This is a genomic window from Acinetobacter sp. SFB, from assembly GCF_001647545.1.
In the GTDB taxonomy this organism is placed as follows: domain Bacteria; phylum Pseudomonadota; class Gammaproteobacteria; order Pseudomonadales; family Moraxellaceae; genus Acinetobacter.
The window spans coordinates 1-57,671 of sequence record NZ_LSZH01000017.1 but is presented as its reverse complement, the minus strand read 5'-3'; the positions used below and the strand labels follow the sequence as shown (position 1 = coordinate 57,671).

At 40.9% G+C, this 57,671-nt stretch carries 53 protein-coding genes and 1 pseudogene (1 of these 54 running past the window's edge); 12 read left to right on the top strand and 42 right to left on the bottom strand.

All coding sequences use genetic code 11. The features are described from left to right. Nucleotides 1-6: the 3' end of a 23S rRNA pseudouridine(2605) synthase RluB gene (gene rluB / locus AY606_RS14460; RefSeq protein ID WP_081408421.1), read on the top strand. Its footprint begins 1,143 nt before the window's first position; 6 of the gene's 1,149 nt are visible here — the last part of the coding sequence; the start codon falls outside the window, past its left edge; it ends in the stop codon at nt 4-6. 72 nt (nt 7-78) lie between these two features. On the opposite strand, the gene bioD is transcribed toward rluB, so the two are convergent. From bioD to AY606_RS14435, 5 genes are all read right to left on the bottom strand, one after another. Then, the gene (gene bioD / locus AY606_RS14455) at nt 79-720 is read right to left on the bottom strand and encodes a dethiobiotin synthase (protein ID WP_067870181.1); all 642 of its coding nucleotides are present in this window, start codon (nt 718-720) and stop codon (nt 79-81) included. Beyond that, nucleotides 717-1,487: a malonyl-ACP O-methyltransferase BioC gene (gene bioC, locus AY606_RS14450; protein WP_067870179.1), complete on the bottom strand. Its 771-nt coding sequence runs from the start codon at nt 1,485-1,487 to the stop codon at nt 717-719. The genes bioD and bioC overlap by 4 nt, the downstream gene beginning before the upstream one ends. A 9-nt stretch (nt 1,488-1,496) precedes the next feature. Next, a complete protein-coding gene (locus AY606_RS14445; protein WP_067870177.1) occupies nt 1,497-2,654 on the bottom strand; it encodes an 8-amino-7-oxononanoate synthase in 1,158 nt (385 codons plus the stop codon). Then, nucleotides 2,651-3,976 carry an adenosylmethionine--8-amino-7-oxononanoate transaminase gene (bioA, locus tag AY606_RS14440; RefSeq protein WP_067870175.1) on the bottom strand — a complete coding sequence of 442 codons (1,326 nt, stop codon included), beginning with the start codon at nt 3,974-3,976 and terminating at the stop codon, nt 2,651-2,653. Before bioA ends, AY606_RS14445 begins: the two co-directional genes overlap by 4 nt. Before the next feature lie 86 nt (nt 3,977-4,062). Next, a complete protein-coding gene (locus AY606_RS14435) occupies nt 4,063-4,791 on the bottom strand; it encodes a YqiA/YcfP family alpha/beta fold hydrolase (protein WP_067870173.1) in 729 nt (242 codons plus the stop codon). Between the two features lie 193 nt (nt 4,792-4,984). Here AY606_RS14435 and AY606_RS14430 point away from each other — a divergent pair, with 193 nt between their 5' ends. Continuing rightward, nucleotides 4,985-5,515: a peroxiredoxin gene (locus AY606_RS14430; protein WP_155858232.1), complete on the top strand. Its 531-nt coding sequence runs from the start codon at nt 4,985-4,987 to the stop codon at nt 5,513-5,515. A 146-nt stretch (nt 5,516-5,661) separates the two neighbouring features. Here AY606_RS14430 and ftn read toward each other — a convergent pair whose 3' ends face one another. Beyond that, nucleotides 5,662-6,126: a heteropolymeric bacterioferritin subunit Ftn gene (gene ftn / locus AY606_RS14425; RefSeq protein WP_067870366.1), complete on the bottom strand. Its 465-nt coding sequence runs from the start codon at nt 6,124-6,126 to the stop codon at nt 5,662-5,664. Between the two features lie 476 nt (nt 6,127-6,602). On the opposite strand from ftn, the gene AY606_RS14420 reads away from it, so the two are divergent. Then, nucleotides 6,603-7,667, top strand: a complete 1,065-nt coding sequence (locus AY606_RS14420) for an SDR family oxidoreductase (protein WP_067870169.1) — start codon at nt 6,603-6,605, stop codon at nt 7,665-7,667. 55 nt (nt 7,668-7,722) lie between these two features. Here the strand turns inward: AY606_RS14420 and ligA are convergent, their stop codons facing one another. From ligA to AY606_RS14395, 5 genes are all read right to left on the bottom strand, one after another. Further along, nucleotides 7,723-9,756 carry an NAD-dependent DNA ligase LigA gene (ligA, locus tag AY606_RS14415; RefSeq protein WP_067870168.1) on the bottom strand — a complete coding sequence of 678 codons (2,034 nt, stop codon included), beginning with the start codon at nt 9,754-9,756 and terminating at the stop codon, nt 7,723-7,725. Nucleotides 9,757-9,846: 90 nt separating this feature from the next. Beyond that, complete coding sequence (locus AY606_RS14410) at nt 9,847-10,821, bottom strand: cell division protein ZipA C-terminal FtsZ-binding domain-containing protein (protein WP_067870166.1); 975 nt, start codon at nt 10,819-10,821, stop codon at nt 9,847-9,849. 1 nt (nt 10,822) lies between these two features. Beyond that, entirely contained in the window at nt 10,823-14,275 is a 3,453-nt protein-coding gene (gene smc, locus AY606_RS14405) for a chromosome segregation protein SMC (RefSeq protein WP_067870164.1), read from the bottom strand. Nucleotides 14,276-14,285: 10 nt separating this feature from the next. After that, the gene (locus AY606_RS14400; RefSeq protein WP_067870162.1) at nt 14,286-14,981 is read right to left on the bottom strand and encodes a GntR family transcriptional regulator; all 696 of its coding nucleotides are present in this window, start codon (nt 14,979-14,981) and stop codon (nt 14,286-14,288) included. Between the two features lie 201 nt (nt 14,982-15,182). Continuing rightward, entirely contained in the window at nt 15,183-15,992 is an 810-nt protein-coding gene (locus tag AY606_RS14395) for a sulfite exporter TauE/SafE family protein (protein WP_067870160.1), read from the bottom strand. A gap of 30 nt (nt 15,993-16,022) precedes the next feature. Here AY606_RS14395 and AY606_RS14390 point away from each other — a divergent pair, with 30 nt between their 5' ends. Together AY606_RS14390 and AY606_RS14385 are read left to right on the top strand one after the other, a co-directional pair. Next, entirely contained in the window at nt 16,023-16,781 is a 759-nt protein-coding gene (locus tag AY606_RS14390) for a biotin--[acetyl-CoA-carboxylase] ligase (RefSeq protein WP_067870158.1), read from the top strand. Nucleotides 16,782-16,790: 9 nt separating this feature from the next. Beyond that, nucleotides 16,791-17,528, top strand: a complete 738-nt coding sequence (locus AY606_RS14385; protein WP_067870156.1) for a type III pantothenate kinase — start codon at nt 16,791-16,793, stop codon at nt 17,526-17,528. On the opposite strand, the gene AY606_RS14380 is transcribed toward AY606_RS14385, so the two are convergent. From AY606_RS14380 to ffh, 3 genes are all read right to left on the bottom strand, one after another. Beyond that, nucleotides 17,507-18,094, bottom strand: coding sequence for an RBBP9/YdeN family alpha/beta hydrolase (locus AY606_RS14380; protein ID WP_067870155.1), 588 nt, complete (start codon nt 18,092-18,094; stop codon nt 17,507-17,509). The genes AY606_RS14385 and AY606_RS14380 overlap by 22 nt on opposite strands. Nucleotides 18,095-18,259: 165 nt before the next feature. Then, complete coding sequence (locus AY606_RS16220) at nt 18,260-18,406, bottom strand: hypothetical protein (protein WP_155858228.1); 147 nt, start codon at nt 18,404-18,406, stop codon at nt 18,260-18,262. Between the two features lie 531 nt (nt 18,407-18,937). Beyond that, nucleotides 18,938-20,347, bottom strand: a complete 1,410-nt coding sequence (gene ffh, locus AY606_RS14375; RefSeq protein ID WP_067870153.1) for a signal recognition particle protein — start codon at nt 20,345-20,347, stop codon at nt 18,938-18,940. A 138-nt stretch (nt 20,348-20,485) separates the two neighbouring features. Between ffh and AY606_RS14370 the strand changes: the two genes are divergently transcribed. Both AY606_RS14370 and AY606_RS14365 read left to right on the top strand, forming a co-directional pair. After that, complete coding sequence (locus AY606_RS14370) at nt 20,486-21,292, top strand: cytochrome C assembly family protein (protein WP_067870151.1); 807 nt, start codon at nt 20,486-20,488, stop codon at nt 21,290-21,292. Between the two features lie 390 nt (nt 21,293-21,682). Then, on the top strand, nt 21,683-21,922 hold the full coding sequence (locus tag AY606_RS14365) for a DUF2171 domain-containing protein (protein WP_067870149.1): 240 nt from the start codon (nt 21,683-21,685) through the stop codon (nt 21,920-21,922). 885 nt (nt 21,923-22,807) lie between these two features. Here AY606_RS14365 and AY606_RS14360 read toward each other — a convergent pair. Beyond that, entirely contained in the window at nt 22,808-24,178 is a 1,371-nt protein-coding gene (locus tag AY606_RS14360; protein ID WP_067870147.1) for a PQQ-dependent sugar dehydrogenase, read from the bottom strand. 476 nt (nt 24,179-24,654) lie between these two features. Here AY606_RS14360 and AY606_RS14355 point away from each other — a divergent pair, with 476 nt between their 5' ends. After that, the gene (locus AY606_RS14355) at nt 24,655-25,590 is read left to right on the top strand and encodes a tRNA dihydrouridine synthase (RefSeq protein WP_212838748.1); all 936 of its coding nucleotides are present in this window, start codon (nt 24,655-24,657) and stop codon (nt 25,588-25,590) included. Between the two features lie 37 nt (nt 25,591-25,627). Here AY606_RS14355 and AY606_RS14350 read toward each other — a convergent pair whose 3' ends face one another. The 7 genes from AY606_RS14350 to rpe form a co-directional block, all read right to left on the bottom strand. Next, complete coding sequence (locus AY606_RS14350) at nt 25,628-26,281, bottom strand: nuclease-related domain-containing protein (protein WP_067870143.1); 654 nt, start codon at nt 26,279-26,281, stop codon at nt 25,628-25,630. Between the two features lie 35 nt (nt 26,282-26,316). Then, nucleotides 26,317-26,799: a methylated-DNA--[protein]-cysteine S-methyltransferase gene (locus tag AY606_RS14345; RefSeq protein ID WP_067870141.1), complete on the bottom strand. Its 483-nt coding sequence runs from the start codon at nt 26,797-26,799 to the stop codon at nt 26,317-26,319. A gap of 35 nt (nt 26,800-26,834) precedes the next feature. After that, on the bottom strand, nt 26,835-27,152 hold the full coding sequence (gene sugE / locus AY606_RS14340) for a quaternary ammonium compound efflux SMR transporter SugE (protein ID WP_067870139.1): 318 nt from the start codon (nt 27,150-27,152) through the stop codon (nt 26,835-26,837). A gap of 237 nt (nt 27,153-27,389) precedes the next feature. Then, entirely contained in the window at nt 27,390-28,301 is a 912-nt protein-coding gene (locus tag AY606_RS14335; protein ID WP_067870137.1) for a copper resistance protein B, read from the bottom strand. After that, complete coding sequence (locus AY606_RS14330) at nt 28,288-30,126, bottom strand: copper resistance system multicopper oxidase (protein ID WP_067870135.1); 1,839 nt, start codon at nt 30,124-30,126, stop codon at nt 28,288-28,290. The genes AY606_RS14335 and AY606_RS14330 overlap by 14 nt, the downstream gene beginning before the upstream one ends. A gap of 46 nt (nt 30,127-30,172) precedes the next feature. Then, nucleotides 30,173-30,628, bottom strand: coding sequence for a hypothetical protein (locus AY606_RS14325; RefSeq protein ID WP_067870133.1), 456 nt, complete (start codon nt 30,626-30,628; stop codon nt 30,173-30,175). A 393-nt stretch (nt 30,629-31,021) separates the two neighbouring features. Further along, a complete protein-coding gene (gene rpe / locus AY606_RS14320) occupies nt 31,022-31,708 on the bottom strand; it encodes a ribulose-phosphate 3-epimerase (RefSeq protein WP_067870131.1) in 687 nt (228 codons plus the stop codon). 189 nt (nt 31,709-31,897) lie between these two features. Between rpe and AY606_RS14315 the strand changes: the two genes are divergently transcribed. After that, on the top strand, nt 31,898-32,173 hold the full coding sequence (locus tag AY606_RS14315; RefSeq protein WP_067870129.1) for a DUF2218 domain-containing protein: 276 nt from the start codon (nt 31,898-31,900) through the stop codon (nt 32,171-32,173). A gap of 40 nt (nt 32,174-32,213) precedes the next feature. Here AY606_RS14315 and fghA read toward each other — a convergent pair whose 3' ends face one another. From fghA to AY606_RS14280, 7 genes are all read right to left on the bottom strand, one after another. Beyond that, nucleotides 32,214-33,050 (bottom strand): S-formylglutathione hydrolase, encoded by an 837-nt coding sequence (gene fghA / locus AY606_RS14310; protein ID WP_067870126.1) that lies wholly within the window; start codon nt 33,048-33,050, stop codon nt 32,214-32,216. Nucleotides 33,051-33,061: 11 nt separating this feature from the next. Then, on the bottom strand, nt 33,062-34,474 hold the full coding sequence (locus AY606_RS14305; protein ID WP_067870125.1) for a C13 family peptidase: 1,413 nt from the start codon (nt 34,472-34,474) through the stop codon (nt 33,062-33,064). Between the two features lie 123 nt (nt 34,475-34,597). Further along, a complete protein-coding gene (locus AY606_RS14300) occupies nt 34,598-35,416 on the bottom strand; it encodes a class I SAM-dependent methyltransferase (protein WP_067870122.1) in 819 nt (272 codons plus the stop codon). Next, nucleotides 35,410-36,234, bottom strand: coding sequence for an undecaprenyl-diphosphate phosphatase (locus tag AY606_RS14295; protein WP_067870120.1), 825 nt, complete (start codon nt 36,232-36,234; stop codon nt 35,410-35,412). Before AY606_RS14295 ends, AY606_RS14300 begins: the two co-directional genes overlap by 7 nt. A gap of 12 nt (nt 36,235-36,246) precedes the next feature. After that, complete coding sequence (tsaB, locus tag AY606_RS14290) at nt 36,247-36,912, bottom strand: tRNA (adenosine(37)-N6)-threonylcarbamoyltransferase complex dimerization subunit type 1 TsaB (RefSeq protein ID WP_067870118.1); 666 nt, start codon at nt 36,910-36,912, stop codon at nt 36,247-36,249. Between the two features lie 130 nt (nt 36,913-37,042). Further along, a complete protein-coding gene (locus tag AY606_RS14285) occupies nt 37,043-37,573 on the bottom strand; it encodes a gamma carbonic anhydrase family protein (RefSeq protein ID WP_067870116.1) in 531 nt (176 codons plus the stop codon). Between the two features lie 14 nt (nt 37,574-37,587). Beyond that, nucleotides 37,588-38,205: an NUDIX hydrolase gene (locus AY606_RS14280; RefSeq protein WP_067870114.1), complete on the bottom strand. Its 618-nt coding sequence runs from the start codon at nt 38,203-38,205 to the stop codon at nt 37,588-37,590. Between the two features lie 126 nt (nt 38,206-38,331). Here AY606_RS14280 and AY606_RS14275 point away from each other — a divergent pair, with 126 nt between their 5' ends. Beyond that, entirely contained in the window at nt 38,332-38,880 is a 549-nt protein-coding gene (locus tag AY606_RS14275; RefSeq protein ID WP_171255427.1) for an NUDIX hydrolase, read from the top strand. Nucleotides 38,881-38,943: 63 nt separating this feature from the next. On the opposite strand, the gene filF is transcribed toward AY606_RS14275, so the two are convergent. From filF to filA, 6 genes are all read right to left on the bottom strand, one after another. Further along, the gene (filF, locus tag AY606_RS14270) at nt 38,944-40,962 is read right to left on the bottom strand and encodes a putative pilus system protein FilF (protein ID WP_067870109.1); all 2,019 of its coding nucleotides are present in this window, start codon (nt 40,960-40,962) and stop codon (nt 38,944-38,946) included. 24 nt (nt 40,963-40,986) lie between these two features. Continuing rightward, a complete protein-coding gene (gene filE / locus AY606_RS14265) occupies nt 40,987-42,204 on the bottom strand; it encodes a putative pilus assembly protein FilE (RefSeq protein ID WP_249409263.1) in 1,218 nt (405 codons plus the stop codon). 31 nt (nt 42,205-42,235) lie between these two features. Next, complete coding sequence (gene filD / locus AY606_RS14260) at nt 42,236-43,900, bottom strand: putative pilus system OmpP1/FadL family transporter FilD (RefSeq protein WP_067870105.1); 1,665 nt, start codon at nt 43,898-43,900, stop codon at nt 42,236-42,238. A gap of 12 nt (nt 43,901-43,912) precedes the next feature. Beyond that, a complete protein-coding gene (gene filC, locus AY606_RS14255) occupies nt 43,913-45,145 on the bottom strand; it encodes a putative pilus system protein FilC (RefSeq protein ID WP_067870103.1) in 1,233 nt (410 codons plus the stop codon). A 50-nt stretch (nt 45,146-45,195) separates the two neighbouring features. Then, a complete protein-coding gene (gene filB, locus AY606_RS14250; protein ID WP_067870101.1) occupies nt 45,196-46,035 on the bottom strand; it encodes a putative pilus system C39 family peptidase FilB in 840 nt (279 codons plus the stop codon). 192 nt (nt 46,036-46,227) lie between these two features. Further along, nucleotides 46,228-47,202: a putative pilus system protein FilA gene (filA, locus tag AY606_RS14245; protein ID WP_067870099.1), complete on the bottom strand. Its 975-nt coding sequence runs from the start codon at nt 47,200-47,202 to the stop codon at nt 46,228-46,230. A 258-nt stretch (nt 47,203-47,460) separates the two neighbouring features. On the opposite strand from filA, the gene pabB reads away from it, so the two are divergent. Then, nucleotides 47,461-48,798 (top strand): aminodeoxychorismate synthase component I, encoded by a 1,338-nt coding sequence (pabB, locus tag AY606_RS14240; RefSeq protein WP_067870097.1) that lies wholly within the window; start codon nt 47,461-47,463, stop codon nt 48,796-48,798. A gap of 21 nt (nt 48,799-48,819) precedes the next feature. Here pabB and hisC read toward each other — a convergent pair whose 3' ends face one another. The 7 genes from hisC to AY606_RS14205 all read right to left on the bottom strand — a co-directional run bounded on the left by hisC (nt 48,820) and on the right by AY606_RS14205 (nt 55,928). Further along, nucleotides 48,820-49,911 (bottom strand): histidinol-phosphate transaminase, encoded by a 1,092-nt coding sequence (gene hisC / locus AY606_RS14235; protein ID WP_067870096.1) that lies wholly within the window; start codon nt 49,909-49,911, stop codon nt 48,820-48,822. Nucleotides 49,912-50,121: 210 nt separating this feature from the next. Next, entirely contained in the window at nt 50,122-51,423 is a 1,302-nt protein-coding gene (gene hisD / locus AY606_RS14230) for a histidinol dehydrogenase (protein WP_171255426.1), read from the bottom strand. A gap of 195 nt (nt 51,424-51,618) precedes the next feature. After that, entirely contained in the window at nt 51,619-52,314 is a 696-nt protein-coding gene (hisG, locus tag AY606_RS14225; protein WP_067870094.1) for an ATP phosphoribosyltransferase, read from the bottom strand. Beyond that, on the bottom strand, nt 52,314-53,570 hold the full coding sequence (gene murA / locus AY606_RS14220) for a UDP-N-acetylglucosamine 1-carboxyvinyltransferase (RefSeq protein WP_067870092.1): 1,257 nt from the start codon (nt 53,568-53,570) through the stop codon (nt 52,314-52,316). The genes hisG and murA overlap by 1 nt, the downstream gene beginning before the upstream one ends. Before the next feature lie 6 nt (nt 53,571-53,576). Then, the gene (ibaG, locus tag AY606_RS14215; RefSeq protein WP_004650949.1) at nt 53,577-53,828 is read right to left on the bottom strand and encodes a BolA family iron metabolism protein IbaG; all 252 of its coding nucleotides are present in this window, start codon (nt 53,826-53,828) and stop codon (nt 53,577-53,579) included. 139 nt (nt 53,829-53,967) lie between these two features. Further along, entirely contained in the window at nt 53,968-54,300 is a 333-nt protein-coding gene (gene hpf, locus AY606_RS14210) for a ribosome hibernation-promoting factor, HPF/YfiA family (RefSeq protein ID WP_067870089.1), read from the bottom strand. A gap of 173 nt (nt 54,301-54,473) precedes the next feature. Further along, nucleotides 54,474-55,928 carry an RNA polymerase factor sigma-54 gene (locus AY606_RS14205; protein ID WP_067870087.1) on the bottom strand — a complete coding sequence of 485 codons (1,455 nt, stop codon included), beginning with the start codon at nt 55,926-55,928 and terminating at the stop codon, nt 54,474-54,476. Between the two features lie 378 nt (nt 55,929-56,306). Between AY606_RS14205 and AY606_RS14200 the strand changes: the two are divergent. Beyond that, a pseudogene (locus AY606_RS14200) lies at nt 56,307-57,081 on the top strand (IS5 family transposase); the annotation flags it as partial. Between the last annotated feature and the right edge of the window lie 590 nt (nt 57,082-57,671).

Genomic DNA, 57,671 nt, shown 5'->3' with positions numbered 1-57,671 from the left:
TTTTAATTCTTAAATGCTTTTAAAACGAAAGCCACTCATTTGAGTGGCTTTTTTATCACTTTTTAGAAAGTGAACCTTTTAAAGCACCGGAATATCCATCCACTGCGCTTGAGGAAAATGTTTCGCCAAATACGCTTGTAAATACTCAGAAGTATCTTTAGAAATAAGCGGGTCTTGCGATTCATCATTCAGGTTATACGCCAAAGCATACAGTTCCAGACCACGACTTTTTAAAGCCTCCAGACTCAGCAAAGTATGATTAATACTGCCTAAACGCCCTGAACTGACCAAAATCACCGGGAATTTCTTTTCAGCCAAGTAATCAATGGTTAGCATTTCTGTGGTTAAAGGCACCATCAAGCCACCTGCACCTTCGAGCAAAACCACATCGTACTTTTCAGCCAGTTGCTTGGTTGCATCTGCAATTTTCTGAAAATCAATTTCACGACCATCAATTTTGGTCGCCAGATGCGGAGATGCAGGATAGCTAAATATTTCTGGCATGGTCAGCTTACTTTCATCTTCTGGAAACCAGCCCATCTGCATCATTTTACGGTGCTGTTCAATATCTTCAGAAATATCAGTATTACCGGTTTGGATCAGCTTTTGAGTAATGGTTTTTTTGCCCTGCTCATTCCATAACTTTGCCAGATAACCCGTGGTATAAGTCTTGCCAATACCGGTATCAATACCACTGATAAAATAAACAGGTGCTGTCATGACTTGCTCCGTGCAATGCAATAAATAGGATGATAGCTCAGCTGATAATGGCGCTGACCATTCTGCTCAAGTTCTGAAAATTGTAGATAATCTTGATAGAACTGCTGTAACGACTGTTTGCTCCAGCGATGCTGCGACGCTGTTGCAGTCACGCCTGTGGCTTTTAAATGTTGCAGTACTTCTTTAGGATGGTGAAAAGTTAATGTTTCAATATTTTCTGAAAGATGCAAAATCTCAAAATCCTGCTGCGTCAACTTTTCCTGAACACATTCAATACTTAGATAATTCAAGCCCTGTCCCGTCAATGCCTTAATTTCTTTTAAATTCTGCTGACCAAAGGTCGAAAAACAAAAATAGCCATCATTCATTAATGCATCCGAACATTTTTTAAATATTGCATCTAAATCACAGATCCATTGCAAGGCTGAACTGGATGCAATCAGATCAAGTGCTGGGGGAAAATCAAGTTGTTCTATATCACCAATCCGCCATTGCAAATTTTCTTTAACTTGAAAATGCTGTTGAACTTGCGGATACAGGTCATTTAAAAACAGTTGTTTGATTGCAAAATGCTGCAGCAGCAAATGAGTTAAATTGCCTGAGCCACAGCCAATTTCAAAAATACGATCCAGCCTGTTTTTGGATAAGTGTTCTTGCATCAACCCAATTAGATTCTGGCAAATCTTTTTTTGCACCACCGCATGTTCAACATAACTTTGCGCTGCTTTTTCAAAGCGCTGCGCGACCTGTGATTTATCAATATTCACCCAGCAAACTCACAACAATGCCACAAGCTGATCAAGATCAGTCTGGCTCACTTGTGTAGTCAGTGAAATACGTAATCTTGAACTATGCTTGGGTACAGTCGGTGGTCGAACCGGCATGATATAAAAACCGGCCTGCTGTAACTGCCTTGCTTTATCTACGGTCTTTTGTGATTCTCCGATAATGACCGGCACAATATGCGAGGTTGACGGACAATCAAAACCTTTACTTAAAACCGCTTGCTGTAGGGACTGACTCATATTCTTTAAATGCTGGCGCTCATTTTTTAAAGTTAAAACTTTTTGCAAAATAAAATCAGTCCAAGCCATACAGATCGGTGGCTGTGCGGTACTGAAAATTAGCGGGCGCATTGAGTTAATCAAATATTCACGAATGATCGGATGGCAAATCAGATAGCCTCCGACCGATGCCAGCGCTTTGCCAAAGGTGCCCACCAGCAAATCAATATCCTCAATGACAGCATATTGTTCAGCACACCCCAGGCCTTGCTCTCCTCGTACCCCAATGGCATGCGCTTCATCCACATAAAGCATGACTTTAGCAAATTGCTTTTTAATCCGCACCAGTTCAGCCAAATCTGTTTCATCGCCATCCATACTAAATATGGATTCAGTCACCACAATAATGCGGTCAAAAGCTTCATCTGCATGGTAAGTTTGCAAAAGCTGGGTTAAATGATTTAGGTCATTATGACGATAACGCACATATTTGGCCGTAGATAAACGGATGCCATCAATCATGCTGGCATGCACCAGTTTATCGGCCAAGATGAGTGTTTTACTGTCACTTAAGGCCGGTAAAATCCCGATATTCATGTGATAACCACTGTTAAACAGCAGTGCAGCACGGCCATGAAAAGCCTGACTTAAACTATTTTCCAGTTGTTGATATTCAGGGAAGTTTCCTGTCAATAATCGTGAGGATGATGAACTCATGATTCGCAGTTCATTTGGCGTTTCATCAAAAAACTGCTCACGTAAACTCAAGTCAGAGGCCAAACCCAAATAATCATTGGATGAAAGGTTGAGCATCTTCTGACTGTTAATTTCGATATAACGACCTTGCTGAACATTAGATCTGAACTGACGCAGATTACCCTGCTGCTTTAATTCATCCAGCTTTGCTGCATAGTTATCTAGCAGATTCATACTGAAACCTCTTGCATCTGCTCAACCACCTCGACCAATTGCTCCAGCAAAGTATTGAGTTGTTGCTCACTAATCACATACGGAGGCATTACATAAACCAGTTTGCCAAATGGACGTATCCAGATGCCGCGCTTAACAAACTGTTGTTGCAGAGTTTTCATATCGACATTAAAGCTCAGTTCAACCACGCCAATCGCCCCCAATACCCGCACATCCTGTACATAATCAAGTTGCGACAAGGGTTGTAAATGCTGTTCTAGCTGTTTTTCGATTCGTTGAATATTGGCTTGCCAATCCTGCGCCAATAAAACTTGTGTACTTTTCAATGCAACAGCGCAGGCCAGTGGATTGGCCATAAAGGTTGGACCATGCATAAAAACCCCTGCCTCACTTTGGCTAATAGTTTCCGCAACATGCTTTGTAGTTAAGGTCGCCGAGAGCGTCATATAGCCGCCTGTTAAACCTTTGCCAATGCACATAATATCTGGTTCAACTTGTGCATGTTCCCAAGCAAACAACTTGCCGGTACGCCCAAAACCCGTGGCAATTTCATCAAAAATTAATAACACTTGGTATTTTTCACAGAGCAATTTGGCCTGACGTAAATATTCAGGATGATAAAAGCGCATCCCGCCTGCACCCTGGACTATAGGTTCGAGAATTAAAGCAGCAATGGTTTGATGATGTTCAGCTAAAGTTTTTTCCAGTTCTGCAATATCGTCCTGATTCCATTGATCATAAAAACCGACTTGTGGAGCAGGAACAAAGAAGCGATTGGGTAGACTTGAACCAAAAATTTGATGCATTCCTGTCACTGGATCACAAACCGACATCGCATTCCAGGTATCGCCATGATAGCCAGAACGTGGCGTAACGAAATTGGTTTTTTGCGTTTGACCTTGCGCAGAGCCATTTTTTGATGACCCATCTTTTGCAGACCAATACTGCACAGCCATTTTCAGTGCCACTTCGACAGCGACCGATCCTGAATCGGCATAAAAAATTTTATCCAGACTTGGCGGGGTGATTTTTAACAGGAGTTTGCCGAGTTCAATTGCGGGATCATGGGTCAAGCCACCAAACATGATGTGCGACATCTTTTGCAGTTGATCCGTTACCGCTTGATTCAGCTCAGGATGGTTATACCCATGAATGGCACACCACCAAGACGACATTCCATCAATCAGTTGTCGTCCATCTTCCAGTTCAATAATGGCACCATAAGCCTGTTTCACTTTAAACGTCGGCAATGGTTGCGTCATGGAGGTATAAGGATGCCAGATATGTTCAAGATCAAACTCTAGATCAGTTAACTCGGTCATCCTTACCTCTAACAATGCATAAAAATTCTAATTTTTAGATCTTAAACTGCCACCGAATAAAAAGGAATTGCGATATAAGCCATTTCTCAAGATGTTTGTTTTATTTTCTTTAAATACTGGCAGATTTTGTCATTTGTTTCTTCGGAATTAAATATAGGGAACCCATGTAAACCAGCGATCAGATCAACCTCTAAAAATTTTGCATGGAAATTTCGAAGATTATCTAAAACTTTGCAACTAACTAAGGCATCTTGCTGTGCAAGTAAATGATATTGCTTGCCCTGATAGTTTTTTAATATATCTGCAACATTTAATTGTTCCAGCAAATTTAAGCCTTGCTTTAATAGCTGAATTGGCTGTGGCTGAATTAAACTTTGCAATAGGAGGAAATCTGACTTGGTACTTTTCATGCCCTGACAGACCATATAGCCAAATTTCTTTAATGTCGCAATTGCATCCTGCTCAAAGGACTGTTTAAACTGCTGAAAGGTGAGTCGATCCATTGCAGTTTGCCATGAATCATTGACAACAAAACAAGGATTAGAAGCGAGGGTGATCAGAACTTTTCGTTGAGCATATTGTTGTTCAAGCTGATTTACCAGCAAGGCGGCCAGTTGCCCACCTAAAGACCACCCCACAATGACATCAAACTGTTTAGCCAGTTCAACCTGTTGTTGTAATATCTGCTCATCCAAGGCATTAAAGATATTAATCAACTCAACTTGATGACCTTGTCCTTGTAATAGCTGTTTCAAAGGATCAAGCAGTTTGGTGCCACCGCCCCAGCCTGTGATGAGTAAAATACGTTGCAGCAATGTGAATCCTTAAATCCGTGTTCTGACTGATGACAGTATATAAAATTTGATGACTTTTAAACTGCACAAAATCCATCAAAAATGATCTAGGTCTGATGAAGCTTATTTTGTTAGTATTTAGAAAGATCCCGACAAAAAGAATATGCAGAATATGATCAACACTTCTAAACTATGCAAAATCACCTTGCTCTGTATGTGCGGAACTTTAACTTTTATTCAGCTCGCATCTGCTGAAAATCCCATTTTTTCAAAATCTGAAACATCTCAAAAACAATGGGTCGGAAAATCTGCACCTGCATTTAAACTACAGGACCAAAACAGCAAATGGCATTCACTCAGCCAATATAAAGGCAAATGGATCGTTTTATATTTTTATCCCAAAGATAATTCACCAGGTTGCACGCAAGAAGCCAATCAATTCAAGGCACTGTATCCACAGTTTTTAAAAAGTAATGCGGTAGTTTTGGGCGTGAGTTTGGATGATGTAAAGTCTCATCAAAAATTTTCAGAAAAATTAGCGCTACCTTTTCCCATTCTGGCAGATAGTAATCAGCAACTCGCGAATCAACTTGGGATTGTCCGTAACCTCGGTATTACTAAAATCGCCAAGCGAGAAAGCTTTTTGATTGATCCTAAAGGAACCATTGTTTATCACTACAACAGCGTAGATACACAATCGCATGCCGCACAGGTGTTGGCCGATATTCAAAAGTTTTCTCAATAGAGCTTTGCTTATTCAAATATTCAAATATTCAAATATTCAAATATTCAAATATTCAAAAGTTATACAGGACGGTTCGGTTCAAATGATAAAAATGAAGCGATAAAAAAGCCCGACTCAGGTCAGGCTTTTTATTTTTCGATTTAAGCTTACATTTGCGCTTGAATATAGTTTTGCAAACCCATCAGCTCGATCAAACGAAGTTGTTTTTCCAGCCAGTAAGTATGATCTTCTTCCGTATCAGACATTTGCTGACGAAGCATATCACGGGTCACGTAATCGCCTTTTTCTTCACACAGTTTCACGCCTTGTGCCAATTTTTCACGGACATGATATTCAAGTTTTAAATCTGCTTTTAAACACGTTACAACATCTTCACCGGTCTCGATGTCATCACGGTTCATATTCGGTGTACCTTCTAGGAACAATACACGGCGAATAATCGTATCGGCATGTGCTGCTTCTTCTTGCATTTCGTGATCGATACGTTCAAAAATTTTAGTTAAACCCCAATCTTCATACATGCGAGAATGGATCAAATATTGATCACGAGCAGCCAGTTCGCCACCGATCAACATATTTAGATAGTCTACGACTTCTGGATTGCCACGCATTTCAATTACTCCATACCATTTTCCCTCATTATGGACAAAACCGCCTGGAGATGCAAAACAAAAAATATGTAAGTTTATGATTTTTATAAAATTAAAATGAGAAACATACGCATTTACAGTAGCTTTAGCAGAACTTTCCATATATAAAATAAGCCTTTGCGGAATCGAGCTGATTTTTTCAAGGATTATTTAAACAGTAAAAGTATATTTTTAAGATTTGTAACGATTACAAACGCTTCTTACTTCATTCGCGGATAAATGCTATTAATTGCGTAATCTGGCTCTTAACCGGTAGCCGTTCAGTAGCATATACGTTTTATTTTAAATAAGATTAAATCTATGCCGCGCATTTACCAATAAAAATAGAGCATTTTTATGCTACATCCTTGCTAAAAGATGCATCAATTAGTCAAAGACAAGGCTGTGTTTTCACTCTAAGATAGACACAAATTTAAAAAACAACAATGGTTTAATTTATGACGACTCCACAATATAGCTCGCCCATTCTGGTAACCGGTGCAACAGGTTACATCGCCAGTTGGGTGATTAAAAAATTACTGGAACAAGGTCATACCGTACATGCCACTGTCCGTGACCTGAATAAAAAACCCAGCTTTGCTCATTTAGAGAAAATTGCCGCTGATACCACCGGCACACTTAAACTTTTTAAAGCCAATTTGCTTGAACCTGATTCATTTGATAAAGCCATGCAGGGCTGTGAAATCTTGTTACACATGGCATCGCCTTTTGTGGTGAACAACTATAAAGATGCGCTAAAAGACATTATTGAACCTGCTATTTTAGGCACTGAAAATGTGCTGAATAGTGCTAATAAAACCGAATCAGTGAAACGTGTGGTTGTGACCTCAAGTATCGCCGCGACTTATGGCGATGCCATTGATATTCAACATACCGCAAATAATGAGTTTGACGAGTCGCATTGGAATACCACCAGTTCTGAAACACATCAACCGTATCCTTACTCCAAAGTCATGGCAGAACGTAAGGCATGGGAGATGCAAAAAGCACAACAGCGTTGGAACTTGGTTTGTATTAATCCGGCGCTGGTTCTCGGTCCCTCATTAACAGCAACTACCCAATCAGGCAGTGTGGAAGTTCTACAGCAGTTTGCCAACGGCATGACTTTACTTGGTGTACCACCTATGTGGAATGGTATTGTCGATGTACGTGATGTTGCAGAGGCACACGTTCAAGCTGCATTTAATCCTGATGCTGAAGGTCGTTATATTATTAGTGGCGGCACGTTAAGCTTACTGGAAATGGGAAAAATTCTACGTCAGAACTTTGGTCCCAAGTTCCCATTCCCACGAAATAACCTTCCAAAAGCGGCTTTTAAACTGTTTGGTCCTTTGGCTGGTTTCTCCAAATCTTTTGTTGAGCTCAATATGGGCTATCCGATCTACTTTAATGCCCATAAAAGTCAGCAAGCGCTTGGCATGCAATACCGCAACATTGAAACCAGTTTGGTGGAACATTTCCAGCAGTTACTCGATGATGGTGTAGTAAAGAAATATCTTTAAATATTGATTATCACCCATAAAAAAGCCACCTTCACGGTGGCTTTTTAGCTGAACTCTACATTTGTCCGTATTCAGCCATCAGCTTTAAAAATTCGGCTTCGTTCATGACTCTTACGCCCAGTTTTTCAGCTTTTTCAAGTTTAGAACCGGCTTTTTCACCTGCAACCACGCATTTGGTTTTACTCGATACACTACCGCTGACTCGCGCCCCTAAGGCTTGCAGTAACTGTGTCGCATCATCACGCCCCATACTACTGAGGGTTCCAGTGACCACCCAGCTTTCGCCATTAAGTGGCTGGCGTGTGGGTGCAATGGGGGCATCCCAGTGAATTCCTACCTCAAGCAAACGCTTGACCACTTCCAGATTATGTTCCGCCTGGAAAAAGTCGATAATCCATTCAGCTGTAATTTCACCGACATCTGGCGTTTTCTTGAGTGCCTCAATATCTGCATTTTGCAGGGCTTCAAAAGTCTGGAAAGTATTGGCCAGCATACGTGCTGTGGTTTCACCAACACCGCGAATACCCAAAGCATAGATAAATGAAGCCAGTGTGGTTTTTTTACTATGTTCAATTGCATCCAACAGGTTCTGAACAGACTTCTCACCCATTTTTTCAATGGTGAGTAACTGTTCCCGATGTTCATGCAGGCAATAAATATCGGCCACATTTTTCAGTAAATCGAGGTGTAATAATGATTCCACCCAACGCTCACCCAGACCTTCGATATCCATGGCTTTACGCGAAACAAAATGGCGAATCGCTTCAATACGCTGCGCAGCACAGTATAAACCGCCTGAGCAACGTGCCAAGGCTTCACCTTCCGGCATCACTACAGGTGATTCACACATTGGACATTGTTCTGGAAGATGAACTTCAACTGCATCATCTGGACGGAATTCCGGCCAGACTTTTTCCACTTTGGGAATTACGTCACCACTACGATAAACACTAACGGTATCGCCAATACGTACATCTAAACGATGGATTTCCCCAATATTATGTAGCGTGACATTGGATACCGTGACCCCGCCCACTGCAACCGGATTTAATCGTGCGACAGGGGTTAAAGTACCGGTGCGCCCCACTTGCCAGTCAATATTTTCAACCGTGGTTAAAGCGGCAACCGCAGGGAATTTGTAAGCTGTTGCCCAACGTGGTTCACGACTTAAGAAACCCAATTGTTTTTGCTGTTTTAAGCTATCGACTTTAATAACCATACCGTCAATTTCGACACTTAAATTCTGACGTTTCGCATTGATTTCTTCATAGCGTTGCTGCACTTCTTGAATGCTGTCACAAATAAAATGACATTCCCCTACCGCAAAACCAAACTGAGTGAGCCATTCCAGACTGGCGGACATGGTGGTTTGACCATGATGGGGTTCACACTGGGCAATACCATAGGCATAAAAGGCCAAAGGACGTGACGCTGCAATCGCCGGATCAAGCTGACGTAAACTGCCTGCCGCAGCATTACGCGGGTTGGCAAAGGTCTTTTCACCTTTGGCTGCATTTTCCGCATTGAGTTTCTCAAAGCCGGCTTTTGGCATCAGGACTTCACCACGAACCTCGAGTAGCGCGGGAACTGAACCTTGAACAGATGAAAGTACTTTAGGCAAGTTACGAATGGTTCTGACATTATGGGTAATATCCTCACCTGTTTCACCATCACCACGTGTTACGCCACGAACCAAAATACCCTGTTCATACCATAGGGAAATGGCCAAGCCATCGAACTTCAATTCAACATCATATTGAATTTTTTGATTTGGTAAACGCTCCTCTACACGGCGCGCAAAAGCAAACAAGTCTTCTTGATTAAACACATTCCCCAATGAAAGCATGGGTACCGCATGGGTCACGCTTGCAAATTTAGGGAGTGCCTTTCCTCCCACTTTATTGGTCGGGGTATCGGCTTGTATATATTCAGGATATTGCTCTTCTAAGGCTTTAAGCTGATGAAAGAGTTGATCATATTCACTATCTTCAATGCTTGGTTGATCCATCACATAATAGGCATGATTATGTTTGGCTAAAATTTGAATCAATTGACGCATTTGCGCTTTGATAGTTGAATCTTGAGTCATACATCCACCATAAAAAAGGGCGGTTTGATTTCCGCCCTTAAAAAATTTTATCTACTCGCCATTATAAAAATCGAGTCGTCTAGTTTCAAACTAAACTTCTGCGGCATGTCCTGAACGATAGTCAATTGCCTGATGGCGCCACTGCTCACGTAACTGCGGGGTAAATTCCTGATTGTTCTGATCATAGACAGTGCCATCAATTTCACGCGCAATCAGGCGTGAAAGACTATCCATGGTATCAAAGGCATTTTGCACATCACTATGTGGCAAGGCCAGAAAGAATGCCAAACCTTTGACTTGTTCAGTGGATAAGGTTTCCAGATCAAAACCCGCTGCGCCTTCATCGGTAATTTGCAATACGGAAAACAGTAATTTGCTGTCATCTTGGCTGTAGCGATGGAAACACGCCATTTCACCAAAACGCAAACCATACTTCAGCAATACTTTTAAGGTTTTTTCACCTGAAAGTACGCGGCGTTCCGGGTAAACATTTAACGCAATAAAATCAACTGCAGTAGATAAGGCACTTTCTTCATCAACACGTTGCTGTTCATGTAAATGTTCATCCAGAATACTGCTTTCATCTTCGAACTCTGAAATTTCAGCTTTTTCAATTGTTCCGTTCAGGCTGAGTTCTGTTGCATCTTTGGCTGCAGTTTTTTCATCTTGACTGGTCTTGTCTTCTGCAAGATCTAATGCTACTTCATCTGCTGTTAATTCGACCTGCTCCGTTGTTTGTGGCGCAGCAACGACTGCTGTCTGAACTTCAGCCTTCTCAGTTTTTCTTTCGGTCTGATGTGCTTCTGTTTTATGGGAACATTGAGCAAACTCAACAGCCGGTTCTGCCAAAGTCGGTTCAACCCGCTCTAGACTTGAGGCTTCATTGGCATTTTGTAATTGATCACGGACATGGCGAGGAATCACGGGTTTCTGGCTATCTGTATCGACATGAAGTTCTGAATCTAATGACGGTGCTGCATCAGCGGGTTTTTTAAACAGTATTCTTAAACCGAATAACATAATGATAACGGCGATAACAATACCAACGACGGTGGTGATTTCCATATTATGACTCCGCGACTAAACCGTATTCTTTTGCCTGTTCCAAATCGACAGTGACTAATTTTGATGTACCGGGTTCTGGCATGGTAACACCTAACAAATCGGTTGCCATCGTCATTGCAACTTTATTATGGGTAATGTAAATGAATTGAACCTGTTCAGAAAGTTCTTTTACCAAATTACAAAACCGACCCACGTTTGCATCATCCAAAGGGGCATCAACCTCATCCAGAACACAAAATGGTGCCGGATTTAAACGGAAGATGGCAAACACCAATGCCAATGCTGTTAATGCTTTTTCACCACCAGACAATAAGGCTAAAGAGCTATTGCGCTTACCTGGCGGTCGAGCCATTAGTTTTACACCCGATTGCCAGTCATCTTCAAGGCTTAAACTGGCTTCTCCGCCATTAAATACTTTCGGGAACAAGTTTTGTAGCTCAAGATTGACCTGATCGAAGGTATTCATAAACAGCTTGCGGGTTTCCTGATCAATACTTTTCATAGCCCCTTGTAATTGATCCACCGTGTTTTCTAGGTCTTCAATCTGGTGACTCAGTTCTTCATAGCGCTTGGATACATCTTGGTATTCTGCAGAAGCGGCCAAATTGACCGCGCCCAATTTTTCAAAGCGCTGCTGAGCTTTTTCCAGTTGTTGTTGATGTGAAATCAGGTCGATATTTAAACCGCTAATCAATTGACTATTCAACGCATTGAGTTGTTCTGAGTAATGCTGAAAATCCGATTTGGCCACTTGCCAAGCCAGACGTTTTTCTTCCAGTTGACCGCGTAATTTTTCATCTTGTTGTTGATGCTGATGACGCTGCTCAGTCAGGCTTTGCTGTTTTTGCTGAATATTATTCAGCTCGATCTGCCATTCACTCCAGGTCTTTTGCAACTTCTCGGTGACTTGAGCTTGTTGATTAAATTGCGACTCTAATGCAGGCAGTTCGAGCTGTACCGGATCGACAAATTTTTTCGCCTGTTCCATTTGCGCAATGATCTGCTGATATTGTGCTTTTAAAAATGATGCATCTTTTTCCAGTAATTCAGCTTGTTGCCCAGTTTGAGTCGTTTGACGACGTAGCAGCTCCAGCTCTTGTTGAGCTTGCTGCCAGATGTGTTGGGTATTTTCCAGCTGCTCGGTCAGTTCCTCAACTTGAAATTGCATAGTTTTATAATTGGGTAAAGCCTGCTCAAGTTTCAAATTCAACGCATGTAAATCAATTTCCAGATCATCTTTTTGCATTGCATCTTCTTCCAGCTGCTCATCCAGTTGTTGTAACTGATTTTGCAATTGCTGCTTTTGGACTGAAAATGCCTGAGCCGTACTTTGTACTTTGGCAATGTTGACATCAACCTGCTGCAAGGTCTTTTGCTGCTGCTTTAACTGGTCTTGCTGCTCTTGCATATTTTTTTGCAGACTTTGAATTTGTTGTATGACTTCCGGCAATTGCTGTTCAGCAGTTTCAAGCTGAGCTAACTGCTGTCCCAGTGCCATTTCTATTTCAGCTAAACGAATACGATGGCTGAGTGCACCCTGTCCGGCTTGGCTTGCTTCATCATAAAACAGGCCAATCACCCAATCCGCAGCCACATGATAGCCATCCAAACTTAAGATGGACTGACCGATGCCTAAGTGCGATTGCAAAGACAAAGCTTGGTTAAGATTATCTGCAACTGCAACCTGCTGCCAGATAGAATGCTGCGGCGACTCAATCCAGTCAGCCAAGCAAGTCAACCCAGCCAATTGAATCTGATGTTGCGAAGCATTGCTTTTAAGCTGACGAGCAATGCTTTCAGTAAAACCGGCCTTGGTATCAATGATGTGTGCAGAGAGCCATTTTGCCAAAAACTTTTCAATTAAATGGGTATGCGCCTTGGCCTGATCTTTAAGCTTTAATACTTGCATCAATTGCACAGTATCCTGCTGAACTTTCGGGCTATTCTTGATCAGCAACTGGTTGAGATTTTTCTGTTCTGATTGCAATATCTGAATCGCAGACTTCATGGTCGCAACATCATTTTTCTGCTGCGCATACTGGGTCTGCGCTAACTCGAATGTTTGTTTCTGAGTTTGAATCGCGTGTTCTAACTGTTCTACCTGTTGGCCAAGCTGAAATTTTTCACTTTCAAGTTGCTCAATATCATCTTGCTGACCCTGATTTTGAATTTGTGCTGTTTGCTGTTGCAGGGTTTGTTTTTGTTGTTCGATCCGGGCAATATTTTTGGCCAACTGCTCACTTTGCGCCAGCATCTGCATTTTTTGCTGTTGCTGTTTTTCGACCTGTACTTTGACCACTTCAAACTGTTGCTGTACTTGCTGCTGCTGTAGTTTTAAATCAGCAAAACTTTGGCTTTGATTTTGGCTTTGACTTTCCTGCTGTTGTAATTGTTCAGTCTGTTGTTGATATTGCGATTGCAAAGTTTCAATTTGCACTTCAATCAATTGTAGCCGTTCTTTAGTCTGTAATTTTTGCTGTTCAAGCTGAGTTAAAGTCGAAGTATTTTGCTGCAACAAAGACTGTTTTTGTTCCAAGCTCATTTTCAATTCAGAGCGTTTTTTCTCGGCCTGTTGCCATTCATTTTGCAATGGGGTGGACTGCTGAATCAGGCGTTGGAACAGTTCACTGGTCGTCGTTAAATCATGTTCTAAAGTGGTCAGTTCTGAACGCACCAATTTAAATGTTTCACCTAATTCATTCATCTGAAGGGTATATTCTTGCTGCAAACGGCTACTTTGCTCGCATTGAAAAGACAGCACTTCAACTTTAATGCTACGAATCTGCGTTTCAAGTTCTTTATATTGCAGCGCAGTTTCAGACTGACGTTTCAGGGTTTTCAGCTGTGACTTCAGTTCAGCGGCAATATCTTCAAGACGCGATAAATTTTGTGTGGTGTGATCGAGATGCAATAAGGTTTCACGGCGACGTGCCTGATAACGCGAAACACCCGCAGCTTCTTCAATATACACCCGCATTTCTTCAGGTTTGGCATCGACCAGACGGTTAATCATACCCTGTTCAATAATGGCGTATGAACGTGGACCTAACCCGGTGCCTAAGAAAATATCGGTGATATCACGACGACGGCACTTGGTGCCATTTAAAAAATATTCAGACTTGCCATCGCGGTTGACTTGACGACGTACAGCCAATTCATTATAGGCATTGTATGCACCGCCGAGCTTGCTATAGGTATTATCAAAACGCAGTTCAACACTGGCCACACCCACAGGTTTACGTTTGGCAGTTCCGGTAAAAATGACATCTTGCATACTGCCGCCACGGAGTTGGCGTGCACTGGATTCCCCCATCACCCAACGGATGGCATCAATCACATTGGATTTACCACAACCGTTTGGCCCCACTACAGCGGTACGATTCGCCTTAAAATGTAAAGTCGTACTATCGGCAAAAGATTTAAAGCCGGAAAGTTTTAAGCTGCTTAAACGCATAATGTCCTGATCAACGTCGTGAACGTCTTGCCCATGCAAGTTCGATTTGTTTCATCCGTGTTAGAGATTCCAACACAAGGTTACGCAAGTGTCGACAAAAATCATCCATAAATAAAGTAGCTTGTTGTGATTTTCGGATCAAAACTGCATCAGTCACCAACTTAAACAGTTCAAATGATTCCTCTAGCTCGCGCCGAGAGATATTTAAGGTTAAAAAATAGCTGCGGCGCATTGAGGGTAACAGCTCTTGATAGAACTTCATCAAATAAGGATTAGCCACCATTTCGTGCTGGCGAGCCATACACTGAAAGATTAAATCATAGAATTTTTCAGTATGTCCCTGACGTGTCTCTTCATGCAATTGCTGCAATAATGCCTGAATTCTTTCGGCTTCATGAGTGCGCCAAGTTTCCGCCACACGATGAACAATTTGCCCCAATAGCAAAGCGCTCATGTCAAATAAAGCACGGACTTGTTGCGCAGACATTTCTGACACAATTGCACCACGGCGTGGATAAATTTCAATCAGTTGGGTGCGTTCTAACAGCAACAATGCTTCACGCACGGAGCCACGACTGACATCGAGTTCAGCCGAGATTCGCAACTCTTGAATACGTTCACCTTCAACCAATTCGCCACGAATAATTTGCTCACTAATATGCTTTGCAATTTGTTCGGACAAACTGTCTTTTTCCTGTTCTTGCATACTCGTCCTATCTTGTTTTTATAAGATGCAATCGAAAAATTTTCACACGTCTTGATTGACCCTGTTATTTTTACTTTGTTTTATCAGCAAAAAAAATGACATTGTCAGACAATTTTTCAGTCTTTAAAGCCAATATAAAAAAGGTGTGAACAATTAAACTGTAGCACACCTTTTCATTCTATTTTTATCTGTTATTTAAAATTAAAAATAGCTCGAAAATCCTTGATAAATAAAATATAAACCAACCGTACTTAACAGGCAAGCAAAGCATCTTTTCAGCATGGCCGGTGATAATTTATGCGCTACTTTTGCTCCAAGTTTTGCCGTAATAAAGCTCATCACACTAATGCCAATGAAAGCATAAATATGCACAAAACCAATACTATGCGGTACTTCTACCGAGGTATTCGAGCCAAACCACATAAAACCCAATGCTCCGGCAATTGCAATAGGCAAACCCCCTGCTGCTGAAGTTGCTACCGCTTTTTGAATGACGACACCATGACGAATCAAATACGGTACCGTCAAACTGCCGCCACCGATGCCGAAAATAGCCGATGCAATGCCGATACCACCACCTGCCAGCAGCTGCATTGCTTTAGCAGGCAAATGATGCGTAGGATCAACGGGTTTACTTGAACCGTTAAACATGCCATAGGCGACCCAAACTGCAAAGAATCCGATCAGTAATTGCAAGCCCTGACCTGATATATAATCAGCAATCCCGGCACCTAAAAATGAGCCCAAAGCCAACCCCGGTGCCAAATTGCGGAATACATCCCACATCACCGCACCACGTTTGTGATGTGCTGAGACAGAGCTAATTGAGGTCACAATAATGGTTGCCAATGAGGTGCCGACAGCCAAATGCATAATGACTGAAGGATCATAGTGCAGCTGCGTGAACACAATATATAAAATGGGCACAATAATCAGGCCGCCACCGACACCAAACAGTCCAGCGGCAAAACCAGCCATTGCACCAATCAATAAATATATGATTAACTCCATTATTCACATTCCACTGTTGCTTAAATTTAAATGGATTTAGAGACTCGACAACTGCAAAAAATCCTCAGCGAAGCTCATCAGCTTCCTGAAGTTTTAATACTGAAACCAGTCACGACTTCAACCAATGATGATGTGCGTGAAATTGCACTCAAAGGCATTCAAAGCGTTTTAGTCTGTAGTACGAGACAAACTCAAGGTCGTGGTCAACGTCAACGACCATGGGTTTCACCCGAAGGGAACATCTATTTAAGCACATTGCTAAATACGCGAACAGCCATTGATGGGCGGCTTGCCCTTGAAATTGCATTAAATATTCTGCAAATGCCGAGTTTAAAAAATGTGGATTTGCAAGTGAAATGGCCAAATGATCTTTATAGTACACAGGGCAAATGGGGCGGAATTCTGGTTGAGCCGCTTTCCCCGCATCAGGTGATTGTGGGGGTCGGTATCAATCTTGAACCTGTGCCGAAAGAACAGATTGACCAGCATGCCACCTCACTGCGCGAGTTAGGCTTAATGGCAATTCAGCGTACTGAATTGATCGCAGAATTATATATGGCCATCCAGCAAGCCAGTGAATGGTTTGACCATCATTGTTATAACCTGGCTGCCCGTTTTAATCACTATGCTGCTTTTAAAAACCAGGCGGTTGAGTTTGAGCATCATTCGGGGCTATGTTCAGGTATTTTCTTAGGCATTCAGGATGATGGCGCGGTCAATATTAAAACCCGTGAAGGCTTAAAACAATTTTATCAAGGGCGCTTACGTCGCTTAGAAACCTCTCTTTAGAGAAATGCAATGAAGAATTTATGGCTAGACATTGGCAATACCCGTCTAAAATATTGGATTACGGAGAATCATCAGATTATTGAACAGGCTGCAGAATTGCATTTGCAGTCCCCTGCGGAATTGCTGTTGGGTTTAATCCAGCATTTCAAAAGTCTAGATCTGCATCAGGTTGGCGTGTCTTCAGTTCAGGACAAAAAGAATAACGAACGTATCCAGAAAATTCTAAAATTTTTAGCTGTACCGGTGACCTTTGCCAAAGTGCAGGCTGAATATGCAGGTCTACGCTGTGCTTATGAAGATACCAGCAAGTTCGGTGTAGACCGCTGGTTACAAATGCTGGCCGTGGTCCATGATCCAAAGCAACACTACTGTGTGGTGAGTTGCGGAACTGCCTTAACCATTGATCTCACTGATGGCATGCAACACTTGGGAGGGTATATTCTGCCAAACCTGTATTTACAGCGGGATTCTCTGATTCAAAATACCAAGGGCATTAAAATTCCCGATGCCACCTTCGATGAGCTTACGCCTGGCCGCAATACCATTGATGCTGTGCATCACGGTATTTTATTAAGCTTGGTAAGTACCATTGAAAAGGTATTGAATAAATACCCCAGCCAACTAATTCTGACTGGCGGTGATGCGCCATTATTTGCCCAATATCTTACCCAATATCAGCCTCAAATTGAGACAGACCTGCTACTCAAAGGCCTGCAGAATTATATTTATTCCTTGGCTGAAGCCTGATCTAGTCGAATTAAATAAGGTTGTATGGCCTGCCAAACTTCAGGCAGTTCCGTACAACCTTCAGAATCAATAAAGTGTCCCTGCCATTGGGCAGAAATCAGCTCTGCATCTAGACTTTTGGCCTGCTCAATACTAAATTTTGGCGGAACATGGGCATCTCCTGCTGAATAAATCACCACACGCTGTTCAATCTGGCGTTTCAGTAATTCAAAATCAATCTGGGCTGCATCGATAAAAGGATAGACTTCTGCTAAGCGTCCCAAACGACCATTAAAACCGGCAACCAGAACCAACTGTTTAATACGCTGATGGGTTAAATTTTTGGACAAATGATCTAATGCCGCGACAGTTCCCAGACTATGTGCAATCACAATACTATTTTCATCCAGACTTCCCATCTGCTCATTTATTTGTGATTCCCACCTTGATAGCTCCGGACGCGGTGAAGGATCCAAACGCAATACTTTTAAACTGCAATGCTGCTGATCTGCAGTCTGCTGAATCCAGGGATACCAGTTTTCTTCGGGGCTGGCGGTATAGCCATGTATCACGTTTACTTGAGCCATTATTCTTGTTTCCTCTTCTTCAGCTGTTTTCGTGTGCAACCAGCTTAGTCTGAATGGAGTGATTCAATTGTTGGTCTTTTTTATAAAAATACGAATTAGAGAAGCTCTTGTTCCCCATAATTCACTCCATCACTTATTTAAAGATACGAATGGATTTTAAGTGCATTAAGGATCTAGCAAAGTTTTCAGGACATCCCAAACTTGTTTAAATTCATCAAAACCATCGCTTGGCATAAAATGCCGCGCATACTTCAGCTCTTGCATTTGGACATTCATAAATTGCCCGAGCAAGACCGATTTAAGCAGAGACACATAAGGGTCATGTCAGGAAAACAGTAAAAATCGGGTCGCAATCTATTTTTTGTAAAATGGCTATGTCTAATTTTACCTGCCGAATAAAACTCTCCAGCTCGGGCAATACAGTTAATTTATCCTTAAAACTGGCAACCAAAATCAGCCCTTTAATTTGAGTGTGGCGGAGTGTCTGAGTTAAAAAATGCAAGCGCGCCAGACCCCAGACTATGTGCCACAATAATACTTTCTGGATCTCATTTAGGTCTTTGGATCTGTAGCGCTTGTTGCCAGATTCGAAAATTAGGTGCCTTAGCTAAGGCGCGATCACCCTGCACCAGATAAACTTTGTATTGCATTTAGAGTATGTTTTTCTTCTTATATTTTGAGTTAGTTAATTTAGCTTCACACCCATGGTTTAAGTAGCGTTTTTTGTTATTCCCTTTAGGATTAAATATGCAGAGTTATTCGCATCGTGCATTTTCTGTATTGCATAATTTCAGCTATAAAAAAAGCGCGTAGAGCGCCTTTTTTACGATGAGAAGTATATTCCTACTTCTTGTCGTTTCCACCGAACAATGGTCCCATACCGCCGCCACCGCCGCCGAATTTATTTTGCATACCGCCAAGTGATTTCATCATTTTTGCCATACCCGACGGATTGGCAAATTTCTTCATCATTTTCGCCATTTGCGCATGTTGTTTAATCAGTTTATTGACTTCAACAACTTCCATACCACAACCTGCTGCGATACGTTTTTTACGGCTCGGGTTCATCAGGTCTGGATTACGGCGCTCTTTAATGGTCATCGACTGGATAATCGCTTCCATTTTTTTCACTTGCTTTTCAGGGTTCGCTTGTGCAATTGCATCTTGAATACCTGAATTGCTCATGCCAGGCAACTTGTCCAAGAAGCCCATCATGCCGCCCATGTTGTTCATTTGTTCAAATTGCATCAGCATATCTTCAAAGTTGAAGCTGCCGCCTTTTTGCAATTTTTTCGCCATTTTTTCGGCTTTTTCTTTGTCGACTTTACGTTCAAGTTCTTCGACCAAAGAAAGTACGTCACCCATCCCCAAAATACGCTGTGCCACACGCTCAGGATGGAATGGCTCTAAGGCATCAAGCTTTTCGCCCATACCCAAAAATTTGATTGGCTTACCGGTAATGGCACGCACAGATAGTGCCGCACCACCGCGTGCATCACCATCAGTTTTAGTCAGGATCACACCGGTTAAAGGCAAGGCATCGTTAAAGGCTTTTGCAGTATTTGCCGCATCCTGACCGGTCATAGCATCGACGACGAACAAGGTTTCGGTGGGTTTAATAGCTGCATGAAGCGCTTTAATTTCGTCCATCATGTCATCATCGACATGTAAACGGCCTGCGGTATCGACAATCAGAACATCAGCAAACTGAATTTTGGCTTGCTCAATAGCTCGATTGGCAATGGTAATCGGGTTCTCATCAGCGCTCGATTCCAGAAAAATCGCGCCTACTTCACCTGCAACGGTTTGTAGCTGTTTGATTGCCGCTGGACGGTAAACGTCGGCAGACACCATGGCTACTTTTTTCTTTTGGCGTTCTTGTAAGAAACGGGCAAGTTTTGCGGCAGTTGTGGTTTTACCCGCACCTTGCAAACCTGCAAGCAGAATCACCACAGGGGGTTTTGCTGCCAGGTCGAGGCTTTCATTGGCCTCGCCCATCATTTTTGTCAGTTCGTCATGGACGATTTTTACGAATGCCTGGCCGGGTGATAACTGAGTCATCACTTCCTGACCCAATGCTTCTTCCTTAACTTTCGCGATGAATTCACGAGTTACAGGTAACGCAACATCGGCTTCAAGAAGTGCCATACGTACTTCACGTAACGTATCTTTAATATTGTCTTCGGTTAGCTGCCCTGAGCCAGTAACATTTCTTAAACTCTGCGTGAGTCGTTCTGTTAAGGTATCAAACATTGCAAAATCCGCTTAAAATTGCCAGTTGCAAAAAAATCTTTCTTAAAATAGAAAATTTATGCATAAGATGCTATAGGATACTGTAGTTCACGTAGAATTTATATAAATGAATATTCAACATCCTGAAAAAGGTTTGACATGATCAGTCTCCCCTTGGTTTACACGATCTTAGCATTAATCGCTTATACCACATCTTTCTGGTATTTGTTTATTCACTTAATGTCAAAGCGTGATCCGAACCATTGGTTTGTAGGGCTCGTACTCGGTTTAGGTTTACTGCTACACGCGGGTGTTCTGTATAACGATATGCTGACCCCTCTAGGCGTAAATTATGATGTCTTCCTGTTGCTGTCATTTACCTCTGGTCTGATGTTATTGCTGAGTTTAATCTTTAGTACTTACCGCCCCATTTTGGCCCTCAATTTATTGGGCATTCCTGTTGCTGCGACCGGCTTGATTTTAGGTTTTGCCTTAAGCAAACAAAATCAGGTGATTGAACAGCACTCCTTGGGTTTGGACATTCATATTATTTTGTCTTTATCGGCCTATGCGGTTCTACTGATGGCCACCATACAAGCGGTAATTCTATGGTTCCAAAATCGTGAATTAAAAAACAAGCAAAAAAGAATCTGGGTCAATTTACTGCCTTCATTCCAAGCCATGGAATCTTTGTTGTTTGATTTAATCATTACTGGTTTTATCTTGCTGACCTTAGCTTTAGGTTTTGGTTTCTTCACCATTGAAGATTTCTTTGCTCAACACTTAGCCCATAAAACGGCCTTTAGTATTATTTCCTGGTTTGTTTATGGATCTTTGCTGATTGGTCATTACAAGTTTGGCTGGCGTGGCCAAAAAGCGATTCGCTTTACCTTAAGTGGTTTTATGCTCCTGGCAATTGGTTTTATTGGTTCTAAATTTGTACTGGAAATGATTTTGGGGAAATAAGCTCCTTATTTCCTTTTGTTTGATTTTTTCTAATAAAATGAACAACAATGATTAAATAGCCGGCTTAAAGCAAGGATCAATCAATAGAGTCAAATCAGCAAAGGCTGGACTTTTCAACAGCATGTAAGCCAATGATGATTAGATAATAAGAGTCCAACATGGAAAGGTTCTGTTTTAATTTGTGTAAATTATCTTAAACTCTGGATACTTTCGCACAAACAGATTGAGGTTCCTTAGCTCTAAGTAAATTTTGATTTTTTATTAAATATTCATTTCTTTTTCACACTTACATTCTTAACTCAGAAAAACTCAAACCCTGATAACCCTTACACATACCTATTTTTTATTGTGTAGACTGTTCATCTCAACTTCTACAAATAGGTAATTATAATGAATAATTTCAATCCAAATGACATCCAGGCACATGCTTCAGTAATTGCATCATGTGGTACTACAATAGGGAAAGTAGATCATTTAGAAGGTCAAGACTCAATTAAGTTGACCAGAAGTGATGATGAAAATAATGAACATCATATTATTCCACTCAGTTGGGTAAGTGAAATTAAAGATGAAAATGTGATTTTGAACAAAAGTGCAGAAGATGCCAGAAAAGAATGGAAAACCGTATAGCAAGCTAGTGTTTTAAGTGAATAAACTTTATTTGTTGAATTGAACAATGCCAGTCCGGTCGACTGGCATTTTAGTGTGAGGTATAAATCTAAGACGAGCTTTAAATGAACTTAAACTAATGTTCTACAAAATCTCAGCTATTGATTTTAGGTTTAGGGTTTTAGCTGTCATATCCGTACTTTAAAGAGCATTCCAAGTTTAAAGCACTCATCCCATACACATTAAACTAGAATAATATTCAATATCATTAACTTAATATAAATTAAAACTCGGAACATTTGCACAATACTGGCTTGTTAATAAGTCGGCTTCTTTATCTTCAAAAATTTAATCTTACTGTCAATAAACTGATGATCTTTATTCTGAATGAAACTTTGTAATAAGTTATTAATCCATCCAAATCAGAAAGAATGCCCAATTTCTATGGAAAATGAGTGGTTTTCGGCCAATCTTATACGCATTTGCTTACGTCAATTCAAGTCCTTTACGTCTAGGCGATTCCCCGGATATTTCCTATGATGGATTCATCAGGAACAGGAAGTTCCATACAAGAATAATAATAGATACGCACAAGGACTATAAGGTACGACAGGAGTTATACCGAGCGCACCAATACGAAAAACCCCGACGGATGTCGGGGTTTTTTATTCTCTATTTTAAATTTAAATAAGACTTGGCTAAGCAGCTAACATATGAATTGAACGCCTGAGTCGAAAATCTTGTTTACTCATTGTTCAATCTGCTCTCACCCAATCCAATTAGCAAGATACGGTTTGAGCCTAAATTTCTTTAGTATCAAATCTCTAGCTTTTAAAAAATGAGTCACTCACTGCTTTGTTAATGATTGTTAGCAGTTTTTGTGCAATAAGGCTATGAACTCGCTCACTATTGGCCAGTAGAAACATCACTTACTCCTTTATTGGTTGTTGTGCCATCAGGTGATACACGCCAAATCATATTACCCACATCATCAGCCACCAAAATAGCCCCTGCACGATCAACTACCACTCCAACCGGCCGTCCCAAGGCATCGCCTTGCTCACTTAAAAAGCCCGTCAATATATCTTGTGGCTGACCAGAAGGCTGGCCATTTTTAAACGGTACATAAATGACTTTATAGCCACTATGGGGTTTACGGTTCCATGAGCCATGCTGACCAATCAGCGCACCATCGCGATATTGTGGTATTAATTGAGCATTATAAAATACTAAACCTAAGGATGCGGTATGGTTGCCCAATGCATAATCTGGCGGAATTGCACATGCTACCCTGTCAGGGTCTTGGGGTTTCACCCGTGTATCCACATGTTGACCATAATAACTATACGGCCAACCGTAAAAAGCACCGGCTTTGACTGAAGTCAGGTAGTCGGGCACCAAGTCATTGCCAATTTCATCGCGCTCATTTACCACTGTCCATAGCGCACCACTTTGAGGTTGCCAATCCATTCCATTGGGATTACGTAGCCCGGTCGCAAATGGACGTGCTTTGCCACTGGCAATATCAAACTCCATAATCAGGGCGCGACCGGCTTCTTTATCTAGGCCATTTTCAGCCACGTTACTGTTTGAACCCACCGTAATATAAAGTTTGCTACCCATAGGGTTAGCAATCACATTTTTGGTCCAATGATGATTTAAGGGGCCAGCCGGCAAATCCAGTACTTTCGTACCGCTTGCTGTAATTTGAGTAGCACCCGCTTGGTAAGGAAAACGCATAAGGGAATCCGTGTTGGCCACGTACAGTGTATTGCCGACCAGTGCCATGCCAAACGGAGAATTTAGATTTTGTAGAAATACGGTTTTTTGATCAGCCATGCCATCACCATCGCTATCACGGAGCAAGCTAATGCGGTTGGCACTCGGATGCGATGATCCTGCACGCTTCATCACTAGTTTCATGATTTTACCTTTAATGCCCTTGCTGTCGTCCGGCTTAGCTGGTGCATCAGTTTCAGCCACCAGCACGTCTCCATAAGGCAATACATACAGCCAGCGCGGATGCTGCAGTTCTTTTGCAAAGGCCTGTACTTTTAAACCCGCAGCAGGAGTCGGCATCATACCTGCAGGCCAACCTTTGGCCGGGGCAATATTCACCGTAGGAAACAAACTTGATTTGGGTTCAGGCAGATGGGGTCTGGGACCATAGCTGTCTGTAATCGGGGACGTAGAAGATGACGCGCATCCTGTTAATGCCAATACAATGGTAGAGCCCGCTAAGGGGAGTAAAAGGGGCAGTAAAAATCGAGCAGACATTTTTTTCTCCTTATTTTTATCGCAATAGCCCTCCCTTACTTTCACCTATAAATCTCAAACTTGCTTTAGTTTTTTAGTAAAGAATAATCACCAGAGAAACTGTATGCTTTTGGCCGAATATTCAGGATTATTATTTGCTGAATAGTTAAATTGATGTTAATGAGTAAATAGGTAGGTACTATATTTGATGATGCTTTAATGATAAAAGCCACATAAAAAACCGTTAAAACGAATTCATGATATAACCATGATTTATGGAAATTTATTTAGGGGATTGCTGTAACCCAACAATGAGATTTTATAATATCATTATGATATTTATATCTTTAATTAATCCTAAGCTTTAACACGAAAGCTATTATGTTAATGATACATACTTAAATCACCGGTGTGGATTGTTGTAATTTAGGCCCTAAGCTAGACATCCCCTCTAAAAAAACGTATAACCCTGTTTTTCTTTGTACAGGTCTGACACTTTGAAACTTGTTCTTGCGCCCATGGAAGGCTTAACCGATCCTATTATGCGTGATGTATTGACGCATGTCGGCAGCTTTGACTGGTGTGTAACCGAGTTCATTCGTGTGACGGACTCTGTGCTGCCCGACCATGTTTATCACAATTACTGTCCTGAATTACTGCACGATGGTAAAACGGCCGCTGGAACACCGGTTCATGTACAGTTTTTAGGAAATAATCCTGAAATGCTGGCCGCCAATGCCATTCGTGCGGTGGAACTGGGTGCCCCTGCCATTGATATGAATTTTGGCTGCCCTGCAAAAACGGTAAACCGTCATCGTGGTGGTTCAGTTCTGCTGGATGAACCTGAAGTGGTACACATGCTGGTCAAAGCGGTGCGTGATGCTGTACCCAGTCATATTCCTGTCTCTGCCAAAATGCGCCTAGGCTATATGGACCGGAACTTTACCCTGGAAAATGCCCATGCGATTGAAGATGCCGGTGCAGCATGGGTCACCGTTCATGCCCGCACTAAAGCTGAAGGTTATACCCCACCAGCATTTTGGGATCAGCTGCAACCGATTCGTGAAGCATTGAAAATCAATGTCATTGCCAATGGTGAAATTTGGACCAATGCAGATGCCAAACAATGTCGTGTAGAATCCGGTTGTGAAGACTTGATGATAGGCCGGGCTGCGGTAACCACACCGGATATCACGCAATGTATTCGTAAAAACACAGATGAGCCTTTGATTAGCTGGGATGAACTATTGGCCCTACAAATCCGTTTCTTAAATGGTCCCTATAAAAAAGAAATCAACATGGTGGGACGCTATAAGCAATGGATTGGCATGATGTCCAAACATTATCCCGAAGCAAAAATGTTGTGGGATGAAGTAAAACGTGTAAAACGATTGGATGAAATTATTGAAAAATTAAATACAACAAAGCGTTAGAATAAAAAAGCCTTTACATGTTCAAAGGCTTTTTTATTTAGCTACTTTCTTTACGCTGCTTTAAATTTTCTACATGTATACGATTGGTTTTCCATGACTTGTCTAATATTTCTTTTTCGATCCGTAATTGGACCCGTTTCAGTTTCATTGGCGGAATAATTTCCTCTTTAAAGTTTTTCACATACTCCACCCATGCTGAACCACGAAATACATTGCTTGGCATCTCTGTTTTAAATTCGCAATCCGGCATAAATACAACGATTGAATGCAAATATTCAGGCGCAATAATATCTGCCAATACCTGTTCTAACACTTTTTGGTGTTTATAATTTTGGTGCAGTGGATTTTGAAATTTATAGCTGTTTTTAAATATTTTCTGCGTCCACATTTTCTGGCGTTCACCGCCGAAAATCCAGCCTTTATAGTTTTTCGTTTCAATAATAAAAATGCCATAGGGACTCAATAAAATATGATCAATTTGGGTCGTTCCATTTTTTTCATCCGGCAAAGTACAGTTATTTAACAGAATATATTCTGCAGTTAAAGACTTTTTTGCATGGATACTTACAGCAAATTCGCCAAATTTTCCTTTTAAAAAAGGCTTAAAGGCTTTGATGACACCTATAGCGACAAAAGCAAGAATGATCCACCAAAAGCTCGACCATAGTGGTGCAAATATCTGACTCAACATTTTATTAATCTTTATTCTTAATAAGATCTTATAATTTAAACAATTTTCTCTAATTTTAATAGAATTTCTTTATTATCCAAGCCTCCGGCAAAACCCACCAGTTTGCCATTTGCACCTACTACACGATGGCACGGCGCAATAATGGAAATTGGATTTTTGCCATTGGCGGCTCCGACTGCACGTACTGCTTTAACATTGCCAATTTGCTCGGCAACATCACGGTAACTACGGGTTTCTCCAAATGGAATAGTCAGCAGGGCTTGCCAAACCTTTTGTTGAAACTCGGTTCCTGCAAAATCCAAAGGCAAATCAAATTGCTGCCGTTTTCCCGCAAAATATTCAGTTAACTGCTTTTGGGTTTCTAACAAAACAGGATGGTCAACTTGTTCTATTAATTCTGCTAAACGGACCCGTTTAGGATTTTCATTTTCCCACAGTACCGCGACCAAGGCATTTTCATTGGCCACTAATTTTAAGATACCTACAGGAGAAGCCATTTCTATAAAAGCCAGTTTCATCGTCTTCTCCTGCAGTGAAATAAATGATCCAGAGTTTATGATGATGACAGTTTCATCAATACTAATCCAGAAATAATCAGAACCGCTGCCAGCATACGCATTGCTGATGCGGGCTCACCTAAAATAAAGATGCCGACCAAGAATGAACCGACTGCGCCAATGCCTGTCCAAATGGTATAAGCTGTGCCGAGCGGCAAGGTTCGCATGGCATAAGCCAACAAAGCAAAACTTAAAATCATAAATACTAAGGTAATAATACTGGGCGTAAGACGCGTGAAACCTTCTGAAAGTTTCATTGCATACGCCCATACAATTTCAAAAATACCGGCTAAAACTAAAACAACCCAAGCCATGACGACTATGCTCCATTTGATCAGAGTCAGGTCGTCCTGACGAATTGTCTTGGTATTGATATAAATGAGATTACACCAAGGGAGGTCGTTCCTCCTTTTATTTAAGATAATTATATAAATAATTGCTTTAAATAGGTGCGGATTTTTCATTTTTCGAGCAATTTATCGCGCTAAAAGTAGCTCAATAAAAATACGACTGGTACTCACCAATCGTATTCTTTTGATCACACTACTCATCTAAAATTTAAAACGAATACCTGCGCCATATAGCCATTCATTTTCAGAAGATGAAGACTGCTGCCAAGCTGTTTCTTCATCTCCCTTGTTATAGCCATATGCAACATCGACAAAAGGCATGACCTTTTTATTGATTTCATATCGGGTTTCCAGACCCAGTTGCGCGGTACTCAAACCCGACTTTTTGGCATAGTTTGAATCGTCGCTCAATACGATACTCACATCTAAATAAGGTTTCAAAATCAGTTTTTGGGTCAATAGCAAATCACGCTCAGTTTCCAACATAAATGACATCTGCTGATCTTGACCCATCAATAAATAGGCATCGGTCTCAAAGAAATACGGTGCCAAGCCATGAATACCTAAAACGACTCCTATTTGCTCCGAATCCACTTCACGATTCTGGTTGTTCAAATAGCGAAGACCGGCTTGTACATCCCAAAAATCACTCACCATATGGCTATATAACACTTTGGCATCATATTCAGCTTGCTGTGATTCCGCTTGATCGGCATGAACTTTGATAAAAACCTTATTTTCATCCGTACCAATTCGCGTTTCAAATTTTGACTTTAAAACACCTTCGCCATCATCATTGCGCAGCCATTTACTTTCAACCGTGCTTTGTTGATAAACCTGTCCACCATGCTCTTTAATATGTGCAGCATGGTCAGTCTCATCTGAACTGGATTGCTCTGGTTGTAGGATTTGCGGTTTTTCTTCAGCTACGGCTTGTGGTCTAGTGGCCATCTGATGATGCTGTGAATGATCTTCAGGAATGTCAGCTGACCGTTGGTTCTGTGTCTGCGGCATCGGCATAGAATGGTAGTGTTCCTGCGCAAAACTTTGTCCACTTAACAACAGGAATGAAGCACTCAATGTACGCATGGCAAATAAATTAATGATGCGCATGTGAGTCTCCTTGCTGAGCTGAATTTGGTTTAGCTGGCGTGTTGGATGGATGATTTACATCAACATTCGCTACTATCAATTTGCTCATCATACCGGCTGACATGTGATACAGCAGATGGCAATGAATGGCCCACTCACCCAGCTCATCAGCAGTCAATAATGCAGTCACGGTTTTACCCGGTGGCACAATCAAGGTATGTTTATTGGGCATATCCTGACTACTTTGACCATTTTCAAGCTGCATAAACATGCCATGCAGATGCATCGGATGCGCCATCATGCTGTCATTGATAAATTTCAAGCGAATGCGCTCACCAAACTTTACTTGTAACGGTTCAACTTCGGTAAATTTCTTACCATTGATGGTCCAGATATAACGCTCCATCGTACCGCCTAAACGCACTTCCAGTTCACGCTCTGCAGGGCGGTTATCTTTTTGCGGCGTTAAAGATTTCAAGTCGCTATATTGCAGTGCTTTATGACCTGTAGGCGTTGACGCATTAGCCCAGCCATAAACCCACTGAGCCTTGTCATCTGAAGAGGTTTTTTCTGTGCTATGTAACGCATCGCTTTGTTCAGGCTGTTTCTCAGACTCAGATTGTGCGAATGGCTGAGTGGCTTGTTGCAAATGATCCTGCATGACAGCATGATTCATTTGAGTATGAGCGAGTGTCGAATGATCCATTCCCGCCATATCATGTTTCATTGACGAATGATCCATATTTGCATGATCAGTTGATAAAGAACCATGCCCCATATCTTCCATAGTTAACAATGCGCGTGGACGCGGCTTAGGTATGTGAATCGCATGCTTCAGTGGTGAGTTTTCATTACGCAATGTGCCAATCGCAAAACCGCTGCGATCAATCGATTCGGCTTCAATTTGGTAATAATCGGCTTTCGGTTCAACAATCACATCATAGGTTTCTGCAGTACCTATACGAAACTCATCGACCGGCACAGGTTTAACAGGCTGCCCATCAGCACTCACTACAGTCATTTTTAGGTTCGGAATACTGACATCATAAAAAGACATGGCGGACGCATTAATAAAGCGTAAGCGGACTTTTTCATTTGGCTTAAACGCGCCCGTCCAGTTTTGCTCAGGCGTTTTTCCATTGATCAAAAAGGTATAACCGGTGACATCGGACAAGTCGGTTTTCAGCATGCGCATTTGATTCCACATGCCACGATCCTGCCATGTGTTTTTTAAACCTTCACGTTTGATTTGCTTCGAGACATCCGACAAAGTTTCACGCCGATTTTGATAGTACTCTGCTGACTTTTTCAGATTTTTAATGATCTGGTCACTGCTGGAGGGATGAAAATCCGACAGCATTACCACATAATCACGATCTGTTTTTTCATGCGCTGCGACTGGCTTTCTATCTTTCGGATAAATCACCAAAGCACCATACAGCCCATCCTGTTCCTGACCTTTGGAATGTGCGTGATACCAATAGGTCCCGTTTTGTCGCACCTTGAAACGGTAAACAAAATCACTTTGCGGTTTAATCCCTTTGAACTGGTTAAAACCCGGCACACCATCCATTAGGCCAGGCAGCAATAAACCATGCCAGTGAATAGAAGAATCTTTATTTTTTAGTTGGTTATGCACATGAATAACGGCATCATCGCCTTCTTCAAATTCCAAAAGCGGTGCCGGAAACTGACCATTCACGGTAATGCGTTTTAAAGGCTTTCCGGTCACATTGACCAGCTGCTCATTAATGTTCAAATGATATTCTTTCACCGCAGCAAACGCCCACGATGATGAAAGCAGACATACCCCAATCAAGAGGCTTTGATTTAATTGAATAGACATGACTTAACCTGTAATTTAAAAATAAAAAATGTTTTTTAAATCAAGATTAAGCTTTGGGAGGACGTAAAATTTGTTGTCCAAAACCCATTAAATGCTGGGCTGAATAATTAAAATTGCGCTGTGGATGTTGTTGAATATGATCAAAACTGAGTATTTCTGCAATGTCTGAATCCAGCCAGAGGATCAAACTTTGACAGTGTAACTGCACACAGTCATTACAACTGAAATGCTGTTGCTGATCCATCATGGTCTGGTGACAATCTTGCTCAGATGGTGCTATTACATGTTCCGCAGAATGCTGCGACGTGTGTGCTTGAGTACTGACTGAATCATGGCAACCCGACATTGTCGTCATGGGCATGCTATGTTTATGCTGAAGCGTCAATTCACTCATCATTTGCTGATGCATGGATTTGGCGGATGCAAAGGCAACACTACTCCACCCGATGGCAAAAGCCATCAGCAGCACAAACCAAGCCTGTTTGCGTAATGAAGTCAGCAAAGAATTATCCTTTCACCAGTCTAGAATATATAAATTATTTTACTTTGATTGAGATCAAACAGCATAACCAAGATCCAAGTTATACACAATTTTTTAAATTTATACTCAACAATTCATAGTTCACTATTTTTGTGTGTATTAAAACAATAAAGTTATTTTTTAAACAGGCTTATTTATAAGCATGGATTAATAAACAACCATATTTTTGAATAGCTTAACCCATTAAAAAAGGACTCAATTGAGTCCTTTTCATACATTTAATGTCTAATTATTAAACTATTGTTCTATAATCGTTTATAAACTAATCAAGTTATCCATACAGTTATCTACACAGATATCCATATGGTTATCCATAAAGTTATCCACAACTTAGCTTCAATTAATTAGAGATTATTAGATATTTACAGCGCCTACTTTTGCAAGTTCTGCCCGCATTTCATTAATCACAGCTTGATAATCCGGTTTTCCGAAAATGGCTGAACCGGCAACAAACATATCTGCACCGGCCTCTGCAATTTCACGAATATTGGCAGGAGTTACACCGCCATCTACTTCTAAACGGATGTCACGGCCTGAAGCATCAATGATTTTTCGCGCTTGACGAAGTTTATCTAAAGTCATTGGAATAAATTTTTGCCCGCCAAAACCCGGGTTGACACTCATCAATAGCACTTGATCGACTTTATCCAAAACATAGTCCAGATAATGCAAAGGTGTTGCCGGATTAAAGACCAAACCGGCTTTCGCACCACCGGCTTTAATCAACTGTAATGAGCGGTCAATATGATCGGTTGCTTCCGGGTGAAACGTAATAATGTCTGCACCGGCTTCCAGAAAATCATCAATCATACGATCGACAGGCGAAACCATCAAATGCACGTCAATTGGTGCCTGAATTCCATATTTTTTTAATGCCTTACATACGCCTGCACCAAAAGTCAGGTTAGGCACATAATGGTTATCCATCACGTCAAAATGTACGACATCTGCACCAGCAGCGAGTACATTTTCGACTTCCTCGCCTAAGCGGGCAAAGTCAGCAGATAAAATTGATGGTGCAATTAAATATGGCTTGGACATGGGGAGAACCTGGCTATGGATTTGAATTGATTTTTCCCATTATAACAAATTGAACCTAGCTGCTGTAATCCAATCCAGCTTCGATACTATTTATTCAGCATTCCAAAACTGCGACATTGCGTTGCATTATTTAACTTTAGCTATTTTTAAAATTTGTTATGTTAATCGCACAACACAAGGTAAATGAGAATGAAAAGCAATACTCACATCGCGACTCCAGAAGCTAGCCGTATCGCCAAGCGCTTACTCAATCACTGGAAACATAAATTTGAAGTAGCTGAAACTGACGGCGATTTTAGTATTTTTATGCCGGATGCGACCGTAAAGCTGATGCCACAACCGGAACAGTTATTAGTATCCATTGACAGCCCCTTAGAAGACTTAAGCAGACTGGAAAAAGTGGTGCTTGATCATTTAAGCCGTATGGCTCAACAAGAATTTACCGCAACATGGCAGCATCAATAAAAAAAGGGAGAATCAGATTCTCCCTTTTTTGAATTAAATATTATGCTTCAAGTTGCACAGCATGAAATTGTAAATGGTCATCAATAAAACTTTGAATAAAATAATAACCATGATCATAGCCTGCGTGTTCACGCAAAGTCAGTGACTGTCCCACTTCCGCACAAGCCTGTTTAAATAATGCCGGATTCAATTGCGTGTAAAATTGATCCTTTAAACCTTGATCAATCAGAATCTCTTTGAATAGCGCACCTTTTTCTTGAATCAAGGCAGTGGCATCATGCTTTAACCATTCATTCCGATCTTCACCCAAATAATTCGAAAAGGCCTTTTCACCCCACGGGCATTGGCTTGGTGCACAAATCGGCGCCAAAGCAGAAACTGACTTAAATTTTTCTGGATATTTAAATGCCAGAGTTAATGCCCCATGTCCGCCCATGGAATGGCCGAAAATACCGATCGAATCAGCTTGGATGGGGAAATTTTCAGTGATTAAATCATACAGCTCATCCGCAATAAAGCTGTCCATTTGATAATGTTCAGCCCACGGCGCTTGGGTTGCATTGATATAAAATCCTGCCCCTTGACCGATATCCCAAGAATCGCCTTGTGCAACCGGCTCCCCTCTTGGTGAAGTATCTGGACTAATCAGGATCAAGCCCAGTTGAGTTGCCAAGCGTTGCGCATGGGCTTTAATACTAAAGGTTTCCTCAGTACAGGTCAGACCGGCTAAATAAAAAAGTGCTGGACAGGGCTGTCCCCTTAAAGCTTGAGGTGGCAAGAAAATACCAAACTTAGCTTCGCCCTTTAGCCGCTTGGAATTAAAAGCATAAAAGCGCTGTTCACCATCAAAGCATCGGTTATGTTGGATTAACTCCATGTCTATTTTCCTTATTGGGTTTGAACACTTAATTGTGGTGTTTCTTTTTTCATATCTATTTGAATTTTAGCCGGAAATAAGCGCTGCTCCAATTGCGGCAACATAAATTCCATATTTTTTCCAATCGACCATTGCGGTTCAGAGGGTTCAAAACCTTGCGCCTTTTCCCATTGCGCCACAGTCTCTTTGCTTTGTTCAAATGCGGCACTGATTGAAGTCTGCTCACGCATAGACTGATCAAAGAAAGCCCGTCCAAAATAAGTATAATCAGCTTCGTTCGAACAGCCAAAGGATGCGCGATCGGCAGCAGAAGCGGTAATGATTAAGGTATTGTCATCTTGCAAGGCAGGAACAAAACTGCCTGAATAACATGCAGAAATGACAATCACGCGCCAACGAATTCCCGATTTATCCAATGTATCTTTTAGCCATTTTGGATCGACGTCGTTTAAATCTATGGGTGCATTTTCCATTTCAAACTGATTTGGCAAGCCATGCGATGTCATATATAAAAATAATACATCACTTTCACGATTCATTTGCTGTCCAATACGGCGTAAAGCCATTTCCATACTGGTACGTGAAGCAATTGGCGTTTTAGTGCGTGTTGCAGGATTATTGACTAATATGAGTGAGCGACCAAAAGTTCCAAAGCGGGTATCAAACTGTTCTTTAATTCGCTCGACTTCCGATTTAAAAACGTCTTGATAGCCTGCGCCTGCTACGCCTAAAAAGTACCAATGCGATTGGGCAAATTCACCATACTGAACGGCTTCAAGAGATTTACTCAACACTCGACTTTGTGCGTAAAAGGCATCTTCGGCAAACGTTGGCGGACTTTCTTCCACTTTCCAGATCGGTTGGCCTTTGACCGACATTTGCCAGACTACGAGGGTAAACAGCGTTGCCGCGACAATCAATCCCCGCTCCCACCACGGCCACTTTAATTCACGTGAAAAAACCCAGACCACAGCCAGACTTTGCCAGACAAACAGCACCATGAAAATCATCGGTAGATAATCATAAAAGATGTAAGGCAATACGTCGATATAACCTAGATACTGAATCAGACTTTGCAATAAGGCGATATGGGTATCCAGTACCAGCCACAATAAGGCAGGCACCAGCATCAAACGCAGATTATTAATACGTTGCGAAAGGAAAATGCCGACAATCAGTGCAATAAAAGGCCATAAAGCATAACTGATCAGGCCTTGAGGGTTAAAGTCCCCCACTTCCCCTGAACTTAACCAACTAAATAAACTGTTGGCACTGCCGCCTAAAATCCCCCAAAAAATCAGCTGTAAAATTGAGGGGCGAACAATTTGTAAAGACCGACGTGATCCCAAAAAGAGCCACATCCCTGCAGTTTGGTTGCTTTTAAAATCATGCCAAAAATTGATGGAGGGTTTGAAGTCGATCATAGGATTTAGGGTTAGCTGTAGCTCGCTGATTCACAATGTAAGTTTATGCTTGATGGAAGTTTTATCAATGCTGCTTTGGCACTATATAACAAATTAATGTTCAATATTGAAGCAATTACCAAACTACTTTACAAGATGCTGCTGAAAGTAGGCATCAAAACGACACGCATCGCCTTGCCACTGATGATTGGGTTCTTGACTCGCCAAATATACCGCTAAACGAGGCCGCTTTACTATCACTCGTTTTGCTATTTTTTGTGCCAAAATCAATAAATTATCACCCAAATCCATTTCACCATCTTCAGGTAACAACATATGCAGTAATTGCATCTGTTTTTTGACTTGAGCCTGTTTTTTAATTGCTTGCTGGTTTTGATCGCGTTGTGGAAACATCGGATCCAGATAAACCACATCTACGATATTACTCTGCTCAGCTTGCTGAATCAGGTAATCGGCTGAATCAGAGAAAATCAGATCAATCCGTGCAACCACTGAACTTAAAAAAGGATCATGTTCAGCCTGACTTTTAGTATCTTCAAGCAAGGTAAATAAGATGGGATGTCGCTCAACCAAGGTGACATCAGCACCTAAATGTGCCATCAGCAAACTGTCATGCCCCAATCCCGCGGTCGCATCGATCAAGTTTGGTTTTTCCCCCAGATTACACGCTCGTGCAATCATTTCAGATTTCAAGGATGCTCTTTTTAAACGTGGCACCTCCGCTTTCCAGTCCGGTTGCATTTTCATGCCATTGGCACAGAGCCAAAGACCGGATTCATCTACGCATAAAGCCAGCTCTGGATGAAAACGTAAAAATCGGGTATTGAGCTTTTCAATAATTTCAAGATTTACCATCACCCCACGAGAAGAAAGCACAGCAGAATACTGCTGTGCTTTCTGTTGAAATTCTGGTTCTACAAATAAGCGGATCTCGCTTACCATAATTTCCAACCTGTAAATGCAAAGAGCAAGATTAAAAGCCCCGAGGCAATACGATACCAGGCAAAAACCATAAAATCACGTTTTGCGACATAGGCCACCAATACACGAATTAGAATCAAAGCCGAAACAAATGACACTATAATTCCTGTTGCAAGAACTATCCAATCTTGGGTGTTTTCGAATACATGGTAGCTTTGATACAGATCTAACAGGCCTGCACCAATAATTACCGGTATGCCCAAGAAGAAAGAAAACTCAGTGGCCGCTTTACGCGATATGCCCAGGAACATGGCACCAATAATAGTTGCACCAGAACGTGAAGTCCCAGGAATTAAAGACAGCACCTGGATTAAACCAATCCAGATCGCTTCTTTATAGCTAATGTTCTCGACTTCTTCAGCATTGACTACTGGCGGATGTTTTTCAATCCAGATAATAATGAAACCACCCACGATCAAGCCAATCGCAACGGCAATATCATTAAATAATAATTCTTTGACTGCCTGTCCAAAAGTCAGACCAATCAATACGATTGGAATAGAAGCCATGATCAGGCTAAATCCCAAATGGCGCCCTTTGGGTTCGCCGGTAAACATACCCGTTGCCGCACCCCACAGACGAGCCCAGTATTCATAAATCACTGCTGCAATCGCGCCCATTTGAATGGCAATCACGAACACATCACTTTTTTCTTTGGTCCAGAAATTCATTAACTCTGAAGCGAGAATTAAATGCCCGGTACTTGAAATAGGTAGAAATTCGGTAATACCTTCTACAATACCCATAATTGCCGCTTTCAGCAGCAGTAAAAGATCCATAAAAAATCCTAATTATGTTTTGCCTTGTTCTGGAATTTTTTTCCAAGCGTTATCACGTAAATACACAGGTAATGCCAGCTCGGCACTGACCCATTTTTTTTGCTCGACATCTGCGCGCGCAATGGTAGCAATATCTTGCGCAGTCGCACTTAAGTCTTTGTATTGTATTTGTTCAGGCTTAATTAAAGCTGAACCGGGGCCTACCAGTTCAAATTTAACCGCTTGACTGGCATCATCGTAATTTAACAGTTGTTCTTCATCCACAGCCTGCATAATGCCCTGTGAATCAACTTTAAAACTCGCAATATACACTTCTTTCATCCGTGCATCGAGTACCGCTGTCACGGCGGTTAAACCTGCAATGCGATATGCCGACTGTGCCAAGGCTTGCAAGGTTGAAACAGGAACGACTGGAAGATCATTTGCCCATGCCAATGCCTGAGTGACCGCTGCATTAATCCGCACGCCGCTAAACGAACCGGGACCCCGGCTAAATGCAATTGCAGTTAATTCAGATGCAGATAGACCAAGCTGGGTAAATGCCTGATCAATCATTGGGAGAATTGTTTGCGTTTGTGCTTTTGCTCGCGCATCTAATTGGAAAAATAATTCTTGGGTTTCATCTACAATAGAGACGGAACACTGCTCATTGGCAGTTTCCAACGCCAGCAATTTCATGCACGACCTTAATTAATTTAAATGTAAAAAACGAGGCATATGATACTCCACTCATCCGCACTAGGCGAGATTTTCCATCTGGGGAATACAAAAAAGCCAAGCATTTGCTTGGCTAAATAACGTCATCAAATTATAGTTCAACTGTTTCTAAGTTCTGAAAATTCTTAAAATGTTCTGCGTAATGCATGGCACTCATTTTTAGTTTAACTTCAGCAGTTGCATCTAAAGTTTTGACGATTTTCCCGGGCGAACCCATCACTACAGAATTGTCTGGGATGACCTTGCCTTCAGGAATTAATGCATTTGCCCCGATGATGCAATTTTTACCAATTACGGCATGATTTAAAATGACCGAATTAATCCCAATTAACGTGTTATCGCCCACAGTACAGCCATGCAACATCGCTTGATGCCCAATCGTGACATAGCTACCAATATGCATCTCAATGCCCGCATCGGTATGTAACACGGCATTTTCCTGAACATTGCTAAAATCACCAATCTTGATTTTGCTGTTATCGCCACGGATCACTGCACCAAACCAGACACTGACCTGCTTGCCAATTTCAACTTGACCAATCACCGTCGCATTGTCTGCAACCCAGCCATCCCAAGGCTGATGTGTTGCTTGAGGTGCATAGCCATTAAATTTGTACATCATGCTGTGATATTCCCTTATCTGTTGCGTTTAATCTTATTGCTATGAAAAGCTGGAGAATTTAATAAAAATGGCCATTCTTTCTGATAATTTAAACCATATTGAAATAGTGATATCAACATCCGTGCGGTTAAGCCCCAAACAATTTCATTTTCCACCCGTAGACTGGGAAAATATAAAGACTGATGCGCATAACGTACTTCATAAGGAATGGGCGGTGCCTTCATTAGACTACTCAGGGATACAAAGAAAATACGATCAATTTCACTCGGTTGACCAATCAAATTGACTTCAGGCGGAATCAACCCCACCACAGGTTTGACCAGCATGCCATTACGTGCTTTTTGCATCGGCAAATCACCGATCAATTGCACATCAAATGGGTTTAATGCCGTTTCTTCATAAGCTTCACGTAATGCCACCACAATATTACTGGTGTCTTGCGGGTCTCTTTTCCCTCCTGGAAATGAAACCTCTCCGGCATGATTCGATAAATAGATTGAGCGTCGAGTAAGCAGAACTTTTGGATCCGATTCATCTGTAATCGCAATTAATACAGCAGCATGTGCCGGTTTTGTCCTGGTGGAAAAACGCAATCTTTGCTGTAACGATTGTATTAATGAATGGTCATCCATACCTCTACTCTCCCATCATTTCTTCTTGGTTTCATCATAGCTGAATTTTTATTCTAAAAGATAGAAATGATGCCAAAGTTCAATTTTTCAGTTATGCTGATCACACCTTTATCATTGACGATGAATATGAATTTCTGTGTAATTTGTGGACATAAAACTACGGAAAAAATCCCCCTCGGCGATCATCAATTACGTCGTGTTTGTACAGATTGTGGCAATATTCATTACATCAATCCTAAAGTTATTTGTGGGGCACTGGTTCTCTGGGAAAATAAAGTTTTGCTTTGCCGCCGTGCCATTGAACCGCGTTATGGGTTATGGACACTTCCTGCTGGCTATATGGAACTATTTGAGACCATGGAGCAAGGGGCAGCACGTGAAACCCGTGAAGAGGCTGAAGCCGAAATTGATATTGAACAACTTTACTGTATGTACAATATTCCCCGAATTGGGCAAATTTATGTGTTATTCAAAGCCAATTTAGTCAATGGTCAATTTGGTTCAGGTGAAGAAACCATTGAAAGCCACTTATTTAGCGAAGATGAAATTCCTTGGTCGGAACTGGCCTTCCCAAGCGTAGAGCGAACTTTACGCCACTATTTTGAAGACCGTAAAACCAATCAATTTGACATGCATTTAGAAACTTTAGGTTCACGCCTTGACCATACCGGTTAATCGATAGAATAAAAAATATAGAGCATAAAAAAGCCCATCATCCGATGGGCTTTTTTATCGCGATTATTTGGTTTTTACTTCATAACATGGCGCAAGATTGAATTGAATGCTACCACCGCTGTATTTAGACCATTGTTTTGCATCTGGGTCGGCGGGATCCACCGTGCTATAAGTGCTTTGGAAGCTGGCAAAACTGTTCGCCCACTTCACTATATTATCAGCAGAGTCTTTTAAAGGTACATCATCAACAGCTGGCTTACCACCCGATCTGGCCAATAAACGATTTAAGTCCAGTAATGCACCGCCAATCACAATAGATTCACTGGAATTTGGCGAGGTCTTAATACTTGAGTTCATACCAATCAATGCACCATCTAAACTTTGGAACACTTTGTCTGCCAGAATCATACGAATCGAGATTTTATTGCCATCCCTACCAGAGCTGGTAAATGCACGCCCCGTAGTTCCAATGCGATATTGCTGCACATTGTTACTGTCAATCATGTCACTCGCTAGTACATCCGTACCACTACAACCATCTGTTCCGGTCGACATATCGGTGAATGTGCCAGAAGAATCCGTGACTGGAGCAGGCGTGGCTTTCATATTGGTTCGAATATCACCATTACGGTCAATCACAATACCCAATTTGACGGTATTGACCGTGGTATCAGTAAATTTAAACACCAAATCTGCATACAAGGGAAAAATATATGCACCATTTCTGACATTATTTTCTGATTTAAACACTTTGCTGTCTAAATAGGTAATCGGATAAATTTTATAAAGATCGAGTGTACCTTTAAAGGTTTCACCATTGACCTCTTGTTGCCATAAGCCATAATTTTTCTTATCTTCTTCGTTGACTTCTTTTTTACCCGTCAGCAGTTTATAAAAACGCTCTTTACCTGCGACCATATAGTCATTAAACAATTTACCTTGCGTTATGGTCAAAGGCTGTGAATTGCTATCCGCGACATTGAATTGGAAACCAGATTGCGTGGTTAAATCAGGATTATTATTAATCACCTTCGTAATTGGATGAATCCAGGTATCTTGTGCAGATGCAGTCATTTGTACCGGTTTCACCGTACGAATCAGTTGGGCATTCACACCACCAATAGTCGTTAAACCGCTACCGGCTTTACCACGCCATTGTAAACCGCTACCAAAGCTTTTACCTTGTCGATCCGTCATTAAAATAAAGTGTCCCAATAAATGGGTTGCCGACGTATCTTCAGCCTTACATTCTTGCTTGTTACACCCCACCAAACCTTCTGAACCACTTAAGGTACTACCCAGTACTTCGGCACTCGAAAATAGTGAGAATTCAGGCTGATATACGGCTGCAGTCGTGATGCGCATCAATTGAGTAATCACAGCAAAAGCATCTTCATCTGTGACCTGAGAAATATCTACCCAAGGTTTAACTGCATCAGCAAAATCTTTATCCGATAAACCTTTAAATTGTTCTGTCGTGATTAATGAGGTAATTTGCTCTAATTTTTTACGGTCCGCATCGCTGATACTGACCGGTTGAATATCACTCGCATTGACGATTTGCTGACTTTGTAAGCCCGCTGCCTGAATCAGGCGCACCAAACGAATGGCTACCTTTACCGTTGCATCATCAATTAATAACCTTTGTGCAGCTCTGCCTTGAATCCCTGCTGCAATATCCAATAGGGTTAAACGTGGTAATTGCGCTACGCTGACAATGGCAATATTACGAAGTGGTATCGTACCTAATTCAATTTTCTTGTCTTTTTCGCCACGTAAGAAGAAGGTAATATCATCCGTATTCTTACATGCACCCGTTGCCACACCACCATTTGGATCAAACAATGTGGTAAAGCTGTTCTTGGTGTCACTACTACATGAGAAATTTAAACCGTTTAATGGATAATCGAAGGCAAATTCAATACAGCCTGCTGTACCTGCTTTACCTGCTTTACAGGCTCCATTAGCAGTACTTTCGTCATATACTTCAGGGGTCACGTTGGCACTTTCACCGCCACAACCTGTTAAAATCATAACCAATGCAGTTGCTACAAAAGGTAATTTATATTTATTTATGTTCATCCTGACTCTCTTTTTTTTCTATCCCTAACGGATTGCAACGAGTTTAACTTGCCCGTGATTGGTTAAAGCACGATTATCAACATCAATGGCTGAAGACAATGGTGTCAGCAATATATATTTGCTGTTTGCAGGCACATGCAGTACCCCTTCTATTTTTTCGTGCTGAATAAGGGTAGATGCTCCCTCTTGATTTTTATATCCACCAGCGCCTTCTAAAATACAACCTTTTGCATCTAAAAACACCACAAATGGCCAATAAAAAGTGGGATTATTCTGCCGCGAAGCATACGAGTTAAGCTGAATATTCTGTACAGAGGTATTCAGTGCCGCAACTTCAAAATCGAACGCATCATTCAGCGGTGCACGTGGCCAGAGATTAACCTCTTTATTTAAATCTAGGGTTTTTACTTTTTTCAGTTTTTTTTCAGAAAAACATTGTTGTCCCAAACCATTAATCGCTTCTGCTTGTGAAACGCGGTAATACGTCTTTGCCAAGGTAATCGGGCCATTATCTTGCATGACATTACGTTTAAACAAGGATTGCAGCGTGGATTTACCCACACCCTTTTCACGTTCAACGGTTTGCAGACGCGTTGCACCATGTTTGAGATCAATAACACCTTCAGGCATAGTATAAAAACGCTTTTTGCCTTCTAAATTAAATTCTTTATCTTCTAAATATTCATTTTTGACATATTGTTGCCCATCAATATTAACAAAAGCATTATTTTCAGTGTTTTCCTGAATAATCACCGGTTTTACTTGTAAGACCTTTTGTGAAACTGCAGTCTGCTGCTGAAGTACAGGTTGCTCTACAGGATTAATAGGTGGGCTGGTAACTGGAGAAACTTGTGTTAATTGCAGCTGAACTTTTTTTGCAACTTTATGCTTCACAGCATTTTTTGTCTGTGTTTCTATCGTTTTCACTGTGCCAAGATCAGTCTGAGCACCCGATGCAACTTTGCTCGTTTTAACTGATTTTTCAGGTGGAGCAACTGTGATCTGAGCAATAGGACTCTGCACAGAACTTGTTGCAGTTGATGTTTTTTGCTCATGAGCAGACACTACAGGTAGGCTCTGCGGTTGTACAATAACGGGTTTTGGATTCATTTTTTCCGCAGCTACTTTTGGCGGTTCCCGTTGAATGATCATTGGACGACCGTCAGGGCCAATAATAGTATGAAACTCGCCTGCATATGACCACGATACTTGCGCTAAACTTAGCGTCAGTATCGTTTTCATCATTAAATTCCCTTTCATTCTTTTCCTTTGTTTACCAACGTGTTCTATAGTTCAATCCTAGAATGGTTATTTTTGTATTGGTTTTCACATTTAGGCCCGCGTATGGGTTTAGCAGTAAGTTATTTACGCCTGTTTGGTTGGCTAGACTACTGGTATTGGCTGGAATATTATCTCTACTGCGTAAGAAACCAATGGATAAATCTAATTCCGTATCCGCATCCCAACGATAGCCCACGCCCATACCAAACAATTGTGCATTGTTGATTGGGATCATGGTATTCCGTTTCCCATCAGGAATGGCACTTGAACGTGGCTCATAACCCGCACGTAATTTTAAACGGTCGGTTGCTGAATATTCCATACCAATACCGAAGCTCCACGGCGAGGTAAAATCAAGCGGTAAAGCTAACGAGCTATCACTGACATTTGCAGAAAGTAATTTTGCAACTTTTAAAGCTGAAATTTGTCGGTCAAACTCAAACTTAAATTTGTCCCATGCCTTGTAATCCGTCCAGCCTACATCGAAATTCACCTGTAAATCTGGTAGAACTTGGTATTTAATACCAGTTTGAAAGTGCGCAGGATACTCAAAGTCCATGGACACTAAACCGGATTCACTAGATGGAATATAGTTCGGGAAGCCTAAAATCGCAGCTAGAATTTGTCCGGTTGGCGATGACATCAGACCTTTAATTAATTCTTGTGGGGCTCTGGCATTATCAATATGGTATTTCCCTTTCAAGCGCATTTTTGCTGCACTTTGATAGACCATACCAAAACTAAAATCATCCGTTGGCTCCCATAGTACCCCCAAGTTAAAACTTGGACTTAAGGATTGCTCAACTGCCAATTGCATCTGACCGAATTTACCGAATGGGTTCATGCCTTCTTCGGCATTACACATCCCGAGTAGTAAAATATCGGTAATAATATCTGAATTACCTTTAAATGGCGTACAAACGACCTCATCGATCATTCGCAACATACCAATCAATTCATTGGGGAAACGTAAATCGGTTTTAAGGCCCATGGCTTGGTAAGACATACCAATACCACCACCAATTGAAAGCTGGTCATTAACTTGATAACCCACAGATGGAGATAAATAGGTAATCCGTTCTAAGGCAACTTGCTGTCCCATGTAGTTACCAGCATTACCAGTTTCAGCCCCAAAACCAGCAACCAGTGGTGCATAAACTGCCGTCGCATAAGTCGCTTTTGAACCGGGCGGATTATAAGCAATCCCCATGGTAGGCGCGACCAATGGCATGCCTTCGCCTAAATCCACCATCTTTTTCAAAATAGGAATATAAAGACTTGGATACTCCACATCACCACGAACTTTATCTTTAAAATCGGTACAAATATCAGATGCCACCTCTGGTCCATCATTACAGACCAGTGGATCGTCCGAATAGCCAAAGACGTTATAGCCTGGTGGTACGCTAAATTCCCGTTGAATGTCAAAGTTAGCAACAATAATTTGTTGTTCGGTTTGCAGACCTTCAATCTTGGTTAAGCCTGCAGGATTAAAATGAACCGCGTTTACCCCTGGTGGATCTGCTGTGACGGCATTCCCCATACTCAAAGATCTTAAATCTACAGAAAGGTTGGTACCTAACTGTGCAAATGCAGCACTTGAACAGCCCGTTAAGACAATTGCGCTAACGAGCGGTCTGAGTCGAATTTTATACATACGACCGCCCTCTTAGCGAATTTTCTTACCAAAGCCTAAAATATCAAGTGGGAATGATAAACCCAATGAAACGTCAGGCGCATCTTCCGTCAAACCAAAGCCTACCGTACCGTTCACAATCGTCTCCGGAGATATACGCACCCCAAGAGAAATCGCGAAAGTTGAACTGGTCTGATCCGCAGGTGAATAGGATTCACCGCTGCTGTAGGTGAATTCAGAACCTGTGTTAAAGCTTTGTTGATACGACATGGTCATTGATACGTCATAGTTAAATGAGTATGCAAAACCAAAGGCAAAACCACCACTAATACCCGGTTCAAATTCATCAATGACACGACTACCACGGCGTTGGTTTAGTCCACTTTCCTTAAACCCATAATTTGCAGAGACTGAAGCGAACAATACTACTGGGTCGATATATTTACGTGTACTTGCACCGACACCGGCAGAATAATATCCTTTACCTGTGGGTAAGTCGGTCGCAGAGTTCACTTCGAACGGGCTATCACCACTTTTAGTCGATAAATTACCGAATAGAATCAGCGGTAAACGACCAGTTTGTAACGGAAATGGTTCCCAACGCGCACCCAAAGAAATATCACCTAAACCTGCGGTAGAGGTATCTTTTAATAAATCTGTTTTTGCTACTAATGGTAATGAAGCAGTAAAGGTTAAATTATCTAAAATACCGTACTGTGCAGTAAAAGTATTGGTAATGGAGTGTGTGGCATTTTCTTGAACACGCAGTTGGTACAGCTGACCCGATGCCATCTCCAGATCAAGTTGTGTATCACGATAATAGGTATAGTCAATATCATAATAAGATGAGATATCGCCTTTTTTAATTAAGGAATACTGACGTTCGTTGGATGTAAATACTTCTTGTAAGTTAGTTTCTTTACTGGCATCGCCTTCTTGCTGTTGCAGGGCTGAAGATGCTTGCGATTTTTCATCCACTGATGATGTTTCGATTACAGACTTCGTATTTACAGGCGGTGCCCCGGCTCCAACTTGTGTTTCCTGCTCATCTACAGCCTCATACTCGCCCAATCCAGGCTCTTCTGCAGCATTGGTTCCTCCTATTGAACTAGCATCTGCAGACTGTGCCGTTGTTGATTCAACTTGTTCTTGCTGATCTACAACTTCATATTCTCCCAGTGCTGGCTCTTCAGCAGCATATACCCCCCCTATTGCCATTTGAATACTGATCGCCAACAGGGTTTTGTTCATCCATTTACTGTTCATATTCCATCCCACCAGTTTTTTATTTTTTTAAGCTCAATCTTTCTTAAACGCTATTTATTTTTATAATAAAGACGCAAGAAATTATAGTTTAAGTCCCCATAAGAATCTGATTCTTCATTCATATTTTTATCAAGTCGAATCGTGGATGCTTTATCGGCAATTTTGTCCATATAAAATTGTGGATATTGCATATTTACTAAGGCATAACGATTCACGGTTGCATCTTCTACGTGACGCATATCAGAATCTTGTAAAGCAAGTAAATTTTTGCGGTTTTCTGGCGCAACATTAATTAAGAATAAGGTGTTATTTTCCCAAATTTCTTTAAAGCGTACTTCATCGAAACTAATATTTCCTAATGCCGGATCAGCCACATAGACACGGCCATTTTTATAAGCTTTAAATACCACAAAATGTTTAAAGCCGGCATAGGAAATGGGCACAATGGCAGGTTGACCCTGTTTGACCAAATCACTAAATTCCCCACGATAACCACCGCTTTCAAAGCCAATTGCACTTACAAAACGTTTCATGTCCAGCAGTGAAAAGCTACGGCGCTCAACAATTTTGTCGGTCTCACCAAACTTCATCAGACCTTCCATAACCTGTTGTTCAGTTAAATTAACCCCGACATTTGCATAACCATTGAGTAAGGTGGTTAATGCCGCAGAACCACAACTATAGTCGTAGGCTTGGTGAACAATGCCACGAAATTGATCGATGATTGCGGGTTTAATAAGGACAGGCTCTTGGTGCATACGCGTAAAAGAGTCATTACGCGAATCCAAAGTTTCTGTGTAATAAACAGCTTCCGCTGGTTTTTTCTTAATATCAAAGGCTTCTTTGGCAGCGTAGTACATCAATGCCGAGCCTAATGCGATCTCTAACATATTATCTAACTTTTCTAGTTATCGGCATGACGTGCCATTTTTCATTATTTTAGAGTAGAAACTCTACTTCCCTGTTTTAGCAAGATACCTTTTTTTTGAAAAAAAAACAGTATTTTTTTTATTTTTTGCAAAATTTTACAATATTTATGTAAAAAAAAGCGCGTGTAAACACGCGCTTTTTCAAAGCTTAGATTAACGACCAGAAACTGTAATAATTGATCCTCGAGTCGTATATCCAGCATCAGACCAAGTTTTTAGACCTTGAACTTCCATATCACCAATAGAACCTGTACGGGCTGTACCACGAATACCCAAAGCAGCAGTAGGCGCAGCACCTAAGTTAATACCTTGAACATAGATATCAGTACCTGCAGCAGCTTCGCGACTTGTAATTTTTAAGCCGGTATTAGTTACACTTATATCTGCATCAATAGTTAAATCCGCAGCATTAGCATCATTTACAGAAATTTTACCTAGAGTAATTTGACCACCACCCGCAGAATCTATAATACCAAGGTCAGAAATCGTTAAACCGCCTTGCATAGTTGAATTCAATTTAATCATTGCGCCTTGTGGTGTAGAGCCTAACTGAATATTTGCTGCCATTTGTCCTGTAGTAATTGTAAAAGGCGTTAAAATTTGTTTTACAGAGTTGGCAACAACACCACGACGTCCAGTATCAGTTGCAATACCAGAAGCACCAACACCAATTGCACCTACATTAATTTCTAAACCAGAAACTGCAGCTGCAATATTTATGTAAGCACCATCTGTACTACCAGAAGAGTCAATCCTTAAATCCATCAAGTTCTGAGTGCTGAGTAATGACTTATAATTACCTTTAATCGTAAGACCATCTATAACGATTGCACCCGCGTTACCTTGAGCCGTTCCACCAACGATAGCTTTTGAAACTGGTGCTCCTACCGTTACAGGGCTAGTGGTAGCATTCAACGGAACATAAGTGACTGCAGAACCAGCGGCTAAACCGTCATTATCGTGAATGAATAATTTTTCGATTTCGATTTTAGAAATACCAATCCCGATGTTAATACCATCTTGACCAGTTGTAGCACCCAATGAAGCATCATCCATTGCTTGCATTGCCATCGCATTTGCACTAATTGCCAATGAAGAAACTAAAGCAAGTTTAGTAAATTTTTTCATTTCGTACTCTCCCAAGAGTATTATTTTTTTGATTGTAAACCACTCGATATTCCATGTTGTTTTTTGTTTTTGGACAACAATGGAGTCTTTCCTTGAGCAGCCTGTTTGCCCTACTAAAGTTATATGTGTGTCATTTTTTGTTCAACTGCTGTTGGTCGTAATCCATATGTTACCGACAAACGGTATTTACAGTTTTTATGCATAAATATTGTTATAGAATACGTTATCTATGTATAGCCTTTTATAATTTAACATCGTATGAATAATCCGATTATTTTTAAAAAACTGTTGACTGAACAATGGCTTAACACAGCTCAAATATTGTCTGCTTTGTCGCACCTTACTCATTTGGTTTACTTGAAAAATGTAAATCAACCTGTGATCGCTTTTTTTGCATCTGAATATCTGCTTAAACAAGGTGACGTCACTGAAAATTTCACACGAGTTTCGCTAGATCAATATCAAAAAAAATCTCAATCTATTCATTTCAATCATTTTTTCAAAAAAAATTCTCAAAACTATCATTCTGATTTTAACGGTGGATTAATTGGCTTTGTCAGTTATGACCATGCAGCACAACAACAAGTTTCGATTAAACGAAAAAATCAACCTGCTTTATTTTTGGGCATTTATCGCAATTATCTCAAGCTCACCCCACAGGGTTGGACTTTTTTTAGTGATGAAGATGAGGCTGAAAGTATTTTTCAAGTTATTCAGGATGCAATACAACAGAAAAAAGCTCCATCTTTTTCACTCACTCAATCTTGTCGCGCGCGCTGGAATAAAAATGAATATGGAACTGCCTTTAAGAAAGTTCAAGACTATATTAAAGCCGGTGATTGCTATCAAATTAATCTGACTCAAGAATTTACAGCAAAAGCTGAAGGATCTTTATTAGCGATGGCTGAAGAATTTTGGAAACTCACCGATGCCCCTTATTCAGGTTATTTAAAGATTCATGACTTTGAACTCTTGAGCTGTTCACCTGAATTGTTTATTAATTTTGAAGCCAATCGAAAAATTTTCACTCGACCAATCAAAGGTACAATGCCCCGCCATACTGACCCAAAACAAGATGAACAATCGAAACAAAACCTGATTCATTCTAAAAAAGATCAGGCTGAAAATGTAATGATTGTGGATTTACTGCGCAATGATTTAAGTGTTTATGCAGAAAGAGGGTCGGTGAAAACACCCCGACTTTTTGATATTGAATCTTTTAATCAGGTTCATCACATGGTGAGCGAAGTCACTGCAACCTTAAAGCAGGATATCAATCCTTTTGATGTCTTAATGTCTGCACTCCCCGGAGGTTCGATTACGGGTGCGCCAAAAATTCGTGCTATGCAAATTATTGATGAACTTGAAGGTGCGCCACGCGGGGCTTATTGCGGATCAATGGGCTATTTTAATTTTGACGGTACAGGTTGTTGGAATATCTTGATTCGTTCCATCCAAAAATACCAAGATGACGTATCTCTATGGGCAGGTGGTGGAATCACCATTGCCTCAGATTGTGATGCAGAATATCAGGAATGTTTTGATAAGGTTTCTGCCATGCTTGATTTGCTCAATACATGGCAGCAAAAATCTTAACTGAACTTTTTTTAAAAGAACTTAAGCCAAGATGTCATTTTTTAAAGTATCAACCAAACGTTGATTCTGTTCATCTGTACCAATGGTAATACGTAGATACTGATTGATACGTGGTTTATTGAAATAACGCACAATAATGCCACGTTCACGTAATTCAGCTGCTAATTCAGCTGCATCTTTACTGGGTAGTGATGCGAAAATAAAGTTGGCTTTTGAAGGTAAAATCTTAAAACCAATCGCTTCTAAATCAGTAACCAGCTTTTCACGGCTATTAATCACTTTTTGGCAGTGTGCTTCAAAATAAGCTTGGTCTTCAAATGAAGCCACAGCAGCAACAATCGCAAAACGATCTATTGGATAGGAGTTAAAGCTATTTTTTACCGCTTCGAGTGCAGCAATAAGATGTGCTTGAGCAATCGCAAAGCCAACCCGCAAACCAGCAAGTGAACGTGATTTAGAGGTAGTTTGGCACACGACTAAATTTTCGTATTTTTCAACTAAGCTGACCGCAGATTCCGCACCAAAATCAACATAAGCTTCATCAATCACCACCACTGAATCAGGATTTGATTGCAGCACTTCTTCAATTGCAGATAATCCTAATGCAATACTGGTTGGCGCATTCGGGTTGGTGATAATGATGCCGCCATTCGCTTGTTTATAATCATCTACCACAATTTCAAAGTCATCATTGAGTGGCAAAACTTTGGTCTTGACTGCAAAAAATTGACTATAAACAGGATAGAAACTGTAAGTAATATCAGGATAGAGTAATGGCTGCTCTTGCACAAAAAATGCTTTAAAAATATGTGCTAGCACTTCATCTGAACCATTTCCGACAAAGACATTGCTTGCATCAACATTTTGTTGAGCGGCTATGGCTTGCTTTAATGCAGAAGCATCTGGATCTGGATACAGACGTAATACATCGGCTGAATTGGCTAATACCGCTTGCACCGCATCGACCACTTTTGGAGAGGGTGGATACGGGTTTTCGTTGGTATTTAATTTCAATAAATTTTGAATTTTTGGTTGTTCGCCGGGTACGTAGGGTTCTAATTTACGTACTTCAGGACTCCAAAAACGCATTTGTTGTGGCGTGATGGTAGACATTTTTTATCTCTTTAATGCACTCAACTTACTTGATGTAAGTCCTCTCCTCTTGGGAGAGGGTTTGGGAGAGTTCAAACTTAATCCCAAACCGAAATGAATATTAAATTCTTTGTCCTCTCCTCACCTCTCTTGCACTTTGCTTTAAAGCAATCCTTAAAGCTCATTCAGAGAGGAACATTCATTACTGAATGGAGAGTTGTTCACTTTATATTATTGATAACGATATCTTGCTGATCTTGCATGAGCATCCAAGTTTTCTTGTTGCGCCAATACATCCGCGGCTTTCGCTAAAGTTTTCACACCTTCTTGCGAACACATGATCAAGCTTGAGCGCTTCTGGAAATCATACACACCCAATGGTGATGAGAAACGTGCTGTACCCGAGGTCGGCAAAACATGATTTGGTCCTGCACAGTAGTCGCCAATGGCTTCAGGAGTATAACGCCCCATGAAAATTGCACCAGCATGACGAATTTCTTCCGCCATTTCCTGTGCTTCATCCAGGCAAAGCTCTAAATGTTCAGGCGCAACTTGATTGATCAAATCAATCGCCTCGGCACGATCTTTTACCAAAACCAAGGCCCCACGATTGGCAATAGATGTACGTGCAATTTCAGCTTTAGGCAATTCAGCCAGATGATCTTCAATGGCTTGCTCAACATCATTTAAAAGCTGTTCATCGGGTGTAATGAATAGTGCTTGAGCAACGGTATCATGTTCAGCTTGAGACAAGAGGTCCATCGCCAACCATTTCGCGTTATTTTCACCTTCGGCATAAACCAGAATCTCAGAAGGTCCGGCAATCATGTCGATACCGACTTGGCCAAACACAGCACGTTTGGCAGCTGCAACAAAGCGGTTACCTGGACCGGTAATTTTATCTACGCCCGGAACAGTTTCTGTACCATATGCCAAAGCTGCTACCGCTTGTGCCCCACCGATGGTAAATACCCGAGTCACACCTGCCAAATAAGCTGCAGCCAATACCAGTGGATTCAACTCGCCATTAGGAGCTGGAACCACCATGATAATTTCAGCGACACCCGCAACATGGGCAGGTACAGCATTCATCAGCACTGAAGAGGGATAAGAGGCTAAGCCACCCGGCACATAAATCCCGACGCGATCAAGCGGTGTGATTTTTTGACCGAGTGTATTGCCCAAGGCATCTACATACGTCCAACCTTCTTGCTTTTGTGCTTGGTGGAATTCACGAATCCGATTTGCAGCCAATTCTAAAGCTTCACGAACGTCGTTATCCAAACCATCAAAAGCCGATTTGAGTTGTTCCTGGGTAAGTTCAAGTTCAGAAAACTGATGCGCTGGATGTCGATCGAACTGTTGTGTGAGCTTAAGCACATGAGCATCACCATGCTGACGAACATCAGCAATGATTTGGTCTACAGTTTTTAAAAGTTCAGGATCATTCACAGTCTCAAAAGCCAACAAGTCTGCAAAAACTTGCTTAAAACTTTGATCTTGGGTCGATAAACGTCGCATCAATTTACCCATCAGGTTTGAATTCGAAGGTTTTAGTTTACCTGTTTTCATGCGCTTTGTCGGTAGCTATAATACTGTATCAGTATTAGTTTTATTGAAATTAACTTTCGCTAAGATTGATGAAAACACTGAATGTTTACTGTTTTTTCTCGAGCATAAAAAAACCGCCATAAAATGACGGTTTTTCAAATTTGCATACAGAGATGCTTATTTTTTGCTTTCGCGTTCTTCCACTGCTTTTTCAAGCTGTGCCAGAATCGGATTCAATAAAGTTTGCTTACGTTTAAAGCTGGCTTTATTCACAATCAAACGTGAAGAGACTTTGCAAATTTCTTCAAGCGGTTCAAGACCATTGGCACGCAGTGTATTACCGGTATCAACCACATCGACGATGTAATGACCAAGACCCACAAGTGGTGCAAGTTCCATTGAACCGTAAAGTTTAATCACATCCACTTGCTCACCAAGGCTTGCATAGTATTGACGGGTTAAATTCACGTATTTAGTGGCAATTTTTAAACGGCCTTTCGGACGCTCCATCCCCACTTTACCGGCTGTCATAAGTTTGCATACAGCAATTTTCAAGTCCAATGGTTCATAGACGTTTTGCGCGCCATGTTCCATCAATACATCTTTACCTGCGACACCAATATCTGCTGCACCATTTTCAACATAAGTGGGTACATCAGATGCACGTAAAATTAAAATACGCACTTGTTTATGTGTCGTTGGAAAAATTAACTTACGTGATTTATCTGGATCTTCCAGCAGGTTAATTCCTGCTGTTTCAAGCAATGGTAAAGTTTCTTTTAAGATACGTCCTTTGCTTAATGCTAAAGTTAAACCATGATCAAAATTGCCCATTACGTCAAAGTTTGGATCATCGTTTCTCATATCACTCATTAACTTACTCGCTTAATTTGGGCACCTAAACCCTGTAACTTGGCTTCAATATCTTCATAACCGCGGTCAATATGATAAATACGGTCAATCAATGTTTCCCCATCTGCTGCTAAAGCTGCAAGAACCAAAGAGAATGAAGCACGTAAATCGGTTGCCATGACGGGTGCTGCAGAAAGTTTTTCTACACCGGTCACAACAGCATCGTTACCTTCAACCTGAATATTTGCGCCCATACGAGAAAGCTCAGGCACATGCATAAACCGGTTTTCAAAAATCGTTTCAGAAATGGTTGCAAAACCCTGACCAATGGCATTTACCGCCATAATCTGCGCTTGCATATCTGTTGGAAAGTCTGGATGTGGCAAGGTCTGGAAGCTGACTGCTTTAGGACGTTTACCCATCATGTCGAGTTCAATCCAGTCATCACCACGGGTCACTTCCGCACCCATTTCTTCAAACTTGTCTAAGACAGATTCGAGTAATGATGGATCGGTATGTGTGGTTTTGATTTTGCCGCCAGTGATGGCAGCAGCAGCCAAGTATGAACCGGTTTCAATACGGTCAGCAACTACGGCATATTCACAACCATGCAAGCTTTCAACACCAGTTACAACCAAGGTATCCGTATCCAGACCTTCAATTTTTGCACCCATTTTAATGAGCATTTGCGCAAGGTCAGTAATTTCCGGTTCACGCGCCGCATTACGGATAGTGGTCACTCCATCAGCCACAACTGCAGCCATGAGAATATTTTCAGTACCCCCTACCGTCACCATGTCAAAGATAACTTCGCCACCTTTTAGACGACCATTCACTTTGGCATGCACATAACCATTTTCCACTTCAATTTCAGCACCCAAAGCTTCTAATGCTTTTAAATGCTGATCGACAGGACGTGAACCAATGGCACACCCTCCTGGAAGCGATACTTGTGCACTACCATAGCGCGCAAGTAATGGACCAAGCACCAAAATTGAAGCACGCATGGTTTTTACCAGTTCATAAGGTGCAAACTGATTGTTCAATGTAGAGGTATCCGCCTTAACCGTGTCGCCTTCATAAGACATTTGAATACCCAGACCAGCAATCAATTGCACCAGTGTATTCACGTCTTTTAAGTTCGGCACATTGGTTAATGTGATCGGGGTATCAGCAAGAATCATCGCTGCAAGTAAAGGCAATGCTGCATTTTTCGCACCAGAAATACGCACTTCACCTTCAAGCTTCACACCGCCCTGAATTAAAAATTTATCCATTTAGTTCTAAGCTCCGAATAAGCTTGCTTTACGCCATTCTTCTTTGGTCATTGCACGAATAGTTACCGCGTGTACTTCACCGCTGGCAATATATGAATTTAACGGAGCATAAACCGTTTGTTGACGTGCGACTGGCCGCTTGCCTTCGAATTGTTCATCGACTATTCGAAGATCAAACTTACCGCCTTGCCCACTAACTGCAACTTCAGCCTCTGGAAAAGCAGCTTTTAAAATTTCAGTGAGCTGTTCACTATTCATCACAAAGACCTCTTATAGGACCAACGGTGTAAAAACCTGCCATTTTACTATAAATATGAAAAATAAATCATTAATGCATAACATTTTATATATATAAAAAAGAGGTCTTTAATAAACCTCTTTTCGTTCAAAAATCAACCTATGCAAGCACAGGTTGATAGTCTATCTGCATTTTTCGGTGTTTATGCAATTGTCTTTTTAGCTTTTCTGTTAGTTTTTTAATCGAAGTATACATATCATCAGCACTGGCTTGAGCAAACATCTCTATTCCCGGTAAACGAATAATAGCTTCAGCAATATGATTATCACTGCCTTTTTTAGAAATTTTATCTATTTGATGATCTTTTGAAAGTTTGACCTGCATACTATTGACTTGATCTAAATGTTTTGTCATCTGGGTAAATCTAAGGCGAATATTTTCTTCAATTGCCGGGGTAATGGTTAAATGGTGACCACGAATTGTTATTTGCATAGCTCTATCCCTCACCTTCTTTTAGAATTAGAAAAGAATAGTCAAGCCGACCTAATGACAGCAAAAAATACAATCCTGCACATTTAACATTAAATCAATTCAACTATTCCTTAAATAAAAAGAGATTCATTATGTTGTCATAATGAATCTCTAGAATAGCCACAGTTTAAAATTTAGATCAAGACTTTTCGTTCCGAAGATGATGGAATATGTAACGACTCCCGATATTTAGCCACCGTCCGACGCGCGACATCAATCCCGGCTTCTTTCAATAAATTCGCAATAATATTGTCTGATAAGGGTTTGCGCGGATTTTCTTCAGCAACCAACTTTTTAATTTTGGCACGAATCGCAATAGAAGATGCTTCACCCCCTGAAGTTGTTGCTACATGACTTGAAAAAAAATATTTCAACTCAAATAGACCTCGGGGTGTCAGCATAAATTTATTGGTGGTTACGCGCGACACTGTAGACTCATGTAACTCGACTTCTTCAGCAATATCACGCAGCACCAAAGGTCTCATACCTTCCGCACCAATTTCTAAAAACATTTTTTGATGTTCAACAATACAAGTGGCAACTTTTAATAAAGTCTTATGCCGTTCATCTACACTTTTAATAAAGTTTTTAGCCTCTAGCATTTGGTTACGCAAATATTGATTATCACTGCTCTGATCGGCACGTTTAATCATATTGGCATAAAATGAATTAACGCGTAATTTCGGCATGATATCGGGATTTAACTGCACCTGCCAATGGTCACTTTTTCTCATCACCACTACATCGGGAATTTGATAGTCCGAATCTTTTTCCTCAAACTCCATACCCGGGTAGGCTTTTAAGGTTTTTAACAGATCAACCGCACATTTCAGTTGCTCTGGATTTAAACCTGTTTGTTTAACCAGTTTCGGCAATTCATTGGAAATCAATAACTCATAATGATTCAATAAGGTTATTGCTTCACGACGATAGGCTGTTTGCACAGGTAAACTTTCTAATTGTACCAATAAACATTCAGCCAAATTACGCGACCCCACACCAGGAGGATCAAGATGCTGAATATGTTTTAAAACCGCAACTACTTCATCATCTTCAACTTCATCATCGTAATCCATAGATTCTAGTAAATGCTGAACCGATGCGGTTATTTCGGTTATTTCGGCATCCAAAAAACCTTTTTCATCTAAAGAATCAACAATACAATGTGCAATCAGTTGATCGACCTGTGAAAAATGCAATAAATTAATCTGCTGAAGCATATGCTCTTTTAAACCTAAATGACCTTGACGATTATCTTCCCGCTCTTCATATTCAGGAGAACCCACACTGGTTGGTTGATGGGTATAAACATCATCCCAATCGGTATCGACAGGCAAGTCATTAGGGAGAGTATTGGCATTTAATTCAGTAGTTAAATCTTTATGATCATGTTCTTGCTCTTCTAAAGAAGAGAGACTTTCAATATTTGACTGTTCTTCTATTTGTTCTAATAGAGGATTACTATCGAGTTGAATTTGAATTTCCTGCTCAAGTTCTAAACTGGATAATTGAAGCAAACGAATGGCCTGCTGCAACTGCGGTGTCAACGACAAGGAGTTCGCAACTCTTAATCCAACCGATAACTTCATAATACCCCTACTCTTTTTCTGAATATTTATTGTAAGCAATTTCTATGCCGCTTTATATTTTTATAGCACAAAATTATTAAAAAAAATACATTTTTTCCAGTATAAAGAAATGAGTCATTCTAAAATTAGGATATGTTTTTTATTGGATCTATAAATAATCATCAATAATATTTTTAGAAGATGCATACCTTCCAACCGAAGGATAAGTCTGTTTTATTTTAAAATTTAAAACGCTCAATAAATCACATTATTCCATCCGTAAGGCTTTGTTGCACAAACCTACCATTAGATGCTTATTCAGCAATATAATTTCGGAATGATGAAACCTGCACCTAAAATCTAGCGTACAACCAATTGGTCCTTTTATAACCGAGTTTTACTCTATTTCGACTTTCTTTACGGATAGTTACTGGCTTTGTTCAAAGTCTCCTTAAACGATCTGGTTTGAACTGGACAGCTCCGAATATCAGTGATATTCGTACTCCCCCTTTGCAGCAGACAAAAGCATATTGATATTGCGATTAGCTATCAGAAAAGTAGTAAGGGTCTTCCTTGCGAAGTACACTGCTCATCGTAGACTCAAATGGCTTAAAGTTTTTAGGTGAGGGTGAATGGAAATGTAAGAAACATCAGCCTGAATACCGTCGACAATGGCTTAAACTGCATATCGGTACAGATACTAAAACCTTGCAAATACGTGCATCAGCTCACGATGAACAATGTCACTGACTCGCAAGTGCTTGGAGATTTACTGGATCAAATCCCTCCTGATGAGCGGATTGATTCTGTCTTGACAGATGGGGCTTATGATAAGAAATATTGCAGACAAGTTATTTCAGATCGACAAGCACATGCAGTGATTCCCTCTAGAAAGAATGCCACGCCTTGGAAAGATAAAAAGCTGAGATCTTTAGAAAGAAACGAATTACTGAAAACAGTCAAATGTCTAGCAAGGAAGATTTGGAAAAAATGGTCTGGGTATCACCGTCGCAGCTTGGTAGAAACCAAAATGCATTGCATCAAATTATTAGGCGATAAACTCAGTGCTAGAAACTTCGACAGCCAAGTCAATAAGATTCGTGCTCGTATAGCAGTACTCAATAGATTTACGGCATTAGGCCGACCGCATACCCAAGTTGTCACTGAAATTTGAGTAGCTTAGGAGAAAGCTAGTTTTTAAATCTTTGTGCAACAAAGTCTACCAAAACTAATAAAAAGAGAATTTCCACTCAGTAATCAATTTAACAGCTTCATCATTACATTCTGGGGTATATCGTTGTGTACTCATAATGTGCTCTCCCCTGTAAAAAGAATAGATGAAAGTTATCTAGGAGAGTGGTGGTAATGCAAAAAAATGGGAATATGCTTCTAGAGTTTTAGTGGCTATTTTCAGTTAATAAAGATAATTTCTCATTATCCAACTTATAAAATTGTTTCGTATCATTATTTAAAGTATTATTTTGAGCAAGGTTATAGTGAACATCAAATTTAACTTAATAACTTAACTTTTTAATAACGAATTAAGAGTTATTGATGAGATATAACTCTCCCAAATCACTTTCTAGCCATTCATTTTAATATCAAAAGCTAAATCTCTACCAAAGGCTCTCTCTGCAGGGATGTTTTTAGCATATAAAACTTACGACCTAAAAAAACCCCCTCAATTTCTTGAGGGGGTTTCAGGAATAATGAGCTGGCGATGACTTACTCTCACATGGGTAACCCCACACTACCATCAGCGCA

Bases quoted from the DNA above. Each gene is read 5' to 3' on its own strand.
- sugE (WP_067870139.1), bottom strand. From the start codon at position 27,152: ATGGCTTGGGTTGTTTTAGTTTTAGCCGGTATTTTTGAAATTGTATGG.
- fghA (WP_067870126.1), bottom strand. From the start codon at position 33,050: ATGGAGTTAATCCAACATAACCGATGCTTTGATGGTGAACAGCGCTTT.
- ffh (WP_067870153.1), bottom strand. From the start codon at position 20,347: ATGTTTGATACCTTAACAGAACGACTCACGCAGAGTTTAAGAAATGTT.
- AY606_RS14390 (WP_067870158.1), top strand. From the start codon at position 16,023: ATGGATTTAGAGACTCGACAACTGCAAAAAATCCTCAGCGAAGCTCAT.
- ligA (WP_067870168.1), bottom strand. From the start codon at position 9,756: ATGACTCAAGATTCAACTATCAAAGCGCAAATGCGTCAATTGATTCAA.
- bioA (WP_067870175.1), bottom strand. From the start codon at position 3,976: ATGACCGAGTTAACTGATCTAGAGTTTGATCTTGAACATATCTGGCAT.
- AY606_RS14285 (WP_067870116.1), bottom strand. From the start codon at position 37,573: ATGATGTACAAATTTAATGGCTATGCACCTCAAGCAACACATCAGCCT.
- rpe (WP_067870131.1), bottom strand. From the start codon at position 31,708: ATGTCCAAGCCATATTTAATTGCACCATCAATTTTATCTGCTGACTTT.
- AY606_RS14445 (WP_067870177.1), bottom strand. From the start codon at position 2,654: ATGAATCTGCTAGATAACTATGCAGCAAAGCTGGATGAATTAAAGCAG.
- AY606_RS14350 (WP_067870143.1), bottom strand. From the start codon at position 26,281: ATGTTGAGTCAGATATTTGCACCACTATGGTCGAGCTTTTGGTGGATC.
- AY606_RS14430 (WP_155858232.1), top strand. From the start codon at position 4,985: ATGTGCGGAACTTTAACTTTTATTCAGCTCGCATCTGCTGAAAATCCC.
- AY606_RS14365 (WP_067870149.1), top strand. From the start codon at position 21,683: ATGAATAATTTCAATCCAAATGACATCCAGGCACATGCTTCAGTAATT.
- AY606_RS14360 (WP_067870147.1), bottom strand. From the start codon at position 24,178: ATGTCTGCTCGATTTTTACTGCCCCTTTTACTCCCCTTAGCGGGCTCT.
- AY606_RS14280 (WP_067870114.1), bottom strand. From the start codon at position 38,205: ATGGATGACCATTCATTAATACAATCGTTACAGCAAAGATTGCGTTTT.
- AY606_RS14305 (WP_067870125.1), bottom strand. From the start codon at position 34,474: ATGATCGACTTCAAACCCTCCATCAATTTTTGGCATGATTTTAAAAGC.
- bioD (WP_067870181.1), bottom strand. From the start codon at position 720: ATGACAGCACCTGTTTATTTTATCAGTGGTATTGATACCGGTATTGGC.
- AY606_RS14275 (WP_171255427.1), top strand. From the start codon at position 38,332: ATGAATTTCTGTGTAATTTGTGGACATAAAACTACGGAAAAAATCCCC.
- ftn (WP_067870366.1), bottom strand. From the start codon at position 6,126: ATGCGTGGCAATCCAGAAGTCGTAGACTATCTAAATATGTTGATCGGT.
- hisC (WP_067870096.1), bottom strand. From the start codon at position 49,911: ATGTCTACCATCACGCCACAACAAATGCGTTTTTGGAGTCCTGAAGTA.
- AY606_RS14335 (WP_067870137.1), bottom strand. From the start codon at position 28,301: ATGCGCATCATTAATTTATTTGCCATGCGTACATTGAGTGCTTCATTC.
- murA (WP_067870092.1), bottom strand. From the start codon at position 53,570: ATGGATAAATTTTTAATTCAGGGCGGTGTGAAGCTTGAAGGTGAAGTG.
- hisD (WP_171255426.1), bottom strand. From the start codon at position 51,423: ATGGGTAAATTGATGCGACGTTTATCGACCCAAGATCAAAGTTTTAAG.
- AY606_RS14395 (WP_067870160.1), bottom strand. From the start codon at position 15,992: ATGGAGTTAATCATATATTTATTGATTGGTGCAATGGCTGGTTTTGCC.
- ibaG (WP_004650949.1), bottom strand. From the start codon at position 53,828: ATGAATAGTGAACAGCTCACTGAAATTTTAAAAGCTGCTTTTCCAGAG.
- AY606_RS14205 (WP_067870087.1), bottom strand. From the start codon at position 55,928: ATGAAGTTATCGGTTGGATTAAGAGTTGCGAACTCCTTGTCGTTGACA.
- AY606_RS14385 (WP_067870156.1), top strand. From the start codon at position 16,791: ATGAAGAATTTATGGCTAGACATTGGCAATACCCGTCTAAAATATTGG.
- AY606_RS14370 (WP_067870151.1), top strand. From the start codon at position 20,486: ATGATCAGTCTCCCCTTGGTTTACACGATCTTAGCATTAATCGCTTAT.
- AY606_RS14330 (WP_067870135.1), bottom strand. From the start codon at position 30,126: ATGTCTATTCAATTAAATCAAAGCCTCTTGATTGGGGTATGTCTGCTT.
- smc (WP_067870164.1), bottom strand. From the start codon at position 14,275: ATGCGTTTAAGCAGCTTAAAACTTTCCGGCTTTAAATCTTTTGCCGAT.
- AY606_RS14295 (WP_067870120.1), bottom strand. From the start codon at position 36,234: ATGGATCTTTTACTGCTGCTGAAAGCGGCAATTATGGGTATTGTAGAA.
- AY606_RS14400 (WP_067870162.1), bottom strand. From the start codon at position 14,981: ATGCAAGAACAGGAAAAAGACAGTTTGTCCGAACAAATTGCAAAGCAT.
- AY606_RS14380 (WP_067870155.1), bottom strand. From the start codon at position 18,094: ATGGCTCAAGTAAACGTGATACATGGCTATACCGCCAGCCCCGAAGAA.
- AY606_RS14345 (WP_067870141.1), bottom strand. From the start codon at position 26,799: ATGAAACTGGCTTTTATAGAAATGGCTTCTCCTGTAGGTATCTTAAAA.
- AY606_RS14300 (WP_067870122.1), bottom strand. From the start codon at position 35,416: ATGGTAAGCGAGATCCGCTTATTTGTAGAACCAGAATTTCAACAGAAA.
- filE (WP_249409263.1), bottom strand. From the start codon at position 42,204: ATGAAAACGATACTGACGCTAAGTTTAGCGCAAGTATCGTGGTCATAT.
- AY606_RS14420 (WP_067870169.1), top strand. From the start codon at position 6,603: ATGACGACTCCACAATATAGCTCGCCCATTCTGGTAACCGGTGCAACA.
- filF (WP_067870109.1), bottom strand. From the start codon at position 40,962: ATGAACATAAATAAATATAAATTACCTTTTGTAGCAACTGCATTGGTT.
- AY606_RS14315 (WP_067870129.1), top strand. From the start codon at position 31,898: ATGAAAAGCAATACTCACATCGCGACTCCAGAAGCTAGCCGTATCGCC.
- filB (WP_067870101.1), bottom strand. From the start codon at position 46,035: ATGTTAGAGATCGCATTAGGCTCGGCATTGATGTACTACGCTGCCAAA.
- pabB (WP_067870097.1), top strand. From the start codon at position 47,461: ATGAATAATCCGATTATTTTTAAAAAACTGTTGACTGAACAATGGCTT.
- AY606_RS14410 (WP_067870166.1), bottom strand. From the start codon at position 10,821: ATGGAAATCACCACCGTCGTTGGTATTGTTATCGCCGTTATCATTATG.
- filD (WP_067870105.1), bottom strand. From the start codon at position 43,900: ATGTATAAAATTCGACTCAGACCGCTCGTTAGCGCAATTGTCTTAACG.
- filC (WP_067870103.1), bottom strand. From the start codon at position 45,145: ATGAACAGTAAATGGATGAACAAAACCCTGTTGGCGATCAGTATTCAA.
- filA (WP_067870099.1), bottom strand. From the start codon at position 47,202: ATGAAAAAATTTACTAAACTTGCTTTAGTTTCTTCATTGGCAATTAGT.
- tsaB (WP_067870118.1), bottom strand. From the start codon at position 36,912: ATGAAATTGCTGGCGTTGGAAACTGCCAATGAGCAGTGTTCCGTCTCT.
- hisG (WP_067870094.1), bottom strand. From the start codon at position 52,314: ATGAGTGATATGAGAAACGATGATCCAAACTTTGACGTAATGGGCAAT.
- hpf (WP_067870089.1), bottom strand. From the start codon at position 54,300: ATGCAAATAACAATTCGTGGTCACCATTTAACCATTACCCCGGCAATT.